This is a genomic window from Stenotrophomonas sp. YJH_SMC_133, assembly GCF_059370655.1.
The window spans coordinates 171019-225788 of record NZ_JCAFTW010000007.1 but is presented as its reverse complement, the minus strand read 5'-3'; the positions used below and the strand labels follow the sequence as shown (position 1 = coordinate 225788).

The following is a 54770-nucleotide window of genomic DNA, read 5'->3' as shown; positions in this document are numbered from 1 at the left end:
GGCGAAGCGTCCAGGCGTGCGCGGAGCGCACCTTCGGCCATCGGCGAACGGCAGATGTTGCCGAGGCAGACGACCAGCAGCCTCATCGCGCGGCCAGCGTCTGCAGCAGCGCTTCAGCGCGTTCCAGATCCTCGGGCGTATCGATGCCGGGCGGGAACGGCTCCGGCGAGATCGCCACGCTGATCGGATAGCCGGCCTCGAGCACGCGCAGCTGCTCCAGCGATTCGACCTGCTCCAGCCGGCCCGGGGGCATCGCCGCGAACTGCTGCAGGAAGCCCGCGCGGTAGCCGTAGATGCCGATGTGGCGCAGCCAGGCATGCCCTTCCGGCAGCACGTCGCGGCTGCGCGCGAAGCCATCGCGGTGCCAGGCAATCGGCGCGCGGCTGAAGTACATCGCCTCGTTGCGCACGTTGCGCACCAGCTTGACCACGTTCGGATCGAACAGGGTTTCTGCATCCTCCACGGCGGTCGCCAGGGTCGACATCGGTGCATTGCCTTCAACCAGCGCCTGGGCCACCGCACGGATTCCCGCAGCCGGCGCGAACGGTTCATCACCCTGCAGGTTGACCACCACGGTGTCGTCGGCCCAGCCGGCGATGCGCGCGCACTCGGCCAGGCGGTCGGTACCGGAGGCATGCGAGGTGGCGGTCATGGCCACCTTCACCTCGGCCAGCCCGGACAGCGCGTCGGCAATGCGTTGATCGTCGGTAGCGACCCAGACCTCGCCAGCGCCGGCCTGCAGCGCGCGGCGCGCCACGTGCAGCACCAGCGGCTCACCGCCCAGCAGGCGCAGCGGCTTGCCCGGCAGCCGCGAGGCGGCATAGCGGGCCGGAATGGCGACGACGAATTCGGTCATGGGGCAATACTCGGCAGGCTCGTTACAACGGGGATGCGGCCGGCGGCACGTGAATGCAAGCGCCGCCGCGCCGCTCAGTTCGGTCGCAGCTTGTCCAGGCGGTCGGTCAGCGCCACCCAGAACGCGGCAGGCAGCTCGGCACGCAACGGCACCGCGTAATGCCAATCGTTGCCGAACGCGCGGCATTTCACCGCATCCTTCTCGGTCATCAGCACCGGCAGCTGGCTGCCGAACGACAGGTCCTGCGGCTGGTAGGCCTGGTGGTCGGCAAAGGCGTGCGGCACCACGCCGATGCCACGCGCGCGCAGCATGTCGAAGAAGCGCTGCGGATGGGCGATGCCGGCCACCGCATGAACACGCTGGCCCTTGAAGTACGACAACGGGCGCGCGCGGCCACCGGCCAGCGGCTGCGCACTGTCGATGTGGAGGGCCATCGGCCACTGGCCGAAACCGCAGGCCTGTGCCGCGCTTTCCTCATCGGCCTGGCCCAGGTTGACCACGCGGAAATCGCATTCGCCGGCACGGCTGACCGGCTCGCGCAGCGGTCCGGCGGGAATCATGCGGCCGTTGCCGTAGCGCCGCTGGGCATCGACCACTTCGATCTCGATGTCGCGCGCCAGCCGGTAGTGCTGCAGGCCGTCATCGCAGACGATCACATCGCAGCCGGCCTGGACCAGTGCCCTGCCTGCGGCCACGCGGTCAGCGTCCACGCGCACCGGTACGCCGGTCTTCCAGGCGATCAGCACCGGTTCGTCACCGCCCTTGGCGGTCGGCGTGTCGGCCTGCACCCACAGCGGCTTGTCAGCGTCTTCACGGCCATAGCCACGGCTGGCGACGCCCGGCTTCCAGCCGGCCGCACGCAGGCGCTCGACCAGGGCGATGGTCAGCGGCGTCTTGCCGGTGCCGCCGGCGGTGATGTTGCCAACCACGATGACCGGCACCGGCAGCGCGTAGCGCTTGCGCCATCCACGCCGGTAGGCACGGCGGCGCAGCGCGGTGACGCCGGCATACAGCGGCGCCAGCAGGCGCATCGCCCACGGAACCGGGCTGCCGTCGTACCAGTACGGCGGGGTCTGGGTACCCTTGCCAGCCATCAGTCCTGCCTTTCGCGGAACTGCATGCTGTGCAGATGCTGGTACAGGCCACCCATGGCAAGCAGCTCCTTGTGGGTACCCCGTTCAACGATGCGGCCGTGGTCCATCACCAGCACCTGATCGGCATGCTCGATGGTCGACAGGCGGTGCGCGATGACCAGCGTGGTGCGTTCGGGCATCAGGCGCTGCAGCGCATCCTGCACCAGTCGCTCGGATTCGTTGTCCAGCGCGGCAGTGGCTTCGTCGAGGATCAGGATCGGCGCGTCACGCAGGATCGCGCGGGCGATCGCCAGGCGCTGGCGCTGGCCACCGGACAGCAGCGCGCCGTTCTCGCCGACCGGGGTCTGCAGCTGCTGCGGCATGCGCGCGATGAACTCCCAGGCATTGGCCGCTTCGGCCGCCGCACGGATCTGCTCCTCGCTCGCTTCCATGCCATAGGCGATGTTGGCCGCGATGGTGTCATCGAACAGCATGACCTTCTGCCCGACCATCGCCACCTGCCGACGCAGGTCGGCCAACGGATAGTCATCCAGCGCGACGCCATCGAGGGTGATCACACCACCGCTGGGCTCATAGAAGCGCGGCACCAGCCGGATCAGGCTGGTCTTGCCACTGCCGGAACGACCCACGATGGCGGTGACCGTGCCGGGCTTGGCAACGAAACTGATGTCGTCCAGGGCAATGCCGCTGTCCTCGCGGTAGCGCAGCATGACGTGGTCGAAGGCCAGCTCGCCGCGCACGCGCTGCACGTTGTTGCGGCCCTCGTCACGCTCGACCTGCATGTCGAGGATGCCGAACAGGCGCTCTGCGGCGGCCACGCCGCGCGAGATCGAGGTCTGCACGCTGGTCAGGCGGCGCAGCGAAGGAATGATGGCCATCATCGAGGTCATCAGGCCCATGAACTGGCCGGCGTTGAGGCGACCGGCCAGCGCTTCACGCGTCGACACCCAGACAATCACCGCCAGCGCCAGCGCGGCCAGGAACTGCACCACGCTGGAGGCGGCAGCACGGGTGACTTCCACCTTCATGTTCAGCGACAGCATGCGGTTGGCCAGGCGCGAGTAGCGCGAGATCTCATGCTGCTGGGTGCCGTGCACCTTCACTTCCTGCTGCGCCGCCAGCGACTGTTCGGCGGTCTGCGCCATCGAACCCATGCCATCCTGGATGCCACGGCTGATGCGGCGGTAGCGCTTGCCCACGTAGGACACGATCACGCCGATCAGCGGTACCACCACCAGCATCGCCACGGTGACCTTCACGCTCATCTGCAGCATTACCGCCAGCATGGCGATGATGGTCAGGGTGTCGGCCACCACGGTCTTGAGTGCGTCGGCACTGGCCTGGGTGACCTGTTCGGTATCGAAGTTCAGGCGGCTGACCATCACCGGCGTCGCTTCGGTATCAAAATGCGAGGACGGCAGGTGCAGGTACTTGGCCAGCACCTGTTCGCGCAGGTCGCGCACCACGCTGCGGCCGGTCTTGGCCAGCGCGTAGTCGCTCACCCAGGTGGCGACGCTGCGCATCAGGAACAGGCCCAGGATGGTCAGCGGCAGGATCACCGCCATGCGCGGTTCCGGGTTGACGAAACCGCGGTTGACCAGCGGCTCCATCAACTTGGTGAAGTGGTAGCCCGCCAGGGCTTCGACCACCATGGCGATGACCGCGGCCACCATGAACACCCAGTAGGCGCGGGTGTACCCCAGCAGACGTTTGTAGATCGGCCACACCGGCGCGTGATTGGAACTCATGGACGCACCTCGGGTGCTGTTGCAATGGCAATACGGCGGAAGCCGAGCTGACCCAGCGCGTCCTGCGCGGTCACCACGGCCTGGTAGGGAGTGCGTGCGTCGGCACGCAGCAGCACGGTCTGCTCGCGATCGCTGCCGGCCACGGCGGCGATGGTCTGCTTGACCGACTCTACGTCGCTGCGCAGCACTTCCTGGTCGTTGATGAAGTAACGGCCTTCGGCGTTGATCAGCACGCTGAGCGAGCGCGGCGGCTCGTTGGTCTGCTGCTGGCTGGCGGTCGGCAACTGCACCTGCAGCGTCGAACGCGCGTCGAAGGTGGTGGTGACCACGAAGAAGATGATCAGCACCAGGATGACGTCGATCAGCGGCACCAGGTCGATATGCGGCTCATCCTGGGATCGGTCGTTGCCGATACGCATCGATCAGGCCTTCGCCGTGGCGGCGCCGGACTGGCGCGCGGCCGGGGCCGGGTTCATCACCCCGGGGCGGCCGTCGAGCGTATCCAGCAGGGCGCTGGCTTCCTGCTCCATCTCCACCACGTAGCCGTGGATGCGGCCCTTGAAGTAGCGATGGAACATCAGCGCCGGAATCGCCACGATCATGCCGGTGGCGGTGCACACCAGCGCCTTGCCGATGCCGCCGGCCAGCTGGTTCACGTCGCCCACGCCGTGGTCGAGGATGCCCAGGAACATCTGGATCATGCCGATCACCGTGCCGAGCAGGCCCAGCAGCGGGCCCGCCGAGGCAATGGTGCCCAGTGCGTTCAGGAATCGCTCCATGCGGTGCACCAGGTGGCGGCCGGTGTCTTCGATGCGCTCGCGGATCTGGTCGCGCGGGCGGTTGCGGGCTTCCAGTGCGGCAGCCAGCAGCGCGCCCAGCGGCGAATTCGCCCGCAGGGTCTGCAGGTGGGCCGGGTCGAGCTTGCCGCGAGCGGCCCAGTTGCGCACTTCCTGGCCGAGGCCGGGCGGCAGCACTTCAGTCCGCCGAAGGGACCAGAAACGCTCCAGGATGATCGCCAAAGCCAGTACGCCCAACAGCAGCAGCGGCACCATCGGCCAGCCACCGGCCTTGACCAGTTCCCACACGTTTCAACCCTCCGGCCCAACGGCCGCTTGTTCGATCGGCGATAGGATAGCAGCCGACCGCGCCCGCCCAGCGGCATCCCACCACCGGGATGCATGGATGCGCTGTTCACGCAGCTGCAGGCCTTGTGCGCCAAGCCATACGCGGATCGCCCCGGAGTCGGCCGTGGCCAGCACCTCCGCGCCTTGCGCCTGCCAGCGCTGGACCACCTCCTGGCGCGGGTGGCCGAAGCGGTTCCGGTGCCCGGCCGAGACCACCGCCAACCGCGGCGCCACCGCCGCAACCCACGGCGCACTGGAGCTGCCGCCGCTGCCATGGTGCGGCACCAGTACCACGTCCGCCCTCAGCGCGTGCGGGTACGCCTGCAGCAGCGCCCCCTCGGCCGGTCGACCGATGTCACCCGGCAGCAGGACCACGCCGTGACGGCTGGCGATGCGCAGCACGCAGCTGTCCTCGTTTTCGGCTTGCCGGCTGCCCGGCGCCGGGTGCAGGACCTGGAAATCAACCCCGTCCCACTCCCAGCGCATCCCCTGCTGGCAGGGCGTGGCGCCGCCGATGGTGCTGCCCGGTGGCGCCAGCAGCTGCAGCCCGGGCAACTGCCGTCGCAGGCTGGGCAGGCTGCCGGTGTGATCCAGGTGGTCATGGCTGAGCATCACCTGCCGGGGCGGCCCCTGGCCGAGCGCGCGCAGGGCCGGGACCAGGATGCGTTCGTTGCCCTCGCCGCCAGTCGGCGGCCCCACGTCGTACCAGAGCGCGTGCCGTGCCGTGCGCACCAGCACCGCCGTGCCCTGGCCGACATCGTGCACCAGCAGCTCCAGTTCCCCCGCGGCCGGTGCATGCCGGGCCGGCCACAGCAGCGGCAGGCACAGCAGCAGGCCCGCCAGGCCACCGCCGGCGCCGCGCGGCAGCAGCCACCAGAACACGCCCAGCAAGGCCACGGGTAGCGCCCAGCGCGGCGCCTCGGCCAGCCACCACATCGCCTGCGGATGCAGCGCCAACGGCTGCAGCCCCCCCCAGCTGAGCTCGAACAGCCAGGCCGCGGCACGCCAGGCCCAACGCCCCGCGCCGTCATGCAGCACGTGCAGGCCGGTACCGAGCAGCGACAGCGGAACAACCAGCATTGTCCACCACGGGATGACCGGCAGGTTGACCAGCGGCCCCAGCCGCGCGGTCCCGCCGAACAAGGCGATGCACAGCGGCAGCAGCCCAAGGCTGGCAACACCCTGCGCGGCAAGGAACCCGCGCAGCCCGCCACCGATTCCCTCCGGCCCCGTCCTCGGCAAGCACCAGAGCAGCCACAGCACGCCACCGAAGCTCAGCCAGAATCCAGCCGAGAGCACCGACAGCGGCGCAGGCAACAGCATCACCATCGCGGCCAACGCCAGCCCCTGCCCTGCGCCCACCGGGCGACGCCCGGCCCTGGCCAGTGCAACCAGCCCGATCATCAGCGCCGCGCGCACCGTCGGCAGCGCACCACCCGCCGCCACGGCATAGGTGGCTGCGGCCAGCGCCGCTCCCCATGCGGCGGCCTGCGGCCGTGGCCAGTACCGTCCCAGCAGCGGGCACAGCCACCACCACAAGCGGCACAGCAGTACACCGAAGCCAGCCACCACGCCCACGTGGAAACCGGAGATGGCGACCAGATGGGTCAGGCCCAGCGCGCGCAGGTGTTCCCAGTCGGCATCGGACAGGCCACGGGTATCGCCCAGTGCCAGCGCCTGCACGAACCGCGCGGCAGGATGTGCCACCTGCACGGCGATCGCCGCACTGCTGCGTTCCCGCCAGGCCTGCAGGCCCTGCGCCGGCAGCCACTCCCGCGCACGGGCCGGATCACGCACCGAGGCATTGCCGGAGATGCCCCGCAGCACGGCGTGGCGCTCGCCATCGAAGCCGCCGGGATTGATCCGCGAGCGTGGCGCGCGCACGCGCAACGACAACTGCCAATGCGATCCTGCGCGAACCGCATGGCGCCCGCCCTCCGCCTCGTGCGCCGGCGATCCGCGCCACGGGTCGTTCCAGGTCACCTGCAGGCGCTTGCCACGCAGCGATGGCAGCGCGCCGGCATCTTCGACATGCAGCACGAAACGCGTGTAGCCGGGCCCCTGCCGGGGAAGGTCGGCAACCCGGCCCCGCACCTGCACATCCTGCGGTGGGGCGCCGGGTGGCAGCTGGCCATGCAGGACCCAGTGCCCGTGCACCGTTGCCCAGGCCAGGCCGAGCAGGGCCGCGGCCCAGGCACGGCCGCGCCAGGGCAACAGCCAGCCGCCGACGCCGGCGATCGCCATCGGCACACTCAGCCACAGCGGCAGCAACATCGGCATCTGCACGCAGGCCAGCGCCCCCAGCACCAGGCCTGCAGCGCAGCCAAAGCCAAACAGGGCCGGGGCGGATCGATCGGGAACCATTTCCCCAGCCTGCCGCTGGAGGCCGCAGGCTGCCTATCGGGCCTTTCCCCGTGCGCCTGTCAGCGCCGTACGGTACCGCGGTGGAAATTGACTCTGAAGCTGGCGCCGCCGCCAGCCGCTTCGCCAACGCTGACCGAGCCACCGTGGTGCTGCACGATTTCCTTCACCAGGTGCAGGCCCAGGCCACTGCCGCTGCCGGCTGCACGCAGGCGGTGGAAGGGCTCGAAGATCGCTTCGCGGTCGCCGACCGGAATGCCGGCGCCCTGGTCGCTGACCTCCAGCAGGCCGCGTGCATCGAGGCGCACGCAGATCGTGCCGCGCCCGCCGCCATGGACGATGGCGTTGTGCACCAGGTTGGCGATCACCCGCCCCAGCGCCAGGCTGTCGCCATGGATCCACACGGGCGACTCCGGCGCATCCACCTCGAAGCCATAACCGGCGCCGACCACCAGCGGCGCCAGATCGGCGGCCGCCTCGCGCACCAGCAACGCCAGGTCCAGCCGCTGCAGCGCGCCGACATTGCGATCGAGACGCTGCAGGTCGAGCAGGTGCTCAGCCACGTTGCCGAGGCGGGCGACGTCGGTCAGCAACTGCGATTTCAGTTCACCCTGCGGCAGCTGCGACAGGCGCGCCTGCACCACCGCGATCGGTACGCGCAGCTCATGCGCGGCATCGGCGAGGAACTTGTCGCGCGCTGCATAGCCCTGCTGCACCTTGTCGATCGCATCGTTGAACGCTTCCACCAGTGGTGCGACCTCGGTGGACACCAACTGCGCATCCAGGCGCGCGCCCGGCTGGCCGATGTCCAGTTCCTTGGCCTGCTGCGCGGAGCGGCGCACGCCGCGCATCGCGCGATGGATCACCGTCGGCATCACCAGCAGCGTGACCACGATCAACGGCAGGAAGAACCACAGGCCGATCAGGCGCAGCACCATCAGCGCGCCATCCAGCAACCCACCCTTTGGAGCACCACCGACCATCACCGTGATGCGGCGTCCATCCTCGTTGCGGATCATCACCCGCGCCACGTCCAGATAGGGTGGCACCAGTGAACCCAGTTCGGTGGCGCCCACTGTCGGCAAGCGTGCCAGCAATGGCGCGTGGACCGCAGGAATCGTGCCGCGCTCCAGCCACGTGCCCCTGTCATCAACCGCCGCGAACCAGAGGTTGCCGCCGGCCCCGGCATTGAGCTTGTCCCAGCGCGCCTGGTCCAGTTCCAGCCGGCCGCCTTCGCTGTGCACGGCTTTGGCCACCGCCTCGGCCGTGAACATGTCCATGCCCCAGGAGTCCTTGTCACCCCAGGTCAGGATCAGCGCGACCACCGCGAACAGTACGGTGAACGCCTGCGCAAGGAACAGGCGCCAGGCCAGGCCCAGGGTGATGGAACGGATCGGGCGTGCCATCTCAGGCCTCCGCCAGCAGGTAGCCGACGCCGCGGATCACATGGATCTCCACGCCGGCCCCGGCCTGTTGCAGCGCCTTGCGCAGCTTGGAGATATGCGCGTCCAGTGCATTGGACTGGATCTCGTCATCGAAGCCGTACACCGCCGCCTCCAGTGCACTGCGGGTGACGGTACGCCCCTGCCGCATCGCCAGCGCCTGCAGCACCAGCACCTGGCGCCGGGGCAGCGCCAGCAGCTGGCCATCGACCCGCGCCTGCAGCGATTCGAAATCGAACTCCAGCCGGCCCAGTCGCAAGCGTGGTGTCACCATTGCCGAGGGCCGTCGCGAGACCGCACGGATGCGCGCCATCAGTTCCTCGATCGCCACCGGCTTGACCAGATAGTCATCGGCGCCGACATCCAGGCCCTCGACCTTGTCCGACAGCGTGCCCTTGGCCGTCAGCATGATCACCGCCAGGTTCGGACGCAGGGCCCGCGCAACGGCAACGAAGCCAGCGCCATCGCCATCGCCATCAGGCAACTGGCGGTCGAGCAGCATCAGCTGGTGCACCGGTTCGCGCAGCGCGATGGCCGCTTCGGCCAGGCAACCAACCACATCGGCGACCACGCCCTGCCGCTCCAGCCCCGATTGCAGGGCACGGGACAGGTCAGGATCGTCTTCGACCAGGAGGATGCGCATCGGGGGCTCGGCTACCGGAAACGGTGCCGATCATAGTGCCTGGCGCCCACTTTTTCCGCTTCGGCCTGGCGGATGCGCCGACGCAATGTTCTGACAATGTTGCTCCCCCATCATGCGCAGCCATCCTCCGCAACGTCGTTGACCGATGCCGCCACTGCCCTCGACCCTGCTGCGCCCGCTGCTGTTCTCCGCTGCCTTTGGCCTGCCGGTGTTCGCGCAGGCCGCCGACAGCAACCCGGGCGTACAGGCCGGCATCAGTGCTGGCGCGACCTCGGGCGCGTATGCGCACTACGACGTCAAGCCACTGGTGGTCCCGTCCATTGCCTGGCAGGGCCAGCGCTTCTTCGCCAGCCCGGGCTCGCTGGGCATGTACCTCTACAAGCGCGAGGGCCTGCGCCTGTCGGCGGCGGTCACGCCCTACACGCTGCGCTTCAAGACCGACGACGTGAACGATCCGCAGCTGCGCCGGCTGCACAGCCGGCAGATGTCCGCCATGGCCGGCATCAATGGTGAATACAGCGCCGACTGGGGCATCGTCGAGGCCAGCGTGATGCGCGAGGTCACCGGGCACGGAGGTGGCATGGAGTCGCGCCTGCACTACAGCTATCCGATCCAGGCTGGTCGCTTCACCTGGGTCCCGAAGGTCGGCGTGGTCCACTCCAGCGCACGCTTGCTGGATTACTACTACGGCATCAGCGATGAGGAAGCGCTGCGCTCGGGACTTGCCGCCTACAACCCGGGCAGCGCGACATCACCGAGCCTGCAGATCGCGGTCAGCACGCCCCTGGGCACGAAGTGGCGCGCGACCGGCGTGGTCGCCAACCAGTGGTTCGGCGATGCAGTAAAGGACAGCCCGATGGCACGACGCGGTACTCAGTCATCGGCCTTCATTTCCCTGATGCGCTCGTTCTGAACGAGCACCCGCTACGGACAAGGACTCCCCATGGCCTCCGTCTCCCCCACCTCCGAAGCACACGCGATCCTGCGAGCCCCCGATCTGGACAGCGCCGAACGCGTCTACCTTGGCCTGATGCCCGACCTTGAGCACGTAAGCGCGCTTGCACGTCGCGCGCTCGGCCAGTCGCGCGTTGCCGACGCAGCCCGGGGATACGCGCTTTCGATGACCCTGGTCGGGCTGCGCCTGCAGGAACTGGAAATGGGCGAGGCCAGCGCGAAAGAGCACCGGCAGGCCACCCTGCGCAGCCTGCGCCAGGCCTTCAGCGCCTGAGCACCGGCCTGCCGCAACGCGGCGGCAGTGCCGCGCCCCCGCTCAGCGGAACGTGGTCCAGGCCAGCACAGCGGACAACAGGGCGACCCAGATCACTGCCTTGAACGTACCTTCCAGCATGTTGCCGCCGAACAGCAGTTCAAAGAACGGATTGGGCCTGGAAACCGGCACATGATCGCTCATCGTTGAAAGATCCTGGGGATGGGTGGAGGGCATGCACGCATGCCTGCGCGGGCACAACTCTAGTACATGCGCTCCGTCGGAGGATGTGCCGGGAACATCCGCTTAACAACCTGCGCGCCAGTTCGGGTATGTTCGACCCAACGCTGTGTTCAAGGATGATCGATGCTCAAGCGCGTCCTGTTCCCCGTTGTCGCCCTGCTGCTGTCCGTGCTGGTCATCGCGCTCGGATGGCAGAACCGCCAGCTGCGGCAGATCAATGAGCAGATGGCCACGCAGCTGCAGGACATGCGTCTTGCAGCACATGGCCTCGAACTGGGTAGTCGCCCGGATGCGCTGGCGCTGCGCACCACGCAGCAGACCTTCGTCGATATCGGCGGTGCCCGCGAGGTTCCGCAGATCCTCTATTTCTTCTCCACCGCATGCCGCTACTGCCTGGCCTCGGTACCGCAGCTGCAACAGATCGCTGCGGCCCGCGGCAACAGCGAACTGGTCGGTGTCGGCATGCCGCCATACGACCAGCTGGCGGACTACGCCGGCAAACATGCACTGCGCTTCCCGATCGCCATCGACAACGAAGCCGCCGCGTCCACGCGCTATCGCGCCACCGTCACGCCGATGCTGATGGTGCTGGCTGCCGATGGCCGCGTTGCCTACAAGCATGTCGGCCAGCTCGACGCCCAGGTCGTGCAGGCTGCCGTCGCGTCGCTCGCACCGAAGCCGGCGCTGCCCTGATCCCGCGTGCCGCGCATTGCGTCGCGGCCCCCTGTTACCGCATTCGCGCCACAACCGGCACTCCCGTGCCTTCGGCAACTGCAACTCCACAACGCCAACCAAGGAGATACACATGATCGGAAAGAAAGTGCTTTCGTCCGTCGCCGGTATCGTCGTTGTCGCGGCCATGGCCTTCGGCGCCAGCCAGGCCTTCGCCGTCTCGCCCAAGACCGGATATGCACCGGGCTGCGAACCACACCCGCAGTGCCCGTTCGGCAACGCGGGCAAGCACGGCCAGCTGCTGTGCTGCGATCCGTTGTAACCGGATCCGTGCATGGGGTCGGCATCGCTGACCTGCCACACCCGCCGCGGAGCTGAGCCAGCGCCGCGGCCATGACCGGGCCACCCCGCAGTGGCCCACCACGCCGGGCCGCCTTGAAGCGCGGCCCGGCACTTCCTGGCCCGGATTCATCCTTCCCGCAGCGACTTGGCGGGCGCTTTTCCGGCTTTCGTCGCATACCGGTTTCACAGTGCGGGGGGCAGTGCCACGCTGGACTCCCTTCTCCGGAGCACCGTGCCATGCCGATGCTTGCCCTGCTGCTGTTGTGCGCTGGCCTGTTCGGCCGCGATGCCGACGCCGGGGATGCCTCCCTGCGCAGCCAGATCCTGCAGGCCGACGTCGGGCAGGCGGGCGTGCCCCCGGCACATGACCAGACACCGGAGCCGACGGCCCTGCAGTTGTACCGGTTGCGCCAGGACCGCGTGCTGCGCGTGGGCAACCAGCGCCTGCCTGCAGGCGGCCAGCAGCATCAGGCCGGTTCAGCACGTTTCGCGCAGGTCTGGGAACGCGTGGACGGGCACTGGCGGCTGCAGCGCATGATCAGCATCGACGAATGGGTTGCCCAGCGCTGACCTGGGGCACCGGCGACCGTCGCAAACGAAAAAGCCGGCACAGGGCCGGCTTTCATCGTGATCCACCGCTGCACCGGCAATGCCGGGAGCCAGGTGGTGGGCGGTACAGGGTTCGAACCTGTGACCCCTACCATGTCAAGGTAGTGCTCTACCGCTGAGCTAACCGCCCATCTTGTTCCTGCCGCCCGAAAGCTGGCCCTGCTACGTAAAAACCCGGCGCCAGGGCCGGGCTCTTCAGTTCACGACAGCCTCCTTCCGGAGACTTCGTGGTGGGCGGTACAGGGTTCGAACCTGTGACCCCTACCATGTCAAGGTAGTGCTCTACCGCTGAGCTAACCGCCCGTTTTTGCTTCTGAACGTCCGCGATTGCGTCGGTGCAGGCCGCGTATATTACGGATGCCGGCCGTGAAGCGCAACACTTTTGTGAAGAAGATGCTGCACCGCCGCGTTCAGCCCAGACTCGCTTCCTTCAGCTGCCGGATCTGGTCACGCACCCGTGCGGCATCCTCGAATTCCAGGTCCTTGGCGTGCTGGTACATCTGCTGTTCGAGCGCCTTGAGACGCGCCGCCAGCTGGGCCGGACCGAGCGAACGGTAATCGGCTCCGTCCTCGGCAACACCCGCCCTGCCCTTGCCCTTGCCCTTCTTGGCTTCCTTCTCCGCCGCATCCGAACGCGCACCTTCGAGGACGTCGACGATCGGGCGCGCCACCGAGCGCGGCACGATGCCATGTTCTTCGTTGTACTCGACCTGCTTGGCGCGGCGGCGGTCGGTCTCGTCGATCGCTGCCTGCATCGAGCGGGTCACCTTGTCCGCATACAGGATCGCCTTGCCGCGCACATTGCGGGCGGCGCGGCCGATGGTCTGGATCAGCGAACCGGTGGAGCGCAGGAAGCCTTCCTTGTCGGCGTCGAGGATCGCCACCAGCGACACCTCGGGCATGTCCAGGCCTTCGCGCAGCAGGTTGATGCCCACCAGCACATCGAACTTGCCCAGGCGCAGGTCGCGGATGATCTCCACGCGCTCGACCGTATCCACGTCCGAGTGCAGGTAACGCACGCGGATACCGTGTTCGGTCAGGTATTCGGTGAGGTTCTCGGCCATGCGCTTGGTCAGCGTGGTGACCAGCACTCGGTCACCGGCCTTGATGCGCGCGTTGGCCTCGCTCATCAGGTCGTCGACCTGGGTGCCCACCGGGCGGATCTCCACCACCGGATCGATCAGGCCTGTCGGGCGCACCACCAGCTCGGTGATCTCGTCGCCGGCCTCGCGGTACTCATACGGGCCCGGCGTGGCGGACACGTAGATCGCGCGCGGGCAACGCGCCTCCCATTCCTCGAAACGCAGCGGTCGGTTGTCCAGTGCCGACGGCAGGCGGAATCCGAACTCGACCAGGGTCTCCTTGCGCGAGCGATCGCCCTTGAACATGGCGCCGATCTGCGGAATGGTCACGTGCGATTCGTCGATGACCAGCAGCGCGTCCGGCGGCAGGTAGTCGAACAGCGTCGGTGGCGGCTCGCCGGCGTTCTTGCCGGTCAGGTGCCGCGAGTAGTTCTCGATACCGTTGCAGAACCCGACCTCGGCCATCATCTCGATGTCGAACTGCGTGCGCTGTGCCAGGCGCTGCGCCTCCACCAGCTTGTTTTCCGCGTACAGCTGCTCAAGCCGCTCCTTCAACTCCACCTTGATCGTTTCCACCGCGGCCAGCACGCGCTCGCGGGTAGTGGCGTAGTGGGTCTTGGGGTAGACGGTGAAACGCTGCATGTTGCGCATCGTCTCACCGGTGAGCGGGTCGAACAGGGTGATCTTCTCGACCTCGCCGTCGAACAGCTCGATGCGCAGCGCTTCGCTGTCCGACTCGGCCGGGAACACGTCGATCACTTCGCCACGCACGCGGAACGTGCCGCGCTGCAGCTCGTACTCATTGCGCGTGTACTGCAGCTGGGTCAGGTGATTGATCAGGTCGCGCTGGTCGATGCGCTCACCCTTGGACAGGATCAGGCGCAGCGACAGGTAGTCCTCCGGCGCACCCAGGCCATAGATCGCCGACACCGTGGCCACCACGATCGCATCCGGGCGCGACAGCAGGGTCTTGGTCGCGGCCAGCCGCATCTGCTCGATGTGCTCGTTGATCGAACTGTCCTTCTCGATGAAGGTGTCCGACGAAGGCACGTAGGCCTCCGGCTGGTAGTAGTCGTAGTAGCTGACGAAATACTCGACTGCGTTGTGCGGGAAGAACGCCTTGAACTCACCATACAGCTGCGCCGCCAGCGTCTTGTTCGGTGCCATGATCAGCGTCGGCTTCTGCACGTTCTGGATGACGTTGGCGATGGTGTAGGTCTTGCCCGAGCCGGTGACGCCCAGCAGGGTCTGCTTGGCGATGCCCGCCTCGAAGTTGCTGGTCAGCTTCGCGATGGCATCAGGCTGGTCGCCCGCCGGCGAATACGGCGAGACGAGTTCGAAACGGTCGCTCATGGTGTTGCCAGTTCCCGGGAAGGACAAGTATACGGGGCAAGGGGTGACGGCCGGCTGAGGGCTTTCCGGGCAGGCGGGCGCGGCAGTGCCTGATGGCGGCCGTCCCGCTGCGGCGCGAGGCTTGATGCCATGCATCGCACTCCCGCCCACTGTCGTTCAGCATCACGCGGCATGCATCTGGTCGAGATGCTGGTGGTGATCGCCATCCTTTCCGTTCTGCTGGCCGTGGGCTGGCCGGCCCTGCGCCCGGTGCTGTTGCGGCAACGCGCCGACGCCCTGCAGCTGACCCTGCATGCCAGTCTTTCCAGCGCCAGAAGCGAGGCCCTGAAGCGCCGCGAACTGATCGGGCTGTGCGCCAGCGACGACGGTGAGCAGTGCTCCCGCGACTGGAGCGCAGGGTGGATCATCTATCGCAGCGGCAGGCACCGGGGGACACCAGCATCCGCCCAGGACATCCTGATCCACCATCAAGGCCGGACCGACATCGCCATCGTCGCCCAGGCCAGCGGTGGACGGCCGCTGCTGTTCTTCCAGCCTGACGGGCGCAGTCCCGGTGCCAATCTGACGCTGCGCATCTGCGCAGGAGACCGGCTGCATGGCAGGTTGGTCATCAACAACGGCGGCCGCATCCGCAGCGAGCGTGTCGACCGCACCCTTCCCTGCTGACGGGCCAAAACGACAAAAGCCGCGATTTCTCGCGGCTTTTGGAGTATCTGGCGCCCGAAGTTGGACTCGAACCAACGACCCCCTGATTAACAGTCAAGTGCTCTAACCGGCTGAGCTATTCGGGCGGGGAGGCGCATTGTACTGGGCGTTCAGAGGAAGATCAACACCTGATTTACCAGCAATCGGAAACCGTGCCGCTGGCCGTTTTGCGGTTGGCCTGGTCCACGCTCAGCGTCCCGCAGCTGTCCTTGGTCTGGTTGCCCTGGGGCGTCGCAGTCAGCGTGAACGAGGACGCCTTGCCATCGAACGTGATCGCGTACCGTGTGGTCCCGCCCTCGCGCGGCGACACCTTGCTGGGCAGCGCGAAGCCCGAGTAGGTGTTGTTCACCGAGTAGTAGCGCTCAGCACGCTGCGCGTATTCCACCAGGTCCGCCTTGGCCACGCCCCGGTGCGACTGGCGGATGTACTGCTGGTACGACGGAACGACAATCGCGGCCAGGATGCCGAGCACGATCACCACGATCATCAGTTCGATGAGGGAGAAACCGTGCTGTTTGCCGGGACGACGCAGGGTACGGGAAAGAGTGTTCAGGCTCATGGGCATGTCTTCGTTACTGGATCTGACGCCAGGATTGGCGACCGCAGGGATAAGGCACGTACATCGTCGGAGCACCCGCCACGTTGACCGCCATCCAGCAGGCACGTCCGCCTCGATCGGCACCCTTTGCCAGGCGTGGCATCACCGAGACATTGACGTCCTTCACCGGTGCGGTGCCGCCGGTGTCGAGACTCACGCCAGCCGTGCCCGCTCCGTAGGGCGTGCCGGTAATGGACCCGACCCGCGCCTGCTCCAGCGATGCAACACCCGAGATCGGATTGAGGCCAAACAGCCAGTTGCTTCCCTCGGTCGAACAGCCACGGCCACCCGCGGTAGGCATGTAGGTCGGCATGAACACCGTTCCCGACGCCACGGCAGGATTACCAACAAAGCGTTCACCTGCGCCGGGCAGTGCAATGCTCCATCCGCGCGCCGCCCCGGAGAAGGGCGTGGCCGTGACCGTGCGCAACTTGTTGGTGGTGGTCACCGTATAGGCCACCAGATTGGCGGGCACGATCGTGGCCTCCGGCTGGTCCTTGCTGGTGTCGTTGACACCGTACAGCGATTGCGCGGTGAGATCCTGGGGGTCATTGTCGAAGGAGAAGCTGCCGGTACCCAGCACCAGCATCACGCCACCACCGGGTCCGGTCACGGCGGTCATGCCACCGGTAATCGGCTGGCGATACACCTGGTTGTTGTTGTTGGTCTGGCGCGCCGTGGTGAACACCGGTGTGGTGACCGAGGTTGCCGTGCTTTCCAGGTCGAACTTCCACAGCGCGCCGCGCTGGTCGGCCGCATAGATCGTGTCCGCCAGGCCGTCACGGCCACGTACACGCCCCGTCCCACCGGCGCTGTCGGCGCGCCAACGGTCGACAGCCACGATGTTGCCCAGGCCATTGTCACCGGCGGGTGCGGTTGCTGCGGCCTCGGTAGCAGTGATCATCCGCACCGCGCCCGATCCCAGGTCGACCACGAACAGCACGGCCTTGCGGCTGAGGCTGTTGTAACCGTTGCCGAAGATCGCTTTCCACGCCACCCCGGTCCCTTCCTTCACCGGCACGATCACCGGCTTGCCAAGGACATGGCCGATGTTCGCCTTTACGGTGCTGTCGAGCCCCGGCGCCACGTCACTGATTTCCCACAGGCGATTGCCGGTGCCGAAGCTGGACGGCGTGGTTATATCCAGCGCGAACACCGAGCGCCCACCGGCGCCGGCCGTACCGACCAGCGCCGTGGCCCAGTTGCCACCGATCTGCGCGTCCGCCACCGCGATCGGTCCATCCACGTAGTAGCGATGACGGAAGCGCTGGTCGGACTTGTTGGCCGCCACGTAGGGATACAGCAGGTTGGCCATGTGGCCCAGCGCGGTTCCAGGGATGTAGGCGAAGGTCTCGCTGCCACCGGCACCGTCACTTACGCCATTGCCGTTCATGCCACCGTCGAAGGCATGCAGCATGCCGTCATTGGCACCAACATAGACCATGTAGCGGCCATTGTTGCGCTTGCGGGTCAGATACGTGGCATACGAGGTCGCCATCGCGGTGCTGATGCGCTGGTAGCCATAGTCGTCGCGGGGCGAACTGATCACCGGGCTGGAATTGACGATGTCGCCCAGCACGGTGGTACGGGTGCGATAGATGCCCCCCGAGTTGCGCACTTCGCGTGATGCGTCGCCGCGCAGATAAGCCATGGCCGTGGCGATGTCGCCGCCCAGCTTTTCAGCCTCGGTCGCAGAACAGCGCGCAATACCCGGATACTGCTTCTCATCCTTGTTGCAGAGATCGGTGAAGGCGATGTTGGTGCTGCTGAAGTCAACTGCAGCATTGCCCTTGGTGGCGACGATGGTGCGCGAACGCTGCGCGCCCAGTTTCTCGGCCGCTTCCCACACCTGCGTGTACTCGGTCTGCTGCGTCTTGTCGTTCACCGCAAGCTTGGATGCCTTCAGGCGGCTGAACCAATCGGTTTCCTCGTTGGCCACTTCGAACTGGGGCGTGACCGCCAGCGACCCGGTACCGATACGCGCGCCGGTCAGGCCCTGGCTGCCCGAAGGCGCTGGCCCGGAGGTGACCGACGAGAGCACCCGGCGCATGGCCGTGGTGATGTCTGCCGGAGTACGCGCGTTGATGTACTCACCGCGGGTATTGGTCGCGGCGTGCCAGATGTCATCCACGGTGCTGGGGTTGTCGTTCTGGCGACTTGGCCAGTTGCTGTAGACCGCCGAATCGGTATACGGGTTCTGTTGCTTGTTCGGATCGAACAGATTGCCACGCGCGCCCAGCGTGATCCCGTAGAAGTTGATATGCAGGTCCTTCTTGCAGTCCAGCGACTTGTCAGTGCTGGTCGCACATTGCTCCGGCACCGGCACTTGTCCCCGGGGCATCCGATCATCGGTTCGCAACGGGTTCACGTAGTAGTACGCGGCAATATCACCCATGGTGTTGGAATTGCCATCCGAGAAGGGAGTCCCCATGTCCCCGTCCACGTTGCCCGGGGCAGGTGCGAGGGATGACGAAAGGTTGTTGCCATTGTTGCTGTAGCCGTCGGTGAACAGCATCACCGCATTCTTCTGGCAGGACAGCTTGATGGGGGCATTGTCATCGGTCCGCATGAACTGCAGGCCCGCAGCGTTGACGGCATGTCGATTCGGCGTGCCACCACTGGCCGTCAGCGCGATCATGCTGCTGTAGAGCGCGGACTTCTGCCCGATCACGCTCATGTCCCGGATCGCAAGCCGTTTGTTGGAGTCTGTCGAACTGTTGTAATTCTGGAAATCATTGATCCGGAAATACCCGACATACATGTCATTGACATTCAATGCGCGCGTCATGCCGGCGATCATCGCCCGGTTGCGGTTACCGTAGTACGAGTACCAGTTGGCGAAGTTCTGCAATGCGGCAGCATCACCGGTCCCGATGACGTACTTCCACATGTCACATCCGGAACCGCAGGCGCCGGTGACCTTGGTTCGCTGGATACCTGCATACGCATTGGCAGTGCCTGGCAACTGCGGATAGGCGTCACCATCGCTGGTGTACGGCATGTAGAACGTTGCGGGCACATAGCGCAGCGACGCATAGCCCGCCGAGCTCCAGGTCGTGCCTCTCGTATTGGCGTTCTCGTTGCCAAAATTACCATTGGCCCTGCTTGCAGTCCTGTAGGACTGCCCGGCCGGTACCGTCATCCCTTCCTGCATCCTCTGGACGTCCCAGGACGAAGTGCCCAGATAGCTGCTGGCGATCGCGAGTGTATCTGTCTCACGAGGATCGATGAGGGTGGCCGACGTGCTCGCGTCCGGATACGACTGCACCTCTTCATTTACGATCCGCAACCAGGGCTCGTACTTGATTGCGGGGTCGTAGTAGGTTGGATTGTAGGCCGCTGATCGTGCGAACCCGAAGACATCCAGAGCGGGGATGCCGTTGTAGTTGTTGATCCGGGCGCCCGGCAACACGTAGAAATAGCTGCATTCGCCGGTCTGGATGGCATTGCCCCACCGATCATAGGTGGGGAGTACGTCATCGGGCGTGTTGAGAACACCGGCCGACCGGAAGAAACTCTTCCTCCCGTAGTGCCAGCACGCCGTTCCGTCCTGCCCCGGGAACTGGGTCTGGAAGGTCATCGAACCCGAATCGTCCACCGCCATGATGAATGACGGCGGCGCGGAGACCTTCAGGTTCATCGGGTGCTGCGACAATGTGCCCTGCGCCTGCGCGGCGAACAGGTTCATCGCAAGCCAGGTGCCGCCAGCCACCGCCAGCAACAGCCCGGAGCCGGCCAGGATCTTGATCTTTCGGGTCGCCATGACCGGGTTCCTCAAAGCTTGAAAACAGTGTCGACAGCCGCCGAGGAAGTACCCTCGTTGCTGGTGGCGGCATCGCGATCGGAGCCGAACGCGGTGATCTGGTAGACGCGGGTGGGCTCTTCGCTTTCCGGCGTGCCCATGCCCAGCGTCGATTCGCCCTGGATGCAGGCGTCGATGCGGCGCACGCTGACCACCGGCGCCGCCGACAGTTTCTGCTCTCCCACCCAGCGGGTGGGATCGAAGCCGTCATCGCAGATGCGCTTGATGGCGTCAGCCTTCAACGAGCCGCCGTCGCCGGTATTGTTGTCGATCTCCTCGATCGACCGCTCGGCGTCACGGACCGCCCGCTCGCTGGCCTGGAACGCCACGTTGGCGGCCCGGTAGTTGGAGGACATGCGCTCCTGCATGCTCGCCACCTGCATGCCGACCACGCCGATCAGCGACAGCAGGATCAACAGCATCAGAGCCACGTACAGCACCGCACCGCGCTGCTGCGTACGCCCCTGGAATCGACGGGAGACGGAGGGCTTCATGGGTCAGTTCCCGAACAGTCGGTTGCGCAGTGCCACGGACACCTCGTAGGAGGCGCGGTAGCGATCGTCGTAGGTCGTGGGCGGATTGAAGCCAACGCCGAGCACGCCCAGCTGGGCCACGGCCGTATTGGCCTGCTCGGCCGCGGCGCGCTGCGGGCTGCGCACCAGCAGTCCAAACTGCACCAGGCCAACCCGTCGCCACGCAGCGACAGCGGCGGCATCGGTACCGGTACTGACCCCGCTGGCAGTCTTCTGAAAGGCGATTACCCCGGACGGCGGCGCGGTGCTGCTGATCGCCGTCTCGGTATCCTGGCCGTAGAGGAACTGCAGGCTCTCAATGCCCTCCACCAGCTCCTCACCGGTGGCGAACGTGTTGTCGCCAGCGCCACGCGCGCGGTACAGCGCGGGTTCGCCGGCGGTATTCGTTGCCACGTAGTACGCCATCGATTCCACCCGATAGACCATGGTCACCGCGTTGTTGGCCGAATACGCCGAGAGATCGACCTTGCTGGCCGTGATCGTGCTGTCGGCGATTTTCCCGGCGAACACATCCACCTTGCTGCAATCGGCCACGGCAAACGCCGAGGGCGTGGTGACGGCACCGGCCGACAGTCGGGCCGCCGCGTCCTTGGCGATCGTGATGTCCGGTGAATTACCGGAACCGATGGACAGCACCGGCGAGCCTTCCGGCGCCAGGTAGCGCATCACGATGATGTCGCTGCCACCCAGCGGTTTGGGCTTCAGATTGGTGATCGCCGACGGCGTGCTGCCGGCAGCTCCCCAGCTTGCGCCGAGGGTCAGCTTGTTGCCAGGCGCGGTGCCCTGCGCCTCGTAACCCTGGATCGGCACCGAGAAGTCCATCGGGCTGCCATCACCCGACTTCACGCCGGCAATGTTGACCTTGACACTGTCCTGGGCGCGCACCAGGTGCGCCTGGTCGTTCACGCAGCCCATGTGCCCGGCCATCCGGATGTCGCGCTCGAGGAACTCCAGTGCGAATCGAGCGTTTTCCTGGGTGCGCGCGACACCCTCGGACAGCTGCGACGCCGCCCGCGAGGCCATGAAGATCTGGGTCACGCCCAGCATCAGCACCAGGCCGATGACCAGCGAGATCAGCAGTTCCACCAGCGAAAGGCCTGCCGCATGGCTGGCAACGGAAGGCGCGCGCTTCATAGACGGGTAACCAGGGTGAACGTGGTGATGCTGTCGGGATTGGCTGCGTTCCATCGCTCGTCTCCCCAGCCGATGCCCACCGTGACCAAGCCATCATTGACAGTCACGTTGGCGCTGGCCTTGCCTCCCAGCACCTTGACGACCTGGCATTGCCAGCGCGCCACGTTCGCCTTGGAGGCCGTCACGTCGGCACTGTTGGGCCAGGTGCAGGGGCCCGCCGGTGCGGTGACCGAGCCGGCGGTGAAGGAGGCCTTGGTGTATTCGCCACCGTTGAGGGTTTCGCTGCGCTGCACGCGCATCAGCTCGATCAGATCGTAGGCCAGGCTGGTGGCCTGGGTGCGCTGGCTGGCGCTCTGCACGAACCGCACGTTCATGGTCTGCAGCAGCGCAAAGCCAAGCAGGCCGAACGCCAGCACCAGCAGCGCGATCAGCACCTCGATCAGGCTGAAGCCACGACTGCGGGCGGGCCCGCCCAAGCCGGAACGACGACGTTTCATTTGCAGGTTCCTGCGGTGGAGCGGACCTGACCGGAGAACAGGACGATCAGGGTCCGCATGGGGTCACCCGCCTTGCAGCCTTGCGGCACCAGGCTCACGACCTGGTCGGCGGACGCGCGACGGCGCCCCTGGGAGTCGAAGGAGATGACGGCCGGGCTGGGAGCCTCGACCGCCAGGCTGCTGCTGCCCTTGGAGAAGCGCAGCACGCTCTCGCTGCCGCTGACGGAGCCATCGCCATCGACGTCGCCCCAGGCCAGCATGCCCTTGCTCCACTCGCCATCGCAGGACGTGCCGTTGCTGCTGCCGCACACCCCGCCACCGTGGCGGTTGCGGATGGCCTCGCTGCGGGCGAGCGACAACAGACCGATCACCTCGTTGTTGGTGGTGGTCAGGCGGTTTGAGCGCATCGCGGTGCGGAAGCTGGGATAGGAGATGCTGGCCAGAATGACCAGGATGACCAGCGTGATCATCAACTCGACCAGCGTGAAGCCGTTTTGCCGGCGCAAAGACATTGGACGCTCCCCAGCGTGTTGATGGCCACGATGGGCCATCGCCCTGCCACCGGCAAGCGGCGGCAGGATGAACGGTCAATCCAGGGCGACGGGCGTCAAAGCCTTGACGACCCGCCCCGCCCCACCCCGGCCGGCGCGATCCCCATCGCGCCGGCGCAGGCTCAGGCCAGCACCTGGTAGCAGGGCTGGTATTCGCCGGAGATCTTCATCCGGCGCTGCTCGACGAAAGCGCGCAGCAGCCCGTCCAGGGCCTGCATCATGTCCGGGTCGCCATGGATCTGGAACGGCCCGAACTCTTCGATGCGGCGCATGCCGTCTTCCTTCACGTTGCCGGCGACAATGCCCGAGAACGCCCGGCGAAGGTCCGCCGCCAGCGCATGCGGTGCACGCCCGTGGTGCAGGTCCAGCGCCGCCATCGCCTCATGGGTCGGCACGAACGGCTGCTGGTACTCCCACGGAATCTCGATCGACCAGTTGAAGAAGAACGAGTCCTTCTGCGCCAGGCGGTGCTCGCGCACGCGCTTGATGCCATTGGCCATCTTCTTCGCCACCGCGACCGGGTCGCCGATGATGATCTCGTAGCGCTCGGCTGCTTCGTCACCCAGGGTCAGGCGGATGAAGCGGTCGATCTGCTCGAAGTACGGCGCCGCCACGGTCGGTCCGGTCAGGATCAGCGGGAACGGCAGGTCCTTGTTTTCCTCGCGCAGCAGGATGCCGAGCAGGTACAGGATTTCCTCGGCGGTACCGACGCCACCGGCGAACACGATGATGCCGTGGCCGATGCGGACGAAGGCCTCCAGGCGCTTCTCGATGTCCGGCATGATCACCAGGTGGTTGACGATCGGGTTCGGCGACTCGGCGGCGATGATGCCCGGCTCGGTCAGGCCGATGTAGCGCGTCACGGTACGGCGCTGCTTGGCATGGGCGATCGTGGCCCCCTTCATCGGGCCCTTCATCGCGCCCGGGCCGCAGCCGGTGCAGATGTCCAGGCCGCGCAGGCCCAGTTCATAGCCCACCTGCTTGGTGTACAGATACTCGTCGCGCGAAATCGAGTGGCCGCCCCAGCACACCACCAGGTTCGGGTCACCCGGGTTGAGGATGCGCGCATTGCGCAGCAGGCCGAACACCGCGTTGGTGATGCCCTCGGACGACTCCAGCTCGGCCGCGTAGGCAGGGCCCATCTCGATGGCCATGTAGGCCAGGTCACGCACCACGGCGAACAGCAGTTCGGCAACACCGCGGATGATCTCGCCATCGACGAAGGCCATGGCAGGTGCGTTGACCAGGTCGATGCGCACGCCGCGATCCTGCTGCGCTACCTGGATGTCGAAATCGGGATACAGATCGCGCGCCGCGCGCGGATCGTCAGAGGCACTGCCGCTGGTCAGCACGGCCAGCGCGCAGCGGCGCAGCAGCTCGTGCATGCCGCCGGCAGAGGCATCGCGCAGGCGGGCCACTTCGGCCCGCGACAGCACATCCAGCCCACCACGCGGGTAGATCCGCGCGTCCTGCACCGGCAGTGCGCGGGCTGATTTTTCGTTCGTGGTCATGTCCAATTTTTTGCTTCCTTCAAGGTTTCCGACTGTACTGCCACCCCCTTAAAAAGCAAAACGGCCGGGAAGCCCGACCGTTGGATGTGTGCTCCCCGCGTTCGCCTTTCCGGGACCGCATCGGCGGCGTTGGCACCGCGCACATTTCCGGATGCTACGCCGATGCAGAGTGGCGTGCAAGGACTTTCGCCTGAACGGAAAACGGCCGGGTTTCCCCGGCCGTTTCCGTTTACATCATCAAGCCCTGACGGATCAGAACTTGTACTTCAGGGTCAGCTGCATCGACCAACGCGACACGGCGGTGTTGCCCTTGTCGTTGTTGTTTTCCTGGATCGAGGAATTGTCGGTACGGCCGGTGAAGTTGTACAGGTACTTGCCGGTAGCCGGGTCGATACCCGAGTAGTTGGCAACGCGACGGGTGGCGTAGAAGCCGTAGTCGTCGATCAGGCCCCACTTCTTGTTCAGCAGGTTGCCGACATTCATGATGTCCAGCGCGACTTCACCCTTGTGACCCTTCACGAAGCCCGGGAATTCCTGGCTGATACGGACGTCGAAGCTGTTGACCCACTTGGCACGGTGCGAGTTGGCCGGGACCACGCTGCCACGGTAGGCCTCGAGTTCCGGGTTCTGCGCCAGCCAATCGAAGAACTTCTTCTCCATGTCGGCGCCGCCGGTGAAGATCACGTCACCCGGGCCCTTCGGCACGTAGAACAGGTCGTTGGTACCGGCACCGTCGCCATTCACGTCGTTGTAGTAGACGTAGCTGTACGGACGGCCCGAACGGCCTTCATAGAACAGGCCAACGCGGGTGGCGTTGTCACCGAAGAAGTTGTGCTTCCACTCCAGGGTACCGGTGATGCGGTCCTTGATCGCGTAGCGCGAGTTGTACGCAACGTTGTCGTTGGCGTTCAGGCTCAGCGTGTTGTTCCAGTTCGAGGTGTTCTGCGAGCTGGACAGCGGGCTCACTTCCTTGGACTGGGTGTAGGTGTAACCCAGCGACCAGCCCCAGTTCTCGGTCAGCGGCTTGGCCAGCGAGAAGGTAGCCTGCGAACCGCGACCCTTGTCGGTATTGCGCAGCAGGATCACGTCGCCGATGTCACCCGGACGGTTGACACGGTCACCCGGGCAGGTCCGATCGGTCGCCGAGCAGGCGCGACCATTCTTCTGGCCAGCCTGCATGCCGTTCGGGCCGGCATTGGCACCATTCATGCCGTAGTCGTTCCAGTACAGCGCGCGACCGTCCTGACCGACCGAACGGTTGGCATTCGGGGTCATCACGTCCAGGCGGTCGAAGTACAGTCCATCCTTGACCTTGGTGAACAGCACTTCAGCCGACGCCACGATGCCGTACCACGGCAGCTCGTGGTCGAACGCCAGGTTGGCCTTCCACACCGACGGCAGACGGGTGCCCGGAGCGATCAGGTCAACGTTCTGGCGGGCCGAGGCCAGCGACGGGTTCGGGATGTACGGGTTGTCGGCGTCGAAGCTGAAGCCACCCGGGTTGCGGGTCAGGTTGTACTCGGAGTAGTTCAGGCCGGTGTTCTGGTAGGCACCTGCCAGCCACACGTTCGGAGCAGCGCCGCCGAACAGGCCAACGCCACCGCGCAGCTGGGTCGGACGATCGGTGTCGAAGGTGTAGTTGAAGCCGACGCGCGGCTGGAACAGCTTCTTGTCGACCAGCTGGGTGTTGTTGAAGCCGTACAGCTGTTCGATGCGCGGGTTGTACAGGCGCTGGGTGCTGAAGTCCGGCATGTCGATACGGATACCGAACATCAGGCTCAGGTTGTAGTTGATCGCCCAGGTGTCCTGGATGAACAGGCCGGTGTTCTTCAGGTGGAACTTGGCCGGGATGTCGTCAACGCTGCCGCCGGCGCGCGGGACGCGCACCTGGTAGGCCGACGGGGTACCGGCTTCAAACGCAGCCAGGTCGGCGAACTCGTACGCGCCGTACAGGTTGCGGCCATAGAAGTTCATCAGGTCGTTGTCGGTGTAATCGAAACCGAACTTGACGGTGTGGTCACCGATGTACCAGGTACCGGCACCGAAGGCGCTCAGTTCCTTCGACTCGACGATGTTGGTGTGGGTGTTCTGCTCGGTACCCAGGTACAGCGAGTTGTTGCCGAAGCGCACGCGGATCTGCGGCAGGTGCGAGGCAGCAACGCGGTTGGACGAGTAGTCCTTGTGCGAAACCTTGAACTCGGTCGAGAAGTTCTCGGACCAGTCACTGAACAGTTCACCCATCCAGGTTTCGTACTGGGTCGGCTGGGTGTACCAGAAGTCGCTCAGCGAGATGGCGCTGTTGTTGACCTGCGGGAAGCGGACGACGTCCTGCTTCATCTTGTTGTAGCGCAGGGCCGCGCGGTGGTTCTCGTTGATGTTCCAGTCGAGCTTGATCGCGTACTCTTCGATCGAGGTCTTGTTGTCCAGCGCGCCGATGCCGCCAACCGGGTAGCCCAGGTCGGACATGCGCTTCTGCACGCGGGCGATGTCGGCGTCGCTGATGCCGTTCGGCTTGTTGTACGGGGTTTCGCCGAGGCTCACGCCGCCGCCGCTACGCTCGTACTTTTCATAGTTGGTGAAGAAGAACAGCTTGTCCTTGACGATCGGGCCGCCCAGGGTCATGCCGTAGGTCTTCTCGTCCTTGAAGCCGTTGAAGTCCGTCGTGTCACCTTCCAGGCGCGTACGGATCATGTCCTTGTCGCGGTAAGAACCGTACACGGTGCCGTGGAATTCATTGGTACCCGACTTGGTCACGGCGTTGATCACCGCACCGGTACCACCGGCGATGGTGGTGTCGTAGTTGGCCAGGTCGATGTTGATTTCCTGGATGGCGTCCATCGACACCGGCTGACGCTCGGTCGGCAGGTTGTTGGAGCCCAGGCCGAACGGATCGGAGGCGCTGATGCCGTCGATGCGGATGGCGTTGTAGCGGGTGTTCTGGCCACCGGCCGAGATCGCGCCGTCAGCCTTGCTGACCTGCGAGATGCGCGGGTCCAGGCGGATGTAGTCCTGGATGTTGCGGTTGGCCGACGGCAGCGCGTCCATCGTTTCGCGGGTCACGTTGCTGCCGGTGCCCATCTTGTTGGCGCTGAACAGGTCCAGGCCGCCGGCGGTCGCAACAACGTTCACCGCGTCCAGGTTGGTCGCAGCCAGGTCACCGCCCAGGTTGGCGTTGACGGTGTTGACCTGGTTCAGGTTCAGGTAGACACCCTCTTCGGTCTTGGTGCCTTCACCGGACTTGGTGATGGTGATGGTGTACGGACCACCCACGCGCAGGCCGCGCGCGTTGTATCGACCCGACGCATCGGTGGTGGCACGCGAAACGGTGCCCGACTCGGTGTGGGTGATGGTGACTTCAGCGCCGGCGACAGGCTGGCCTGCGGCGGACATCACCTGGCCGCCGACACCGGCAGAGGTGCTCTGGGCGAAGGCGGGAGCGGCGGCGAGCGCAGCCACGAGACCAAGGGTGAGCTTGGACATCCGGAGTGGGTGGGTCATTTTTCGGTAGCCTCGATGCGAGTTGGCGATGGCGGAAAAAAAGCGCATCCAAACAGCCCTGCGGGTGGCTGGTCGGAGATTTATCTGGGGTTCCCTACCGCTTGGCTGAAGGCAGCCACAACGGTTAACACTAGATTAACACGCTACGCCATCAATGTGACGGTTGTGCGACAAACGGCACCGGATCGCAACGCAATCGTGACGGGTTCTTCACTCCGCCTTTCCCCCGGCCTCATTCCGGCAGGGGCGCCTCACTGGCGTCGAGAATCCGGCCCCGCCAGGCAAGCCCAGCGCTGGACAGCAGGGTCACGGCCGCCGCAGCGGCGGCCTCCGGGCCCCGGGCGGCCGGGTCCTGGTCGACGGAATAGGCCCTGGCGCGCAGCGCCGTGCGCAGGGGGCCCGGATACAGGCCGCTGACCCGCACCGGGCTGCGGCCGAGTTCGTCATGCAGGCTGGTGATCAGCCCGCGCAGGCCATGCTGGGCCACACCGTATCCACCCCAATAGGCCTGCCCCACCCGTTCGGAGGCATCGACCGCAAACACCAGGGCCGCGTCGTCGCGCTGCCGCAGCAGCGGCAGGCAGGCCTGGGTCAGCCACGCCGGGGCAGTGAGGGTGACATGCACCGCACGGGCGAAACTGGCCGGGTCGGCCAGTTCGAACGGGGTCAATCCGGGGAAATGGGCGGCACAGACCAGCACTCCATCCAGGCGTCCCAGCTCGCGCTGCAGGGCCTGGGCCAGTTCGGCATAGTCGTCGGGGCCTGCACCCTCCAGATCCAGCGGATACAGCAGCGGTTCCGGGCCGACGGCCTGGACCTGGGCATAGACACGGTCCAGGCGGCGCGGCTTGCGGCCCAGCAGGACCACGGTGGCCCCGGCGGCGGCGGCGGCAACGGCCGCCGCACTGCCCAGCCCACCGCCGGCGCCGGCAACCAGCACCACGCGATCCTGCAACGGGCGGCCATCGAGCGCCCCCTTGGTCGGTGACGTCGATGGCCAGGCACTCATCCCTGGGTCGCCTCTTCGACGATGCGCTTGAGCTCGCCGGCTTCAAACAGTTCCAGGACGATGTCGCAGCCGCCGATCAGCTCTCCATTGATGAACAGCTGCGGGAAGGTCGGCAGGTTGGAGAACCGCGGCAGGTTGGCGCGGATCTCGGGTTCTTCCAGCACGTTGACGGTGCGCAGGGTGACCGCGCCGGCTGCCATCAACGCCTGTACGGCGCGGCTGGAGAAACCGCACATCGGGTATTGCGGGGTACCCTTCATGAACAGCACGAGCGGGTAACGATCGACCTCGGCCTGGATTTGCTGCATTACCGCCACAACCTCACTCCTTGCTTCGCCGGACAAACCGACCGCGGTGGTCGGCTAGACTGCCCACGGTAGCCGCCATTGTAAGCGGATGGAACCGGCTGCCGCCGCCCCTCTGGCCACGAACCTGTCCATGCCTGTCGAATTGCCTGCCCTGCCCTACCTTTCCGGCTCCCTGCAGCCGCACCTGTCCGCACAGACCCTGGAGCTGCACCACGGCCGCCACCATCGCGCCTACGTGGATGCGGTCAATGCCGGCATCCTCGGCACCGAGTGGGAAGACGCGTCACTGGAAGAGATCGTCCGCCAGGCCCAGGGCAAGCTGTTCGATGCGGCCGCCCAGGCGTGGAACCACGGCTTCTACTGGCAGTGCCTGCGACCGCGTGGCGGTGGCGAACCGCAGGGTCGCCTGGGCGAGCTGGTGAAGCGCCAGTTCGGCGACGTGCAGCGCCTGCGCGAGGAATTCAACCGCACCGCGCTGGGCCTGTTCGGCTCCGGCTGGGTGTGGCTGGTGCAGCATCCGGGCGGACAGCTGGGCATCCAGGCGACCCGCAATGCCGGCACGCCGCTGACGGGTGAAAGCACGCCGCTGCTGTGCTGCGATGTCTGGGAGCACGCCTACTACACCGACTACCAGAATGATCGCGCGCGCTATCTGGACGCGTTCTGGCAGATGGTCAACTGGGAATTCGCTGAGAGCCAGCTACGCTGAGGCAACGGCTCCGCCCCGGGGTAGTGCCGGCCGCTGGCCGGCATCCCCATCGGTGTACAGAGATGGCGAATCTGCCGGCCAGCGGCCGGCACTACCGGAAAGCAGAGCGTGGCTTCACGCGTTCTCGTGCGCGGCCACCGCATCCATCACCCGCGCCGAGTACACCAGCGCCGCACCGGCATTGAGCGACACCGCCACACCCAGCGCCTCGGCGATTTCCTCGCGGTTGGCACCGTGCTTCAGCGCGGCATCCACGTGCACGGTGATGCAACCGTCGCAGCGGGTGGTCACCGCCACCGCCAACGCGATCAGCTCGCGGGTCTTCGCATCGAGGTGGTTGGTCTGCGCGCCAGCGTTAGCCAGGGTGGCGTAGCCCTTGACCGTATCCGGTGAGAGCTTGCCGATCTCACCGATACGGCCCTTCAGTTCCTTGCGGTAGGCATTCCAGTCGAGCATGGGGGTGACTCCTGTGAAAGGAGCTCCACGCTACCACCGGGAATGTTGCGCCGATGCCTGCACCGGCGCTTCACAGCGTTGCACTGCCGGCCAGCGGCCGGCACTACCGGGCTCAGCGATTGCGCAGCGCGTGCACCGCCGGCGCCACCTGGGCCTGGCGATCCAGCTCCAGGCCGACCTGCTCCAGCGCATCGGCCAACGCGGCAGCATCGTCATCGCGCAACGTGGCGTGGCCGACCTTGCGGCCTTCGCGCGGCTCCTTGCCATAGTCGTGCCAATGGCCGCTGGCCTGGCCCAGCACCGGTGCCGGGTCCGGCATCGCGCCCAGCCAGTTCAGCATGCAGGCGTGGCCGAGCATGCGGGTGCTGCCCAGCGGCAGGCCCAGCACGGCACGCAGATGGTTCTCGAACTGCGAGGTCTCGCTGCCTTCGATGGTCCAGTGGCCGGAGTTGTGTACGCGCGGCGCCATCTCGTTGGCCAACAGCTCGCCATCGCGACAGAACAGCTCCAGCGCGAACACGCCGACGTACTGCAGGTGCTCGGCGACACGGCGGACATAGCCGATCGCGGCCTGCTGCTCGGCATCGGACAGCACAGCCGGTGCCACGCTGGCCGACAGCACGCCGTCGACATGCCAGTTGCCGGTGACCGGCCAGGCTTCGAAGCTGCCATCGCGGCCACGCACGGCGACCACGCTGACCTCGCGCTGGAACGCCACGAAGCCTTCCAGGATCAGGCCGGTACGCTCGACCTGCGCGCCCAGTGCATCCCACGCGGCGTCGATGTCGGCCTCGCTGCGCAGGCGGAACTGGCCCTTTCCGTCATAACCAAGGCGGCGGGTCTTGAGGATGCACGGCAGGCCGAACTCAGCCGCCTTCGCAGCCAGCTCGTCACGGCTGCGGATATCAGCGAAGGCCGGCAGCGGGATGCCCAACTGCTGGAACAGGGTCTTCTCGCTCAACCGGTCCTGGGCCACCGCCAGCGCGGCCGGCGGCGGATAGACCGGCACGCGGTCGACCAGGAACTGCGCGCTGTCTGCGGGCACGTTCTCGAAATCGAAAGTGACCACATCGACCTTGGCGGCGAACTCCGCCAGCGCGTGGCGGTCATCGAAGGCACCGACGGTGAGCGGCGCCAGCGGGCCACTGCAGGCGTCGGCCGCCGGGTCGTACAGCTGGAAGCGCAGTCCCAGCGGCGCACCGGCCAGGACCATCATGCGGGCGAGCTGGCCGCCGCCCAGGATGCCGACGGTCAGGCTCATTGGCGCGGATCGTCGTGGGCCATCACGTCTTCGGTCTGGCGTGCACGGAAGGCGTCGAGCGCCTGGCCGATCGCCGGCTGGTCGCTGGCCAGCATCGCAGCAGCGAACAGCGCCGCGTTGGACGCGCCGGCATTGCCGATGGCGAAGGTGGCGACCGGGATGCCGGCCGGCATCTGCACGATCGACAGCAGCGAATCCATGCCGTTGAGGGCCTTGGACTGCACCGGCACGCCCAGCACCGGCACGGCGGTCTTGGCGGCGATCATGCCCGGAAGGTGCGCAGCCCCGCCGGCGCCGGCGATGATCGCGCGCAGGCCACGCGGGCCCGCCTGCTCGGCGTAACTGAACAACACATCCGGCGTCCGATGCGCGGACACCACCTTCACTTCGAACGGAACACCCAGGGCTTCAAGCTTCTGGGCGGCGTGCTGCATGGTTTCCCAGTCGGAACGGGAACCCATGACGATGCCGACAAGCGGCGCGATCGGGTTGGGGGTCATTGGCCGTCACCTGCCTTAAAGACGTATTCTAGCCATCTTCCACGCAAGACGAAGAACCATGGATCGCAAGCTGCTCGACCTGCTGGTGTCGCCGGACACCCGCCAGCCCCTGTCCCTGCTGGATGGCAAGGGCCTGGAAGCCCTCAACAAGGCCATTTCCGCCGGCGCGGTGAACAAGGCCGATGGCAACCCGCTGGCGCAGCCGCTGCGCGAAGCCCTGGTCACCCGCGACCGCAAGCAGGTGTTCCGCGTTGACGACGGCATCCCGGTGCTGCTGGCCGAGGAAGCCATCCCGACCGCCCAGATCGCCGACTTCCCGGCCGCATGAGCGCGCTGCCGACGCCGGATGCGGCCGTTGTCGCCGCCGATGTCGCGCGGGCGCTGGCCGAGGACCTGGGCAGCGGCGACGTCACCGCCGCCCTGCTGCCCGACCAGGCCGACAGCGCTTACCTGCTGTGCAAGCAGGACGGGGTGATTGCCGGCCGCCCGTGGTTCGACGCCACCCACCGCGCACTCGACCCGGACGTGCGCATCGAATGGCGTGTCTCCGAAGGTGACGCGGTCACCGCAGGCACCGTGCTGGCCCTGCTGCACGGGCGCAGCCGCAGCCTGGTCAGCGCCGAGCGCACCTCGCTGAACTTCCTGCAGACGCTGTCTGGCACCGCCACCACCACTGCCCGCTACGTGGCGGCGGTGGCCGGTACCGGCACGCGCATCCTCGACACCCGCAAGACTCTGCCTGGCCTGCGCCTGGCGCAGAAGTACGCAGTGCGCTGTGGCGGCGGCGACAACCACCGCTTCGGCCTCTATGACACGGTGATGCTGAAGGAAAATCACATCCGTGCCGCCGGTTCGCTGGCCGCGGCGGTGGCCGCCGCGCGCCAGCAATGGCCCGCGCTGCCGCTGGTGGTCGAGGTCGAGGACCTGGCCCAGCTGCGCCAGGCGCTGGAAGCCGGTTGCGAGCGCATCCTGCTGGATGACTTCAGCCCCGACCTGCGCCGCGAGGCAGTGCGCATCACGGCCGGCCGCATTCCGCTGGAAGTGTCAGGCAGCGTGGGCCTGGGCGGCCTGCGTTCGATCGCCGAGGACGGCGTTGACTGCATCTCCATCGGTGGACTGACCAAGCACGTGCAGGCCATCGATCTGTCGCTGAAGCTGGGCCCGCCGCCGGGTTGAGGCCTGGCGTGGGGGCCGATCCGTTGTCCATGGGAAAAGGGATCTGACCCCGTTCTCACACCCGGCGTTCACGACAGCGCTGCGACGCTGAGGTATCCCCCACAGGAGCCGCGCATGCGCCGGATGCTCTTGCCTGCCTGCCTGCTGCTGGCCGCGGCACCGTTGTCCGCAGCGGCCGCCGAGGCCTGCGATGTTCCGCCCCGCTTCGGCCTGAGTCCGTTGGCGGTGGCCATCCGCAACACCGCCTGCAATGAGCACCGGCTCTGGTACCGGCCCTTCATCGATCGTGAAGGCCGTGCCGCCAGCCTCAGCGTCACCGAAGCCGAAAGCGATCACCTGGCAGACAATGGCCTGATCGCCTGGCAGCGCGTGGCCGGCTACTGGCGCAACAGCGGCACACTCAATGCGATGGGCAGCATCGCGGGCGCCAGCAGCTGCCTGGCGCCGTTGGGCACGCGCTACACCGACAGCGACTGCCGCGCCTTCCTGATCGACAACCCATGGTCGGCCGCGTTCATTTCCTGGGTGATGGTGCAGTCCGGCGTTCCTGGCTTCAATACGTCGCCACGCCACATCGACTACATCCGTGCCGCCTACCAGGGCGGTCCCTCGGGCGTGCCGTACCGGCTGGTCGACCCGGCCACGGCCAAACCCGCACCGGGCGACCTGCTGTGCTTCCTGCGCGACCGCAGCACCACGCTCAGCTACAGCGGGCTGGTGCAGGCACTGGGCAATGGCTCGGTGGGCCACTGGAAATCGCATTGCGAAGTGGTGGTGGCGGCCAACCTCGGCGGCGACCAGACCCTGTACCTGGTCGGTGGCAACGTGATGAACACCGTAGCGATGCGGTTGCTGCAGCTGGATCGTACGGGGCTGATCAAGCTGCCTCCGGCACGCGAACGCAACAGCACCGGCATCGACCCCGGCTGCACACCAGGTCGCGAGGACGAATGCAGCTTCAACCGGCAGGACTGGGCAGCGCTGCTGCAGCTGACTGCAACCTCACCGCTGGTGATGCCCTCGCCCACTGCGACGCCGATGCAGCCCACTCCGGCACCGCAACCGGTCATCGTGCCCGCGCAGCCGATGTCCAGCGAACCGCAGCCGCGGCGGTGAGTGCAGCGCTTGATCCAGCGCGCGTTCGCCGCCATCTTTGCGGGATCGACCCCTGACGGCTGACGCCATGCCCACCCTGCTGCTGTTGCTGATTGCCGGCGGAATCATCTATTTCTTCTGGAACGCGGCGCGTTCGGCCGCCGAGCGCGCGGTCGAACTGGGGCGCAATGCCTGCCGTGCTGCCGACGTGCAATGGCTGGATCAGGCGGTGCACGCCACCGGCCTGCGCCTGTCGCGCGGCGAAGATGGCCGGCTCGGCTTCGAACGTACCTTCAAGTTCGAGTATTCCTACGACGGCATCGATCGCCACGTGGGCCGCATGGTGCTGCGCGGCGACCAGCTGATCTCATTCACTGGCCCGGGCGCGGCGCGGATCAGCCAGATCCGCGCGGATGTGGACGATGCCGAGGATGTGTAAGGGCTGAAGGCGTGCCGACCAACGGTCGGCACCCACCGTTACCTGGTTACTTGACCACGCGCAGGTTCGGGCGCCCCTTCGGCGGCGGGCTGGCTGGCGGCGTATCGTCCGGCGGCGTGCCTTCCTCGTGCAGCAGCTCATCGCTGGTCGGAGCGGTCTCGTTGCCCGGGATGTCATCCGGTAGCGCCATGCCCTGCCCGGTCTCGCGGGCGTAGACGGCCAGCACGGCGCTGATCGGCACCTGCACCGGGTAGCTGGTACCGGAGAAGCGCGCCGAGAAGCTCACCATCTCGTTGTCGATCATCAGCCGCACGACAGCACGTTCGGCGATGTTGAGCACGACCCGGCCATCCTTGACCGCCGAAGGCGGGACCTGCACGCCGGGAACGCCGGCGTCGACCAGGATGTGCGGGGTCAGCTGGTTGTCGTTGATCCATTCCACCAGCGCCCGCAGCAGGTACGGGCGGTGGCTGGTCATGTGGAAGAAGTCTTCGGTCATGCGTGAAGTGTACGCGCCCGGCGCCCCGCCGGGGCGGATCACCTGCACGCCGGTCGGCGTGCAGACGGGTAACGCAGGCCCGGATCAGACCGGCAGATCGCGCAGCTTCTTTTCCTGATCGGTCAGGCTGCGGACGAAGCCCGGATGGCGGAAGATGCGGTTGCCGTAGTCCTCGATTGCCTTGCCGTCCTTCGGCAGCGGTACGTCCAGCGACTGCAGGCGCCAGATGATCGGCGCCATCGCGCAGTCGGCCAGGCTCATTTCCGGGTTGAGGAAGAACTTGCTGGCCTTGAACAGCGGCAGCGAGGCGGTCAGCAGCTCCTTCAGGCGCTTGCGGCCAGCCTCGGCCTGGGTCTTGTTGCCGAGCTGGATGGCCTGCACCTGTGGCACCCAGTCGTGCTCGATGCGCAGCATCGCCAGGCGGATGCGCGCACGCGAGAGCGGATCGACCGGCATCAGCGGCGGATGCGGATAACGTTCGTCCAGGTACTCGCTGACCACTGATGCGGCGTACAGCACCAGCTCGCGTTCGACCAGGGTCGGCACCGAGTGATACGGATTGAGGTCGATCAGGTCTTCAGGCGGGTTCTGTGGATCGACCGGAACGAAGTCGAAGGTCACACCCTTGGCCGCCAGCACCAGGCGTACACGGTGGCACAGTACATCGTCGTTCGAGGAAAACAGCGTCAGTGTATTGCGCATGCGTACGCTCGCCGCCATCAAAGGCTCTCCCACGACAGGAGACCGCCTGCCGCATCGGCGCCGCCGGCACCGTGCCGGCGGTCGACTCCTCCCCGAGTGTGCAACCGACCATCACAAAAGCCAATAGGCCCGTGCGATGGCCGGCGGCAGATTCAGTGAACGTCCTTCCAGTATTCCTTCTTCAGCAGGTACAGCAGGAAGGTGAGCAGGGCCAGGAACAGGATCACCCACACGCCCAGCTGCTGGCGCTTGAGCGCGGCCGGTTCGCCGGCATACTCGAGGAAGTTGGTGATGTCCCGCACCGCCTGGTCGTACTGCCCGGCATCAACCGAACCCGGCGTTTCGATCTTCAGGCCGGTCACCGGCGGGTCCATGCCGGGCGCTTCCGCCTTGCCATGGACCGCATGCTGCAGGCCCTGCATCTCCCACAGCGGGTTGGGCATGGAGGCATTGGCGAACAGCGCGTTGTTCCAGCCCAGCGGCCGGCTGCTGTCCAGATAGAACGACTTGAGGTAGGTGTAGACCCAGTCACTGCCCCGCACGCGCGCGATCAGGCTGAGATCGGGCGGCATCTTGCCGAACCACTTCTCCGCGTTCTCCTTGGGCATCGCCACCGGGATCGGGTCGCCGATCGCCGAGCCGGTGAAGTTGAGGTTGTTCATCACCTCTTCCTCGGTCAGGCCCAGGTCCTGCGCCATCCGCGAATAGCGCAGGTACTTCAGCGCGTGGCAGCCGGAGCAGTAGTTCATGTACAGCTGCGCGCCGCGCTGCAGCGAAGCGCGGTCGCCCAGATCGTTGCCGGCCTGCAGCAGCTTGGTGCCACCTTCGGCGGCGGAGGCCAGGAAACTGCCCAGCATCAGGGTGGCCGTCAGGGCCAACCGGACCATCCAGCGATCAGTCATGGGTGGTCACCCTCTCCGGTACTGGCTTGGTCTTGTCCAACCGTGTCCATAGCGGCATGGTGATGAAGAACGCGAAGTACAGGAAGGTCAGCACCCGCCCGATGTAGGTCTCGTGCACGTCGGTGCCCGGGCCGGAACCAATCACGCCCAGCCACACGAAGCACACCGCCAGCACGCCCAGCATCACCTTCGAGATCCAGCCGCGGTAGCGCACCGACTTCACCCTGGCCTTGTCCAGCCACGGCACCAGGAACAGGATCGCAATGGCCGAGAACATCACCAGCACGCCACCGAGCTTGTTCGGCACCACGCGCAACATCGCGTAGTAAGGCGTGTAGTACCAGACCGGCTTGATGTGTTCCGGGGTCACCAGGCGGTTGGCCTCGGTGAAGTTGTCGTGCTCCAGGAACAGGCCGCCGAAACCGGGCGCGAAGAAGATGATGAAGGCGGCGATGATCAGCAGGAAACCGGCGCCGACGCCATCCTTGAGCGTGTAGTACGGGTGGAACGGAATGCCATCGGCCGGTGCGTTCGGCGACCAGCGGTTGCCCTTCGGCCCCTTCTTGATCTCCACGCCATCGGGGTTGTTCGAACCCACTTCGTGCAGCGCGCCCAGATGCAGTACCACCAGCAGCAACAGCACCAGCGGCAGGGCGATGACATGCAGCGCGAAGAAACGGTTGAGCGTGGCGTCACTGGGCAGGTAATCGCCCATGATCCATTCGGTCAGGCCGTTGCCGATCACCGGTATCGCGCCGAACAGCGAGATGATCACCTTGGCGCCCCAGAACGACATCTGGCCCCACGGCAGCACGTAGCCCATGAAGGCTTCGGCCATCAACACCAGGTAGATCAGCATGCCGAGGATCCACACCAGCTCGCGCGGCTTCTGGTAACTGCCGTACAGCAGGCCACGGAACATGTGCAGGTAGACCACGATGAAGAACAGCGAGGCACCGGTGGAGTGCATGTAGCGGATCAGCCAGCCCCACTCCACATCGCGCATGATGTATTCGATGGAGCCGAACGCCTCGGCGGCGCTGGTCTTGTAGTGCATCGTCAGGAAGATGCCGGTGACGATCTGGTTGACCAGCACCAGCAGCGCCAGCGAACCGAAGTAGTACCAGATGTTGAAGTTCTTCGGCGCGTAGTACTCGCTGACGTGCTTCCGGTAGACCGGCATCAGGCCGGGCGCGCGGGCATTGACCCAGTCGGCCACGCCGCTGGCGGTACGGCTGAGGATATTGGCCATCAGGCAGCCCCCTGCGGATCGACACCGATGATGATGGTGTTGTCGTCCTGGTAATGGTGCGCGGGCACCTTCAGGTTGATCGGCGCCGGCACGTCCTTGAAGACGCGGCCGGACATGTCGAAGCGCGACTTGTGGCAGGGGCAGAAGTAGCCACCCTTCCACTGCGGGTCGTAGGGCTCGGGCCGGATCTCGGCGACCATTTCCGGCGAGCAGCCCAGGTGCGTGCACAGGCCGACCAGCACGGAGATGTCCGGCTTGATCGAGCGCAGCTCGGGGTTCTGCTTCAGCACGTAGTCCGGCTGCTGGTCCTTCTCGCCGGACTCGGGGTCCTTGAGACGGCCGTCCAGCCCGTGCAGCGCATCGAGGATGGCCTTGGACCGCTTGACGATCCAGATCGGCTGGCCACGCCATTCCACGATCAGGCGTTGGCCTTCCTGCAGGGCGCTGATGTCGGCCACCACCGGTGCGCCGGCAAGCTTGGCGCGGGCACTGGGGTTCCAGGATTTGATGAAAGGAACTGCGGTGAATCCGACGCCGACGGCGCCCACCACGGCTGTGGTGGCAGAAAGAAAACGCCGACGTCCGGTGTTGACTGGATCGTGTACCCCATCGTTGGCCATCCGGCACTCCGATATTGATTAGGTAGCTTTAAGGCTGCCAGCGGATCCGGTGGGGGCCAGAGCCGCATTGAATCACGGTCGAGTGTAGCGGAACCGTCGCGCGCCACACAACGCATTGCAGCAACATTGATTGCGGGGTTGCCGGCCAGCGGCTGGCACTACCTTTCAAAGGAGTGCCGACCAACGGTCGGCACCTACCGTTCAAGGAGTGCCGACCAACGGTCGGCACCTACTGGTGACTCAGGGCGGTGCGGTAACGCTCGGCCAGCTGCCCGACCCGGCGCACGTAGTACTGGGTCTCGCTGTAGGGCGGCACGCCACCGTGGCGGTCGACCGCGCCTTCGCCAGCGTTGTAGCCGGCTGCGGCAAGGGTCAGGTCGCCATTGAAGCGTTTCAGCAACCACGCAAGGTACTGCACGCCGCCACGGATGTTCTGCCCGGCGTCATAGGAATCGCTTACGCCGAAGCGCGCGGCGGTCGGCGGCATCAGCTGCATCAGGCCCTGCGCGCCAGCACGGCTGAGCGCGGTCGGGTTGTAGGCCGACTCGGCATGGATGATGGCGCGCACCACCGCCTCCTCCACGCCGAACTCGCGCGCGGCCGAGGTGATCTCGGCCTGGAAGGCCGAGGTGTTCAGTCGCACGGTGCCGAAGTCCACGCGTGGATTGACCCCGCAGGCATAGCAGCGCTCCATGAAGCTGTAGCGGATGGTCCGGACCGGGCCGAGGTTGGCCACCTGTGTCGGGCGCGCACTGGTGTAGTGGCGCACGCCATCCTTCATGAAGGAATACACCTGGCCACTGACCATGCGCCCGCTGCGCGAGGCGACCGGCTGTGCGGGACCGGATGCCGGCACGGACGCAGGCGCGACCGTTGCCGGCGCTGCGGCACTCGCAGCAACGGCCACCGGGTTGCGTTCGATGCTGGCCACCGTGGTGGGTGCCGGCCTGGGCGCGGCCACCACCGGTCGAGGTGCCGGGCGGGTGTCACGGATGTAGCTGATGGTGCTGCAGCGCGCGCCGGCCACCCGCTTGCTCACATAACTGGTGACGCCGTCAGCGCCCTGGCACTTGTACAGGGTTCCAGCGCTGGCCGGCGCAGCGGTCAGCGCAGCGATGATGATCGCCGTTGTCCCCAGTATCCCCTTCATGGCGGCGAGTGTCCCAGCTTCGCCGGGGCTTGCCAAGCGACGTGGCTCAGCCTGTGACCGGCGGCACAGCCAGCAGCTGGCCGAGGCCCGCCAGGCGCTGCGCCAGTTCGTCGCGCAGGCCCGGCGGGGTGGTCCAAAGCGCCACGGGTAGGCGGTCCAGGCTGAGAATCTGCGCCAGCATCATGCCGCGGCTCTCGGCGCCCATGCGCAGCAGGCAGTGGTCGGGGCCATCCGCTTCCAGCACTCCACACCACGGCGGGATGCGGCCTTCCAGCTCGGAATGGCTGCCGGCCAGGCGGAGGATGGCCTGCAGCGCGAACGGCGCCTGGCTGACGGCCTGCCGCACCATCACATCGGGCGGCGCCGGCGTGCGCCGGTGCAGGCCCGGCCCGGCGCACTCACGTACGGCGCCCATGCGGTCCACGCGCAGGGTGCGCCAGTCCTGCCGCCCCAGGTCCCAGGCAAGCAGATACCAGCGTCGCCCGTAATTGACCAGGTGCTGGGCCTCGACCTCGCGCTGGGTGACGGCTTCCTGCGCGCTGCGGTATTCGAAGGCCAGCCGTGACGCCTGTCGGCAGTGCTGGGCCAGCCGCCCGAGCAGGCGTGCGTCGGTGGACGGAAGGTCGGACAGGGTGGCCGTCGCTGCATGCACCTCGCCGGCCTGCTGGCGACGACGGGTGGGCACCAGCGGATCGAGCTTGGACAACAGGCCACGCGCGGTGTCGTCGATCCCGGCAACGGTGGCCGAGGCTGCGCGCAGGGCGATGGCCAGCGTGGTTGCCTCCTCCTCGTCCAGCAGCATCGGCAGCACCGGGGCCCCAGCCCCCAACTGGTAGCCGCCGCCGATCCCGGACGAGGCCTGCACCGGATAGCCCAGCTCGCGCAGGCGCTCGATATCACGGCGGATGCTGCGCCGGTCCACGCCCATGCGCTCGGCGAGCTCGGCCCCGGACCACTGGCGGCGGGCCTGCAGCAGGGCGATCAGGCGCAGCAGACGATGGGCGGTATGGCGCATGAAGGATCGAGGACAGAAGTCGTCCGCAATAGTGCCCCAGGATGGCCTCCAGTTCACCACCCACCGCAAGGAGCAATGCCATGAATTCACGCCAGATCACCCTTTACCACGCCGCCCGTTCCCGCTCGAGCGGCGCCGTGGCCCTGCTCGAAGCGCTGGGTGCCGACTACCGCATGCAGGTGCTGGACCTGAAAGCCGGCGCCAACCTGGCCCCGGCCTACCTGGCCATCAACCCGATGGGCAAGGTGCCGGCCATCGTCCACAACGGCGCACTGGTGACCGAGCAGGTGGCGATCTATCTGTACCTGGCCGACCTTTACCCGGAAGCCGGGCTGGCACCGCCGATCGGCGACGCCCTGCGCGGCCCCTACCTGCGCTGGATGGCCTTCTATGGCGCCTGTTTCGAGCCGGCGATGATCGACAAGGCGATGCACCGCGAGCCGCCGCCGCGCCTGATGTCGCCGTACAACGATGCCGAGACCGTGCTGCAGGTGGTCGAAGCCCAGCTGGCGCAGGGCCCGTACCTGCTGGGCGAGGTCATGAGCGCCGCCGACGTGCTGTGGGGCAATGCACTGGCGTGGACCACGGCCTTTGGCCTGGTACAGCCGGCGCCGGCCACGGCTGACTACATCGCACGGATGAGCGCGATGACCGCGTTCGACCGTTCGCGGCAGATCGATGCGGAGCTGGTGGCGGCCTGAGGCGTGCCGCCGGGCGCGGCCGGGGGGCGGACCCGCAGTTCCAGTAGATCCACGCCATGGGTGGATGAATACAGCCAGGCATGGCCTGGCTCTACTGGGCCGGCGTACGCGCCGGGATGCAGGTAGAATTGCCGGCTTTCCCGCCACCCGAATGGATTAAGCGCCATGACCGGGACGCCAGACGTCTTTCCGCCCGCCACGCCGGGCGGTGCCCCGCTCGTTGCCCTGCCCGCCGGTCCGCGCAAGCCTGACCAGGTGAAAGGCAAGCTGTACATCAAGACCCACGGTTGCCAGATGAACGAGTACGACTCGGCCAAGATGGCCGACGTGCTCGCCGCCAGCGATGGCCTGGAACTGACCGATACGCCGGAAGACGCCGACGTCATCCTGGTCAACACCTGTTCCATCCGCGAGAAGGCGCAGGAGAAGGTGTTCAGCCAGCTGGGCGTCTGGAAGGGCCTGAAGAACAAGGGCCGCGAGGTCATCATCGGCGTGGGCGGCTGCGTTGCCTCGCAGGAAGGCGAGGCGATCATCAAGCGTGCGCCGTTCGTGGACCTTGTGTTCGGCCCGCAGACCCTGCACCGGCTGCCGGAGCTGATCCGCGCCCGCCGCGAGCAGAAGCGCCCGCAGGTGGACATCAGCTTCCCCGAGATCGAGAAGTTCGACCGCCTGCCGGAACCGCGTGCCGAAGGCGCTTCGGCGTTCGTGTCGATCATGGAAGGCTGCTCGAAGTACTGCTCGTTCTGCGTGGTGCCCTACACCCGCGGCACCGAAGTCAGCCGCCCGTTCGAGGACGTGGTGGTGGAAGTGGCGCAGCTGGCCGCGCAGGGCGTGCGCGAAATCAACCTGCTCGGGCAGAACGTCAATGCCTATCGCGGCCCCTATGGAGATGGCGAGTTCGCCGATCTCGGCCTGCTGATCCGGACCATCGCCGAGATCGACGGCGTCGGCCGCATCCGCTTCACCACCTCGCACCCGCTGGAGTTCAGCGACTCGCTGATCGATGCGTTCCGCGACGTGCCGCAGCTGGCCAACTTCCTGCACCTGCCGGTGCAGGCCGGCAGCGACCGCGTACTGTCGGCGATGAAGCGCGGCTATACCGCGCTGGAATTCAAGTCGAAGATCCGCAAGCTGCGCGCGGTGCGCCCGGACATCTCGATCAGCTCGGACTTCATCGTCGGCTTCCCCGGCGAAACCGATGCCGATTTCGAGAAGACCATGAAGCTGATCGAGGACATCGGCTTCGACCACAGCTTCTCCTTCATCTATTCGCGCCGCCCGGGCACCCCGGCGGCCGACCTGGAGGACACGATCAGCGATGCCGAGAAGCACGCGCGCCTGTCGCGCCTGCAGGAGCGCATCAATGCGCACGCCGCCGGCATCTCCGAGAAGATGGTCGGCACCGTGCAGACCGTGCTGGTGGAAGGCCCTTCGCGCAAGAACCCGAACGAACTGACCGGCAAGACCGAGAACATGCGTTCGGTGAACTTCCCGGCGCCGGCGCGGCTGATCGGCCAGTTCGTGGATGTGGTGATCACCGAGGCGCTGACCAATTCGCTGCGCGGGCGCGTGGTGGCGGAATAAGGTGCGCCGACCAACGGTCGGCACCCACCGAATTGATGCCGGCCAACGGTCGGCACCCACCGAATTGATGCCGACCAACGGTCGGCACCCACCGGAGTTGATGCCGACCAACGGTCGGCACCCACCGGAGTTGATGCCGACCAACGGTCGGCACCCACCGAATTGATGCCGACCAACGGTCGGCACCCACCGAATTGATGCCGGCCAGTGGCCGGCACCTGCCGGAGTTGATGCCGGCAGGCGGCCGGCACCTACCAGGGTGGATGCCGACCGTTGGTCGGCATGCCTCAATCCAAACGCTTGCGGAAACGCAGGATCGCCAGGGTCATCATCACCGCGATGAAGCCCAGCAGCGCCAGCGCGTCGTGCCACAGCTCCCACAGCGAGGCGCCGCGCAGCATGATGCCGCGCACCAGGCGCAGGAAGTGGGTCAGCGGCAGTACTTCGGCCAGCCATTGCACCGGCCGCGGCATGCCCGCGAACGGGAACATGAAGCCCGACAGCAGGATCGACGGCAGGAACAGGAACAACGTCATCTGCATCGCCTGGAACTGCGAGCGAGCGCGCGTGGAAATCAGCAGGCCCAGCGCCAGGTTGGCCAGCACCAGCAGCACCGCGGCCAGGTAGATATCGAGCAGGCTGCCGCGGATCGGCACCTGGAACAGCCAGGTGCCCAGCACCAGCACCAGCGTGGTCTGCAGCAGGCCGATGGCTGCATAGGGCAGCACCTTGCCGACCATCAGTTCGCTGCGCGACACCGGCGTGGCGATCAGCAGCTCCATGTTGCCGCGCTCGCGTTCACGCACCACCGCCACCGCCGTGAACATCACCAGGGTCATGGTCAGGATCACCCCGATCAGGCCTGGCACGATGTTCACCGCCGAACGCCGCTGCGGGTTGTAGAAGCTGGTCACGCTGATTGGCCCCCCGGCGATGCTGCCTTCGCGCAGCGGCCGCGTGTTGCTGGTCGGTCGCGTCTCCAGCGGCACCTGCGCCAGCTGGATCGCCGCGCTCTGCACCACGGTGTCGCTGCCATCAACCAGCACCTGCACCGCCTCGCGTCCATCGAAGCGACGGCGCTCGAAGTCGGCCGGCACCACGATGCCGACACTGATCTCGCCACGCCGCAGCGCCTGCATCAACTGGTCGGGCGTATAGGCTTCGCTGCGCGGCGTGATCACGCCGGTGGCGACCATGTCCTGCACCAGCGCGCGTGACGCCGCACTGTTGGCCTGGTCGGCGACACCGGCGTCGAGGTGGCGCAGGTTGAGATTGATCGCGTAGCCGAACAGCAGCAGCTGCATCACCGGAATGCCGACGATCATCGCCAGCGTGATGCGGTCGCGGCGCAGCTGGCGCAATTCCTTGAGCATGATCGCCCACAGCCGGCGCAGGTTCATGCCGCTGGCTCCCGGCCACGGCCGCGGGTGGCGGCGACGAAGACGTCTTCCAGGTTCGGCGCCACCGCCTCGATGCGGGCCTGCGGATCGGCGCTGGCCAGCGCGCGCCGCAACGCTGGCGTATCGGCGGCCGCCTCGCTGCACAGCACGCGCAGCTGCGTGCCGATCTGTGCCACGCTCAGCACGCCGGGCAGCTCAGACAATGCGCGGCTGGCCTGCCGCGGCTGCGCCGACGTGACCTGCAGCGTGCGGCCGTCCAGCCGTGCACACAGTTCGGCCGGCGTGCCATCGGCGACCAGCGCGCCTCGATCGAGGATCGCCAGCCGGTGGCAGCGCTCGGCTTCGTCCATGTAGTGGGTCGATACCAGCACGGTGGTACCGGCGTCGGCAAGTTCAAACAGGGCCTCCCAGAAATCGCGGCGTGACTCCGGGTCGACCGCACTGGTCGGCTCGTCCAGGAACAACAGCTCGGGCGCGTGCACGACGGCGCCGGCCAGCGCCAGGCGCTGCTTCTGGCCACCACTTAGGGTGCCGGCCAGCTGCGGCTGCCGGTCCAGGAGACGGTACTGCTGCAGCAGTTCGTCGACCCGCTGCCGGGCCTGCGTACGCGGCAGGTCCTGGATGGCGGCGAGGAATTCCAGGTTCTCGCGCACTGAAAGGTCTTCATACAACGAGAAGCGCTGGGTCATGTAGCCGATGCGCCGGCGCAGTGCCTCGGCCTGCTCCGGCACGGCCAGGCCGAGCACCTCGATCTGGCCGGCGCTCGGCTCCAGCAGGCCGCACAGCATGCGGATGGTGGTCGACTTGCCCGACCCGTTCGGGCCCAGGAAGCCATAGACCTGGCCACGCGGCACGGTCAGGTCGACATTGTCCACGGCCAGCAGATCGCCGAAGCGGCGGGTCAGGCCCTGGGCATGCACCGCGATGTCGTTGCCGGTGTTCAGAAGCTCACCTGCACCGGCATTCCCGCCGGCAGCTTCTGCATGTCGGAGGGAGCGTCCACTTCGATCTCGGCGAGGTAGCTCAGGCGCGCGACGTCGTCACCGGTCAGTGCGTAGTACGGAGTAAATGAAGGCTCGCTGCGGATCGAGCGCACATGCCCCTTCAACGCAGCGCCTTGCCCTTCCAGATGCACCTGCGCGACCTGCCCGACCTTGACCTGCAACCGCAATGGCTGCGGCAGGTAGACGCGTGCATAGGGGCGCTCGCCGACCAGCATCACCGCCAGCGGCGCGCCGACCGGCGCCTGGTCGCCCTGCCGGTAAGGCAGGGCATCGACCACGCCGTCGCGCGGCGCACGCAACTGCAGCTTCTGCAGGTTCACCCCCTGCACCACCTGCTGCGCCTGCGCGGCATCGGCGGCGGCCTGGCCCTGGGCGATATCCTGCACACGGCTGCCGTGCACCCGCTCCAGCCAGGCCTGCTCTGCAGCACGCACGCTGGCCTCGGCATTGCCGGCGGCAGCGCGTGCACGATCCAGCTCAGCGGCGGCAATCAAGCGCTGCTGTGCCAACGGCTGGACTCGTCGGTAATAGGCAGTGGCTTCAGCAGACTGCGCGCGCAACGCGGCCAGTTGTGCCTGGGCCTGTGCGATCTGTTCCTGCCGCGGGCCGAGCTTCAGCTCTTCCAGCTGGGCCTGCGCGCGCGCCGTGTCGGCCTGCGCCGCCGCGAACTGCGCGTCGCCGCGGGCCGGGTCGAGCTGCATCAGCACGGCGCCGGCCTTGACCTGCTGTCCCTCGCGCACCTCCACCGTGGCGATCACTTCGGCCGCCGGCGCCGGCACCGTGATCCGGTCCCACTCCAGCGTGCCCAGTGCAGTCGGTGTTGACTGCCCACACCCGGCCAGCAGGCCGATGCCCGCCAGTCCGATTCCTCGCATCCCGTTGCCGATGCCCATGCCATCCCCTCCTGCGACGGCGACACGGTGCCATGTGCCCCGTGCACCCTCAATGATTCCAATCAGCCCTGACGGTTTTTTCGCCACGCGCCGGCACGCCTTTTGCTGCAAGGCTCCGCACCACCTATCCACAGGTTGATTCGGCATCATTCCACAACCGTTGTGGAAATCCGCCAGCGCGCGGCTTTGTTGCTCGCCCGGCAACGAAACCTGCACTGTCGTCACGATGAATGCCCCCGTGCAGGCCCCCGTGGCAGTGCTGCCGAAGCGACGAGCGACCATGACGTTTTTTTCACCAGGACCTCATGGGCCTTGTGGCACAAGCATTGCGAAGGTCTATCCACAGGTTTTCGCGCCCCCCGTCCACACCGGGTGTGGAAAACGCTGTATCGACCGTCTGCTGGCCGTGTGCCCCGCACGCGCGCTACCCTTGTCTCCCCTGAATACACTGCGGTGGAAGGCGTCCGCCCCACCCGAAGCAATGAAAAGCATCGAGCATCGAGACTTCACCCTGTCGCCGGAAGACAACGAACGGCTGGCCAACCTGTGTGGCCCGTTCGACGGGCACCTGCGGCAGATCGAACTGAAACTCGGCGTGGAAATCGCCAACCGTGGCTTCGTGTTCCGCATCAGCGGGCCGAAGGAAGCCATCGTCGAGGCGCAGAAGCTGGTTGAAGCGCTGTACGCCGAAGCCGGCGAAACGACCTTCGACAACCACGCCATCCACCTGCGCCTGGCGCAGGCCAATGTCGAGCAGATCGCCGAACGCTCCTACGAAGCGCAGGAGGTGGCGATCAAGGTCAAGCGCGGCACGGTACGCGGGCGCGGTGCCAACCAGGCCCGCTACCTGCACCAGATCGCAACCCACGACATCAACTTCGGCATCGGGCCGGCCGGCACCGGCAAGACCTTCCTGGCCGTGGCCAGCGCAGTCGAAGCGCTGAACGAATCGCGGGTGCAGCGGCTGATCCTGGTCCGTCCCGCGGTGGAAGCCGGCGAGAAGCTGGGCTTCCTGCCCGGCGACCTGAGCCAGAAGGTCGATCCCTATCTGCGACCGCTGTACGACGCCCTGTACGAGATGATGGGCGTGGAGAAGGTGGTCAAGCTGCTGGAAAGGAACGTCATCGAGATCGCGCCGCTGGCCTATATGCGCGGCCGCACGCTCAACGATGCGTTCGTGATCCTGGACGAAGCACAGAACACCACCATCGAGCAGATGAAGATGTTCCTGACCCGCCTCGGCTACGGCTCCACCGCGGTGGTCACCGGTGACCTGACCCAGACCGACCTGCCCAAGCACGTGAAGTCGGGCCTGCGCGATGCCATCGATGTGCTGCGCGACGTGGAGGGCGTGAGCTTCACCTTCTTCGAATCCCGCGACGTGGTCCGCCACCCGCTGGTGGCGCGCATCGTCAGCGCCTACGACCGCCGCGACCTGCATCAGATCCAACCTGGAGCAACTCCATGACCCGTGGTCCCGTGCGACTGGACGTCGCCATCAGTTATGCCCTGCCGCGTGCCGGTCTGCCGGCGGCAGTGAGCTTCCGCAGGTGGGTGGCTGCCGCGCTGAAGGGCCGCATCCGCGAGGCCGACCTGGCCATCCGCGTGGTCGACGCCAAGGAAGGCCAGTCGTTGAACCGCCACTACCGTGGCAAGGACTACGCCACCAACGTGCTCAGCTTCCCGGCCGAAGTGCCCGAAGGCCTGCCCAAGGGCGTCAAGTTCCCGCTGCTCGGCGATCTGGTGATCTGTGCACCTGTCGTAGCGCGGGAGGCCGACGAACAGGGCAAGGCGCTCAACGCCCACTACGCGCACCTGACCGTGCACGGCGTGCTGCACCTGCTCGGCTGGGACCACGAGGACGACAAGGAAGCCGAAGCGATGGAACAGCTGGAACGGGAGATCCTGGCCGAGCTGGGCATCGACGACCCCTACGCGGGCGAGCGCTGACACCGGGCCCTGTTCCGAGCCCACGCACTCACGGAAGAGGAGCGCAGCATGACCCTGCCCGCACTTGTGCTTGCCGCGCTACTGCAGTCCGGGGCAGGCCTGATGCCCGATCCTGACCGTCCCTCACCGTTCCCCGCCAGCGACAGCGAGGCCGACATCGCCGCAAAGATCGCCGAACTACGGGCGTTCTTCGGCAGCAGCGAGCGCGACACCCGCAACATCGTCGCCACTGCCCAGCAACGGGCACTGATCGAGCGCCTGGAAGCGCGGCACGCGGCACGTCTGGCCGGCATCTGGGTGGACAATGCGAGGGGCTGGAACGTTGTCGTGCGACTGACAGGCGCCGCACCCGAGGCCGATGAGACACATCCAGGGGCGGATGGCCCGCAACGTGTGCGCTACATCACCGGCGCCGCGATGACCGAAGCGGAGATGACGCGCCGCCTGCACGCACAGCAGGACTGGCTGCGGGCCCAGCTGCCCGACCTGTTCGGCCATGGCCTGGATGTCAAGACCGGGGAGCTGGAGGTGGAGCTGCGGGATACCCCAGCCAACCGCGCGACGGCGGCGGCCGTGCGTGACCACCTGCAGGCGCGACTGGGCTACCCGGTCAGGCTGCGCTGGTACCCAGCGGCCACGCGCTGGAGTCCGCCCTGACTGCGCCACGGCTGGAGTGCCAGCCATGCGCTGAGCTACTGTTCAACACCGGCCAGGACGCGGAAGGAAAAAGGATGAACCCAGGGAACAGCTTCACGACGTTTGCGATGGCCGCCGGCCTGCTCGCGGGCCTGCTGGTGCTGGGCGCTCACACCGTGCGCCGCATCAGCGCCCGCGACCCCGGCGGCAGGCACTGGCTGCTGCGCAGCCTGGCCCTGCTGTCGCCCGTGTGCCTGCTGGCCGGGCTGGCGATCGGCATGTTCGGCCCGCACTTCACAGGTAGAGCGGAACCCGCCCACCTGCCGGGGCTGTGGGAAACGTCGATGGTGCTGATACTGGTCGGTGCCTTGACCCTGCCAGTGCTGTGGCGAACGCTGCTGCAGCAGCGGCTTGGCAGGCCGGTCAATGCACTCCCGTTCTTCCACGCCAGCCGCACCTCGCTGCTGGTGCTGTTCGTGCTGGCCGTGATCTACATGAAAGTGGCCAGGACAGCCGCGGCGGAACTGATGCCCTGGCTGACCAGCCCGGGCCTGTGGCCGGCGGTGGCGCGCATCGCGGGGCAATCGATGCAGGTCGCCATGCTTGCGGTCGTGCTGACTCTCTCACTGATGGTCGTACGGCGGGCGATGACCGGTTTCCTGCGCCTTCTAAGCGGGCTGTTCCGACGCTCGCCGGGGCTATGATGGCGGCCCCTCGCCTGCGGAAACCGACCGTGTCACTGCGCTGCTGTCTGCCCCTGCTCTGTGCCCTCGCCGCTCCCTCCGCCTTCGCCACCCGCCTGGACCTGCCGGCCCTGATCGAATGCCGCCAGGGCGTGGCCGAGCAGGCCGCGCTGGCGCCGCTGCTGGCCGATCCGCTGAAGGCCGTGGCCCAGGGCCTGCAGCCGCTGCCGCAGGGCAACCAGTTCATGAGCGAGTTCCGGCTGGCCAGCCCGATCACCGTCTTCGGCCAACAGACCGATCGGGTGGCGGTGGCCGGCCCCAGCGTCATGGCCGTCCTCGACCAGGCCGACCCACGCCCGCTGGCCAAACGGCTGGAATTGGAGACCGGCTACGACCAGGACGGCAAGTTCATGGCCGGCCGCGAGCTGGTCAGCCGCGACGTGACCGACCCGAAGACCGGCGAGGCCCAGATCGAGTCGATCATCCTCAGCGTCTCCACCGTGGCCTCCCACCCGGGCAAGACCCTGGCCGGCTGCACCTACAGCCTGGACCTGCCCGAAGAGAAGCCGGCCGCGGCCGCCCCAGCCCCGGTCACCGGCAGTCACTGACAGGCCGTCACATCCTGCTAGACTTGGGTCAACGCCCGGCCTGCCGGGTGCCTTTTTTCCAGAGATGTCAGAAGACGACAGTAGTAGCTCCCCTGCGGAGCACAGTGAAAAGAAGCGCGGCTGGCTTGAACGCCTGACCTCCGCCTTCTCCGGCGAACCCCATACCCGCGACGAGCTGGTCGCTGTCCTGCACACCGCGCAGGAAGAGGGTCTGATCGCCGCCGATACCCTGAAGATGATGGAAGGCGCCATTTCGGTGGCCGAGCTGACCGTGGGCGACGTGATGATCTCGCGCTCGCAGATGGTCTCGCTGCCGGTTGAAGCGCCCTTCCTGGAACTGATGAAGCAGGTGGTCGAATCCGGCCATTCACGCTTCCCGGTGCACGGCGAGAACAAGGACGACATCCTTGGCATCCTGCTGGCCAAGGACCTGCTGCGCGGCGTGGTCGCCGACAACGGTCCGGCCAACGTGCGCGAGCTGCTGCGCCCGGCGGTACTGATCCCGGAAGCGAAGAAGCTCAACGTGCTGCTGAAGGAGTTCCGCCTGTCGCGCAACCACATGGCCATCGTGGTGGACGAGTACGGCGGTGTCGCCGGCCTGGTCACCATCGAGGACGTGCTGGAACAGATCGTCGGCGAGATCGACGATGAGCATGACGAGGCCGAGGATCCCTCGGCGCAGATCGCGATCCAGTCCGACGGCCAGTACGTGGTCGACGCGCTGACCCCGATCGGCGACTTCAACGAGCGTTTCGGCGCGACGTTCTCCGACGAGGACTACGACACCATCGGCGGCCTGGTCACCGAGGCCGTGGGCCATCTGCCGGAAGTCGGTGACGAGCTGGCGCTGGACCGCTTCATGTTCCGCGTGGCCCGCGCCGATGCGCGCCGGGTACAGGCCTTCCACGTGACCGTGCTGCCGCCGGACGCGCAGGACGACGCTTGAAGCGCCGCGGCCTGATCCTCATGGTGTGGCTGGCACTCTACGTGCTGGCCTTGGCCCTGCCGCTGGCCGCCTTCGCGCAGCCAGCGCCGGCCATACCTGCCGTGCCCGCGGCCAGCGCTGAAGCCCCTGCTCCGCGCATCGGCGTGGTGACCATGCAGCCGGGCACGGTGTTCTTCGAACGCTTCGGCCATGACGCCATCGTGGTGGTCGATCCGCTCAGCGGTGAAGCGACCTCGTACAACTTCGGCTACTTCGATCCGTCCGAGGACGATTTCATCAGCCGCTTCGCGCGCGGCGACATGATGTACTACCTGGTGGCGCTGCCGCTGCAGCAGGACCTGTCGTACTACGACGAGACCGGCCGTGGCGCCAGCGTGCAATGGCTGGACCTGCGCCCGGACCAGGCGCGCTCGCTGGCCGCCGGCCTGGCCGAGCGGGCCAAGCCGGAAAACGCGCGCTACCACTACGATTACTACACCGCCAACTGCGCCACGATGGTGCGCGACACGCTGGACAAGGCGCTCGGCGGCGGCCTGCAGTCGCAGCTGTCGGGGCGCTCGCGTGGCAACACCTATCGCAGTGAATCGGTCCGTCTGGCCTCGCCGGCACCATGGATGTGGCTGGGCTTCGATGTGGGCCTCGGACCGTTCGCCGACCAGCCGCTGTCGCGCTGGCAGGAAGCGTTCGTCCCGATGCGCCTGGCCGATGCCCTGCGCCAGGCACGCAACAGCGATGGCCGGCCGCTGGTGCAGTCCGAACAGGAACTGTTGCCGCACCGCATCGATCCGGAGCCGAAGGAGTTCGCACGCCGCTGGTGGCCGTGGCTGCTGTGCGGCCTGGTGATCGCCGCTGGCGTGCTGGCGCTGCGCAACCGCCCGCGCCTGCTGGCCGGGCTGGCCCTGCCGTTCTGGCTGCTGTGCGCCCTGTTCGGTGGCGTGCTGGTGTTCCTGTGGGGCTTCAGCATCCACTACGCTGCATGGGCCAACCGCAACCTGCTGCTGCTTTCGCCACTGGCCGTGCTGCTGCTGCCGGGCGCGATCGCACTGCTGCGCCGGCGCGTGCCGGGACGCATGTTCAGGATCGTGCTGTGGCTGCTGGCGGTACAGGCGGTGGCCGCGCTGGTGCTGCACTGGCTGAGCCTGCAGGCGCAGTACAACGTGCAGTGGATCGTGCTGCTGCTGCCGGTGCACGTGGCACTGGCGTGGGTGCTGGCGCGTCGTCCTCACTTGTCCGAAACACGGCCCTGACGCACGATGGCGGGCATGTCATTGCCCGCCTCCGCTTCCGCCCCCGCTTCGGCCAACCCTACCTGCGTCATCAACTGCGTCCACTACGATGACGAGGGCAAGCGCCACGACATCAGCCTGGATGCCATCAGCGATGTCATTGCCAGCGGCAACGGCTTCGTCTGGGTCGGCCTGTACGACCCCAACGAAGACGTGCTGCTGAAACTGCAGGAAGAATTCTGCCTGCACGACCTGGCCATCGAGGATGCGCGCAATGCGCACCAACGGCCCAAGGTCGAGACCTATGGCAACTCGTTGTTCGTGGTGGTGACCACCGCGCAGATGGTCGACGAACGCATCCAGTATGGCGAAACCCATGCCTTCCTCGGCCCGCGCTTCCTGGTGACGGTCCGCCACGGCGCCTCGCTGTCCTACGCGCCGGTGCGCGCACGCGTCGAGCGCGAGCCGCAGCTGCTGAAGATGGGCCCGTCGTACTGCCTGTACGCGGTGACCGACTTCGTGGTCGACAACTACCTGCCGATCGTGCACCGCTTCCGCGACACCCTGGACCTGCTGGAAAAGGACATCTTCGCCGACACCTACAAGCGCAGCACGGTGGTGCGGCTGTACGAGCTCAAGCGCGAACTGAACAAGATGCGGATGGCGGTGGCGCCGTTGCAGGACGTTCTGGCGCAGCTGCGCCGCTACCAGGGCGAACTGATTCCCGATGAAGTGAAGCTCTACGTGCGTGACGTGCATGACCATGCGGTGCGCATCAGCGATGTGATCGACACCCTGCGCGAGATGCTGGGCACCGCGCTGAGCGTGAACCTTTCGCTGGTGACACTGGCGCAGGGCGAGACGGTCAAGCGGCTGGGCGCCTGGGCTGCCCTGCTCGCCGCGCCGACGCTGATCACCAGCTGGTACGGCATGAACTTCAGTCACATGCCGGAGCTGAGCGAACCCTGGTCGTACCCGCTGATGATCGTTGGCGTGGGCGGTGTGTGCGTCGGGCTGTACCGGTTGTTCAAGCGCGCGAAGTGGTTGTAGCGCGTATCGACCAACGGTCGATACCCACCATGCACGTGGGCGTCGATACCCACCATGCACGGGGGGGCGTCGATACCCTGCAATCCGGTAGGCCACGACCGTTGGTCGTGGCGCATGGCCCGCTTCTGGTAGTGCCGGCCGCTGGCCGGCAACCCGGCAATGCCGGCCGGCGGCCGGCGGCCGGCACTACCGTTCGGGATCAAGCCACGTAGACGGTCTTGATGTTCATGAACTCATGGATGCCATGGTCAGCCAGCTCCCGACCAAAGCCTGACTGCTTGCTGCCGCCGAACGGCAGCCGCGCGTCGCTCTTGACGATGGCGTTGACGAACGCCGCACCGCATTCCATGCGCTGCGCGAAGCGCTCGCCGCGTACCGGATCGCCAGTCCACACGCTGCCGCCCAGGCCGAAGCGGGTGTCGTTGGCCACGCGCAGTGCCTCGGCCTCATCCTTGACCCGGATCACTGCGGCCACCGGCCCGAACAGCTCCTCGTCATACGCCGGCATGCCCGGGCCGACCTGGTCGAGCACCGTGGCCGGATAGCCGGCATGGGTGCCGGCAATCGGCTCACCACCGATCAGCACCCGCGCGCCCTTGGCCACACTGGCCTGCACCTGCTTGTGCAGTTCGTCACGCAGGTCGGCGCGAGCCATCGGCGCCAGCGTGGTACCGCGCTCATCGGGATCGCCGTACTGGCGCTCGCCTGCCGCCTGCACAAAGCGACGGGTGAATTCATCGGCCACCGCCTCGACCACGATGAAGCGCTTGGCCGCGATGCAGGTCTGCCCGCTGTTGTCGAAGCGCGACTTCACTGCCGCGGCCACGGTCTTGTCGAGGTCGGCATCGTCGAGCACCACGAAGGCATCGCTGCCACCCAGCTCCATCACCGACTTCTTCAGCTGGCTGCCGGCATTGGAGGCGATCGAGCGCCCTGCCCGCTCGCTGCCGGTCAGCGTCACCGCCTTCACCCGTGCGTCGCGAAGCACGTCGGCGGCCTGGTCGTTGTCGATGTGCAGCACGTCGAACACGCCATCAGGCAGGCCGCCGTCACGGCACACCGCCAGGATCAGGTCGGCGCACTGCGGCACGTTGCTGGCGTGCTTGAGCAGGGCGACGTTGCCAGCCATGAACGCCGGGGCCAGGAAACGGAATACCTGCCAGATCGGGAAATTCCACGGCATCACCGCGAACACGCAGCCGATCGGCTCGTAGCGCACGTAGCTGCGCTGGGCTTCGGTATCGATCAGCTGCGGCTTGAGATAGTCGGCCGCGTGATCGGCATAGTACTCGCAGGCGGCAGCGCACTTGTCGACCTCGGCCAGCGCCTCGGCCTTGAGCTTGCCCATCTCGTGGGTCATCGCCTGCTGCAGGTCGTCGCGCCGCGTGCGC

56 protein-coding genes and 3 tRNA genes (2 of these 59 only partly in view) are annotated in these 54770 nt (G+C 66.7%); 21 read left to right on the top strand and 38 right to left on the bottom strand.

The window, feature by feature from the left end:
• The 9 genes from AC5P78_RS12190 to AC5P78_RS12150 all read right to left on the bottom strand — a co-directional run.
• Positions 1-86 carry the 5' portion of a low molecular weight protein-tyrosine-phosphatase gene (locus AC5P78_RS12190; RefSeq protein WP_043034362.1) on the bottom strand. 403 nt of this gene lie to the left of the window's left edge, so the window shows 86 of its 489 coding nt (coding positions 1-86); its start codon is at positions 84-86; its stop codon lies off the left edge, out of view.
• On the bottom strand, positions 83-856 hold the full coding sequence (gene kdsB, locus AC5P78_RS12185; protein WP_043034363.1) for a 3-deoxy-manno-octulosonate cytidylyltransferase: 774 nt from the start codon (positions 854-856) through the stop codon (positions 83-85). The genes AC5P78_RS12190 and kdsB overlap by 4 nt, the downstream gene beginning before the upstream one ends.
• A gap of 74 nt (positions 857-930) precedes the next feature.
• Positions 931-1950 (bottom strand): tetraacyldisaccharide 4'-kinase, encoded by a 1020-nt coding sequence (lpxK, locus tag AC5P78_RS12180; protein ID WP_005412821.1) that lies wholly within the window; start codon positions 1948-1950, stop codon positions 931-933.
• Positions 1950-3698, bottom strand: coding sequence for a lipid A export permease/ATP-binding protein MsbA (gene msbA / locus AC5P78_RS12175; RefSeq protein WP_024956591.1), 1749 nt, complete (start codon positions 3696-3698; stop codon positions 1950-1952). The genes lpxK and msbA overlap by 1 nt, the downstream gene beginning before the upstream one ends.
• Positions 3695-4117: an ExbD/TolR family protein gene (locus AC5P78_RS12170; protein WP_004152323.1), complete on the bottom strand. Its 423-nt coding sequence runs from the start codon at positions 4115-4117 to the stop codon at positions 3695-3697. The genes msbA and AC5P78_RS12170 overlap by 4 nt, the downstream gene beginning before the upstream one ends.
• Before the next feature lie 3 nt (positions 4118-4120).
• Positions 4121-4783 (bottom strand): MotA/TolQ/ExbB proton channel family protein, encoded by a 663-nt coding sequence (locus tag AC5P78_RS12165; RefSeq protein WP_005412819.1) that lies wholly within the window; start codon positions 4781-4783, stop codon positions 4121-4123.
• 3 nt (positions 4784-4786) lie between these two features.
• Positions 4787-7186: a DNA internalization-related competence protein ComEC/Rec2 gene (locus AC5P78_RS12160; RefSeq protein WP_138969716.1), complete on the bottom strand. Its 2400-nt coding sequence runs from the start codon at positions 7184-7186 to the stop codon at positions 4787-4789.
• A gap of 59 nt (positions 7187-7245) precedes the next feature.
• Positions 7246-8589: a sensor histidine kinase gene (locus tag AC5P78_RS12155; RefSeq protein ID WP_005408871.1), complete on the bottom strand. Its 1344-nt coding sequence runs from the start codon at positions 8587-8589 to the stop codon at positions 7246-7248.
• Between the two features lies 1 nt (position 8590).
• Positions 8591-9268, bottom strand: coding sequence for a response regulator transcription factor (locus AC5P78_RS12150; RefSeq protein WP_138969717.1), 678 nt, complete (start codon positions 9266-9268; stop codon positions 8591-8593).
• A 145-nt stretch (positions 9269-9413) separates the two neighbouring features.
• Between AC5P78_RS12150 and AC5P78_RS12145 the strand changes: the two genes are divergently transcribed.
• Together AC5P78_RS12145 and AC5P78_RS12140 are read left to right on the top strand one after the other, a co-directional pair.
• Positions 9414-10181, top strand: a complete 768-nt coding sequence (locus AC5P78_RS12145) for a MipA/OmpV family protein (protein ID WP_049397610.1) — start codon at positions 9414-9416, stop codon at positions 10179-10181.
• Positions 10182-10211: 30 nt separating this feature from the next.
• Entirely contained in the window at positions 10212-10496 is a 285-nt protein-coding gene (locus AC5P78_RS12140) for a hypothetical protein (protein WP_005408868.1), read from the top strand.
• Positions 10497-10538: 42 nt separating this feature from the next.
• On the opposite strand, the gene AC5P78_RS12135 is transcribed toward AC5P78_RS12140, so the two are convergent.
• Positions 10539-10679, bottom strand: coding sequence for a hypothetical protein (locus AC5P78_RS12135; protein WP_005408867.1), 141 nt, complete (start codon positions 10677-10679; stop codon positions 10539-10541).
• Positions 10680-10841: 162 nt separating this feature from the next.
• Between AC5P78_RS12135 and AC5P78_RS12130 the strand changes: the two genes are divergently transcribed.
• The 3 genes from AC5P78_RS12130 to AC5P78_RS12120 all read left to right on the top strand — a co-directional run bounded on the left by AC5P78_RS12130 (position 10842) and on the right by AC5P78_RS12120 (position 12302).
• Positions 10842-11411: a TlpA family protein disulfide reductase gene (locus AC5P78_RS12130; protein ID WP_005408866.1), complete on the top strand. Its 570-nt coding sequence runs from the start codon at positions 10842-10844 to the stop codon at positions 11409-11411.
• A gap of 112 nt (positions 11412-11523) precedes the next feature.
• On the top strand, positions 11524-11712 hold the full coding sequence (locus tag AC5P78_RS12125) for a hypothetical protein (RefSeq protein WP_005408865.1): 189 nt from the start codon (positions 11524-11526) through the stop codon (positions 11710-11712).
• A gap of 257 nt (positions 11713-11969) precedes the next feature.
• Positions 11970-12302, top strand: coding sequence for a hypothetical protein (locus AC5P78_RS12120; RefSeq protein WP_005408864.1), 333 nt, complete (start codon positions 11970-11972; stop codon positions 12300-12302).
• 94 nt (positions 12303-12396) lie between these two features.
• Here AC5P78_RS12120 and AC5P78_RS12115 read toward each other — a convergent pair.
• From AC5P78_RS12115 to uvrB, 3 genes are all read right to left on the bottom strand, one after another.
• Positions 12397-12471, bottom strand: a tRNA-Val gene (locus AC5P78_RS12115).
• A gap of 98 nt (positions 12472-12569) precedes the next feature.
• Positions 12570-12644: transfer RNA gene (locus AC5P78_RS12110), tRNA-Val, on the bottom strand.
• A gap of 107 nt (positions 12645-12751) precedes the next feature.
• A complete protein-coding gene (uvrB, locus tag AC5P78_RS12105; RefSeq protein WP_005408863.1) occupies positions 12752-14776 on the bottom strand; it encodes an excinuclease ABC subunit UvrB in 2025 nt (674 codons plus the stop codon).
• A 129-nt stretch (positions 14777-14905) separates the two neighbouring features.
• Between uvrB and AC5P78_RS12100 the strand changes: the two genes are divergently transcribed.
• On the top strand, positions 14906-15442 hold the full coding sequence (locus tag AC5P78_RS12100; protein ID WP_099470581.1) for a GspH/FimT family pseudopilin: 537 nt from the start codon (positions 14906-14908) through the stop codon (positions 15440-15442).
• A gap of 48 nt (positions 15443-15490) precedes the next feature.
• On the opposite strand, the gene AC5P78_RS12095 is transcribed toward AC5P78_RS12100, so the two are convergent.
• The 11 genes from AC5P78_RS12095 to grxD form a co-directional block, all read right to left on the bottom strand.
• Positions 15491-15567, bottom strand: a tRNA-Asn gene (locus AC5P78_RS12095).
• 47 nt (positions 15568-15614) lie between these two features.
• Positions 15615-16040: a type IV pilin protein gene (locus AC5P78_RS12090; protein WP_005408861.1), complete on the bottom strand. Its 426-nt coding sequence runs from the start codon at positions 16038-16040 to the stop codon at positions 15615-15617.
• A 13-nt stretch (positions 16041-16053) separates the two neighbouring features.
• Complete coding sequence (locus AC5P78_RS12085; RefSeq protein ID WP_012479678.1) at positions 16054-19842, bottom strand: pilus assembly protein; 3789 nt, start codon at positions 19840-19842, stop codon at positions 16054-16056.
• Between the two features lie 11 nt (positions 19843-19853).
• Positions 19854-20375: a pilus assembly PilX family protein gene (locus tag AC5P78_RS12080; RefSeq protein ID WP_005408859.1), complete on the bottom strand. Its 522-nt coding sequence runs from the start codon at positions 20373-20375 to the stop codon at positions 19854-19856.
• A 3-nt stretch (positions 20376-20378) separates the two neighbouring features.
• A complete protein-coding gene (locus AC5P78_RS12075) occupies positions 20379-21548 on the bottom strand; it encodes a PilW family protein (RefSeq protein ID WP_138969719.1) in 1170 nt (389 codons plus the stop codon).
• Positions 21545-22045 (bottom strand): type IV pilus modification protein PilV, encoded by a 501-nt coding sequence (pilV, locus tag AC5P78_RS12070; protein WP_106549010.1) that lies wholly within the window; start codon positions 22043-22045, stop codon positions 21545-21547. Before pilV ends, AC5P78_RS12075 begins: the two co-directional genes overlap by 4 nt.
• Positions 22042-22557: a GspH/FimT family pseudopilin gene (locus AC5P78_RS12065; RefSeq protein WP_043034372.1), complete on the bottom strand. Its 516-nt coding sequence runs from the start codon at positions 22555-22557 to the stop codon at positions 22042-22044. The genes pilV and AC5P78_RS12065 overlap by 4 nt, the downstream gene beginning before the upstream one ends.
• Before the next feature lie 161 nt (positions 22558-22718).
• Positions 22719-24107 carry a nucleotide 5'-monophosphate nucleosidase PpnN gene (ppnN, locus tag AC5P78_RS12060; RefSeq protein WP_049432572.1) on the bottom strand — a complete coding sequence of 463 codons (1389 nt, stop codon included), beginning with the start codon at positions 24105-24107 and terminating at the stop codon, positions 22719-22721.
• Between the two features lie 252 nt (positions 24108-24359).
• Entirely contained in the window at positions 24360-27605 is a 3246-nt protein-coding gene (locus AC5P78_RS12055; RefSeq protein ID WP_081113781.1) for a TonB-dependent receptor, read from the bottom strand.
• Positions 27606-27837: 232 nt separating this feature from the next.
• Positions 27838-28614, bottom strand: coding sequence for an SDR family NAD(P)-dependent oxidoreductase (locus AC5P78_RS12050; protein WP_076739105.1), 777 nt, complete (start codon positions 28612-28614; stop codon positions 27838-27840).
• Positions 28611-28931 carry a Grx4 family monothiol glutaredoxin gene (gene grxD, locus AC5P78_RS12045; RefSeq protein WP_005408852.1) on the bottom strand — a complete coding sequence of 107 codons (321 nt, stop codon included), beginning with the start codon at positions 28929-28931 and terminating at the stop codon, positions 28611-28613. The genes AC5P78_RS12050 and grxD overlap by 4 nt, the downstream gene beginning before the upstream one ends.
• 121 nt (positions 28932-29052) lie before the next feature.
• Between grxD and AC5P78_RS12040 the strand changes: the two genes are divergently transcribed.
• Positions 29053-29631 carry a superoxide dismutase gene (locus AC5P78_RS12040; RefSeq protein ID WP_032966020.1) on the top strand — a complete coding sequence of 193 codons (579 nt, stop codon included), beginning with the start codon at positions 29053-29055 and terminating at the stop codon, positions 29629-29631.
• A 114-nt stretch (positions 29632-29745) separates the two neighbouring features.
• Here AC5P78_RS12040 and AC5P78_RS12035 read toward each other — a convergent pair whose 3' ends face one another.
• The 3 genes from AC5P78_RS12035 to purE all read right to left on the bottom strand — a co-directional run bounded on the left by AC5P78_RS12035 (position 29746) and on the right by purE (position 31848).
• On the bottom strand, positions 29746-30087 hold the full coding sequence (locus AC5P78_RS12035; protein ID WP_005408850.1) for a carboxymuconolactone decarboxylase family protein: 342 nt from the start codon (positions 30085-30087) through the stop codon (positions 29746-29748).
• A gap of 112 nt (positions 30088-30199) precedes the next feature.
• Positions 30200-31348 carry a 5-(carboxyamino)imidazole ribonucleotide synthase gene (locus AC5P78_RS12030; RefSeq protein WP_138969720.1) on the bottom strand — a complete coding sequence of 383 codons (1149 nt, stop codon included), beginning with the start codon at positions 31346-31348 and terminating at the stop codon, positions 30200-30202.
• The gene (purE, locus tag AC5P78_RS12025) at positions 31345-31848 is read right to left on the bottom strand and encodes a 5-(carboxyamino)imidazole ribonucleotide mutase (protein WP_005412808.1); all 504 of its coding nucleotides are present in this window, start codon (positions 31846-31848) and stop codon (positions 31345-31347) included. The genes AC5P78_RS12030 and purE overlap by 4 nt, the downstream gene beginning before the upstream one ends.
• Before the next feature lie 58 nt (positions 31849-31906).
• On the opposite strand from purE, the gene AC5P78_RS12020 reads away from it, so the two are divergent.
• From AC5P78_RS12020 to AC5P78_RS12005, 4 genes are all read left to right on the top strand, one after another.
• Positions 31907-32176 (top strand): Trm112 family protein, encoded by a 270-nt coding sequence (locus AC5P78_RS12020; protein WP_005408847.1) that lies wholly within the window; start codon positions 31907-31909, stop codon positions 32174-32176.
• The gene (gene nadC / locus AC5P78_RS12015; protein WP_241875701.1) at positions 32173-33024 is read left to right on the top strand and encodes a carboxylating nicotinate-nucleotide diphosphorylase; all 852 of its coding nucleotides are present in this window, start codon (positions 32173-32175) and stop codon (positions 33022-33024) included. Before AC5P78_RS12020 ends, nadC begins: the two co-directional genes overlap by 4 nt.
• Before the next feature lie 114 nt (positions 33025-33138).
• Positions 33139-34140, top strand: a complete 1002-nt coding sequence (locus AC5P78_RS12010) for a DUF2272 domain-containing protein (protein WP_005412807.1) — start codon at positions 33139-33141, stop codon at positions 34138-34140.
• Between the two features lie 67 nt (positions 34141-34207).
• Positions 34208-34558: a DUF3301 domain-containing protein gene (locus tag AC5P78_RS12005; RefSeq protein ID WP_005408844.1), complete on the top strand. Its 351-nt coding sequence runs from the start codon at positions 34208-34210 to the stop codon at positions 34556-34558.
• Positions 34559-34604: 46 nt separating this feature from the next.
• Here AC5P78_RS12005 and AC5P78_RS12000 read toward each other — a convergent pair whose 3' ends face one another.
• The 7 genes from AC5P78_RS12000 to AC5P78_RS11970 all read right to left on the bottom strand — a co-directional run bounded on the left by AC5P78_RS12000 (position 34605) and on the right by AC5P78_RS11970 (position 40698).
• Positions 34605-35057, bottom strand: coding sequence for a ClpXP protease specificity-enhancing factor (locus AC5P78_RS12000; RefSeq protein ID WP_005412806.1), 453 nt, complete (start codon positions 35055-35057; stop codon positions 34605-34607).
• An 84-nt stretch (positions 35058-35141) separates the two neighbouring features.
• Positions 35142-35777 (bottom strand): glutathione S-transferase N-terminal domain-containing protein, encoded by a 636-nt coding sequence (locus tag AC5P78_RS11995; protein ID WP_005408842.1) that lies wholly within the window; start codon positions 35775-35777, stop codon positions 35142-35144.
• A gap of 134 nt (positions 35778-35911) precedes the next feature.
• Positions 35912-36661: a cytochrome c1 gene (locus tag AC5P78_RS11990; RefSeq protein WP_005408841.1), complete on the bottom strand. Its 750-nt coding sequence runs from the start codon at positions 36659-36661 to the stop codon at positions 35912-35914.
• Positions 36654-37913 (bottom strand): cytochrome b, encoded by a 1260-nt coding sequence (locus tag AC5P78_RS11985; RefSeq protein ID WP_005408840.1) that lies wholly within the window; start codon positions 37911-37913, stop codon positions 36654-36656. Before AC5P78_RS11985 ends, AC5P78_RS11990 begins: the two co-directional genes overlap by 8 nt.
• Positions 37913-38533, bottom strand: a complete 621-nt coding sequence (gene petA / locus AC5P78_RS11980) for a ubiquinol-cytochrome c reductase iron-sulfur subunit (protein ID WP_004151998.1) — start codon at positions 38531-38533, stop codon at positions 37913-37915. Before petA ends, AC5P78_RS11985 begins: the two co-directional genes overlap by 1 nt.
• Before the next feature lie 229 nt (positions 38534-38762).
• Positions 38763-39683, bottom strand: a complete 921-nt coding sequence (locus tag AC5P78_RS11975; protein WP_088430143.1) for a lytic transglycosylase domain-containing protein — start codon at positions 39681-39683, stop codon at positions 38763-38765.
• A 46-nt stretch (positions 39684-39729) separates the two neighbouring features.
• Positions 39730-40698, bottom strand: a complete 969-nt coding sequence (locus tag AC5P78_RS11970) for a helix-turn-helix transcriptional regulator (protein WP_138969721.1) — start codon at positions 40696-40698, stop codon at positions 39730-39732.
• An 80-nt stretch (positions 40699-40778) separates the two neighbouring features.
• Here AC5P78_RS11970 and AC5P78_RS11965 point away from each other — a divergent pair, with 80 nt between their 5' ends.
• Both AC5P78_RS11965 and miaB read left to right on the top strand, forming a co-directional pair.
• Complete coding sequence (locus tag AC5P78_RS11965; RefSeq protein WP_012479667.1) at positions 40779-41399, top strand: glutathione S-transferase family protein; 621 nt, start codon at positions 40779-40781, stop codon at positions 41397-41399.
• A 165-nt stretch (positions 41400-41564) separates the two neighbouring features.
• Positions 41565-42983 carry a tRNA (N6-isopentenyl adenosine(37)-C2)-methylthiotransferase MiaB gene (gene miaB / locus AC5P78_RS11960; RefSeq protein WP_111197298.1) on the top strand — a complete coding sequence of 473 codons (1419 nt, stop codon included), beginning with the start codon at positions 41565-41567 and terminating at the stop codon, positions 42981-42983.
• A gap of 287 nt (positions 42984-43270) precedes the next feature.
• On the opposite strand, the gene AC5P78_RS11955 is transcribed toward miaB, so the two are convergent.
• From AC5P78_RS11955 to AC5P78_RS11945, 3 genes are read right to left on the bottom strand one after another with little or no spacing between them, the layout of a single operon-like run.
• Positions 43271-44383, bottom strand: a complete 1113-nt coding sequence (locus tag AC5P78_RS11955; RefSeq protein ID WP_111118096.1) for an ABC transporter permease — start codon at positions 44381-44383, stop codon at positions 43271-43273.
• Entirely contained in the window at positions 44380-45303 is a 924-nt protein-coding gene (locus AC5P78_RS11950) for an ABC transporter ATP-binding protein (RefSeq protein ID WP_012479664.1), read from the bottom strand. Before AC5P78_RS11950 ends, AC5P78_RS11955 begins: the two co-directional genes overlap by 4 nt.
• Before the next feature lie 20 nt (positions 45304-45323).
• Complete coding sequence (locus AC5P78_RS11945) at positions 45324-46280, bottom strand: HlyD family secretion protein (protein ID WP_111197302.1); 957 nt, start codon at positions 46278-46280, stop codon at positions 45324-45326.
• 481 nt (positions 46281-46761) lie between these two features.
• Here AC5P78_RS11945 and AC5P78_RS11940 point away from each other — a divergent pair, with 481 nt between their 5' ends.
• The 8 genes from AC5P78_RS11940 to AC5P78_RS11905 all read left to right on the top strand — a co-directional run bounded on the left by AC5P78_RS11940 (position 46762) and on the right by AC5P78_RS11905 (position 53379).
• On the top strand, positions 46762-47748 hold the full coding sequence (locus AC5P78_RS11940) for a PhoH family protein (RefSeq protein ID WP_005408832.1): 987 nt from the start codon (positions 46762-46764) through the stop codon (positions 47746-47748).
• Positions 47745-48230 (top strand): rRNA maturation RNase YbeY, encoded by a 486-nt coding sequence (ybeY, locus tag AC5P78_RS11935; protein ID WP_012479661.1) that lies wholly within the window; start codon positions 47745-47747, stop codon positions 48228-48230. Before AC5P78_RS11940 ends, ybeY begins: the two co-directional genes overlap by 4 nt.
• Positions 48231-48278: 48 nt before the next feature.
• Entirely contained in the window at positions 48279-48887 is a 609-nt protein-coding gene (locus AC5P78_RS11930; protein WP_005412797.1) for a hypothetical protein, read from the top strand.
• A gap of 74 nt (positions 48888-48961) precedes the next feature.
• Complete coding sequence (locus AC5P78_RS11925) at positions 48962-49570, top strand: hypothetical protein (RefSeq protein WP_065183365.1); 609 nt, start codon at positions 48962-48964, stop codon at positions 49568-49570.
• Entirely contained in the window at positions 49570-50157 is a 588-nt protein-coding gene (locus tag AC5P78_RS11920) for a hypothetical protein (protein ID WP_175422410.1), read from the top strand. Before AC5P78_RS11925 ends, AC5P78_RS11920 begins: the two co-directional genes overlap by 1 nt.
• A 64-nt stretch (positions 50158-50221) precedes the next feature.
• Entirely contained in the window at positions 50222-51103 is an 882-nt protein-coding gene (locus AC5P78_RS11915; protein WP_005408827.1) for a CorC family transporter, read from the top strand.
• Positions 51100-52350: a lipoprotein N-acyltransferase Lnb domain-containing protein gene (locus AC5P78_RS11910; protein ID WP_111150859.1), complete on the top strand. Its 1251-nt coding sequence runs from the start codon at positions 51100-51102 to the stop codon at positions 52348-52350. Before AC5P78_RS11915 ends, AC5P78_RS11910 begins: the two co-directional genes overlap by 4 nt.
• A gap of 6 nt (positions 52351-52356) precedes the next feature.
• Positions 52357-53379, top strand: a complete 1023-nt coding sequence (locus tag AC5P78_RS11905; protein ID WP_005408825.1) for a magnesium and cobalt transport protein CorA — start codon at positions 52357-52359, stop codon at positions 53377-53379.
• Between the two features lie 199 nt (positions 53380-53578).
• On the opposite strand, the gene AC5P78_RS11900 is transcribed toward AC5P78_RS11905, so the two are convergent.
• On the bottom strand, positions 53579-54770 hold the 3' portion of the coding sequence (locus AC5P78_RS11900) for an NAD-dependent succinate-semialdehyde dehydrogenase (RefSeq protein WP_099474829.1). 173 nt of this gene lie beyond the right edge of the window; only the last 1192 of its 1365 coding nucleotides appear in the window; its start codon lies beyond the right edge, outside the window; it ends in the stop codon at positions 53579-53581.

Excerpts from the sequence above, each read along its gene's own strand:
- AC5P78_RS12075 (WP_138969719.1), bottom strand. The coding sequence starts at position 21,548 with ATGAAGCGCGCGCCTTCCGTTGCCAGCCATGCGGCAGGCCTTTCGCTG.
- AC5P78_RS11920 (WP_175422410.1), top strand. The coding sequence starts at position 49,570 with ATGGCGGCCCCTCGCCTGCGGAAACCGACCGTGTCACTGCGCTGCTGT.
- AC5P78_RS11930 (WP_005412797.1), top strand. The coding sequence starts at position 48,279 with ATGACCCTGCCCGCACTTGTGCTTGCCGCGCTACTGCAGTCCGGGGCA.
- AC5P78_RS11915 (WP_005408827.1), top strand. The coding sequence starts at position 50,222 with ATGTCAGAAGACGACAGTAGTAGCTCCCCTGCGGAGCACAGTGAAAAG.
- AC5P78_RS12125 (WP_005408865.1), top strand. The coding sequence starts at position 11,524 with ATGATCGGAAAGAAAGTGCTTTCGTCCGTCGCCGGTATCGTCGTTGTC.
- AC5P78_RS12130 (WP_005408866.1), top strand. The coding sequence starts at position 10,842 with ATGCTCAAGCGCGTCCTGTTCCCCGTTGTCGCCCTGCTGCTGTCCGTG.
- AC5P78_RS12090 (WP_005408861.1), bottom strand. The coding sequence starts at position 16,040 with ATGAGCCTGAACACTCTTTCCCGTACCCTGCGTCGTCCCGGCAAACAG.
- ppnN (WP_049432572.1), bottom strand. The coding sequence starts at position 24,107 with ATGACCACGAACGAAAAATCAGCCCGCGCACTGCCGGTGCAGGACGCG.
- AC5P78_RS11990 (WP_005408841.1), bottom strand. The coding sequence starts at position 36,661 with ATGACTGATCGCTGGATGGTCCGGTTGGCCCTGACGGCCACCCTGATG.
- AC5P78_RS12065 (WP_043034372.1), bottom strand. The coding sequence starts at position 22,557 with ATGTCTTTGCGCCGGCAAAACGGCTTCACGCTGGTCGAGTTGATGATC.
- AC5P78_RS12085 (WP_012479678.1), bottom strand. The coding sequence starts at position 19,842 with ATGGCGACCCGAAAGATCAAGATCCTGGCCGGCTCCGGGCTGTTGCTG.
- AC5P78_RS12020 (WP_005408847.1), top strand. The coding sequence starts at position 31,907 with ATGGATCGCAAGCTGCTCGACCTGCTGGTGTCGCCGGACACCCGCCAG.
- uvrB (WP_005408863.1), bottom strand. The coding sequence starts at position 14,776 with ATGAGCGACCGTTTCGAACTCGTCTCGCCGTATTCGCCGGCGGGCGAC.
- AC5P78_RS12005 (WP_005408844.1), top strand. The coding sequence starts at position 34,208 with ATGCCCACCCTGCTGCTGTTGCTGATTGCCGGCGGAATCATCTATTTC.
- AC5P78_RS12135 (WP_005408867.1), bottom strand. The coding sequence starts at position 10,679 with ATGAGCGATCATGTGCCGGTTTCCAGGCCCAATCCGTTCTTTGAACTG.
- AC5P78_RS11955 (WP_111118096.1), bottom strand. The coding sequence starts at position 44,383 with ATGAACCTGCGCCGGCTGTGGGCGATCATGCTCAAGGAATTGCGCCAG.
- lpxK (WP_005412821.1), bottom strand. The coding sequence starts at position 1,950 with ATGGCTGGCAAGGGTACCCAGACCCCGCCGTACTGGTACGACGGCAGC.
- AC5P78_RS12120 (WP_005408864.1), top strand. The coding sequence starts at position 11,970 with ATGCCGATGCTTGCCCTGCTGCTGTTGTGCGCTGGCCTGTTCGGCCGC.
- AC5P78_RS12050 (WP_076739105.1), bottom strand. The coding sequence starts at position 28,614 with ATGAGTGCCTGGCCATCGACGTCACCGACCAAGGGGGCGCTCGATGGC.
- AC5P78_RS12000 (WP_005412806.1), bottom strand. The coding sequence starts at position 35,057 with ATGACCGAAGACTTCTTCCACATGACCAGCCACCGCCCGTACCTGCTG.
- ybeY (WP_012479661.1), top strand. The coding sequence starts at position 47,745 with ATGACCCGTGGTCCCGTGCGACTGGACGTCGCCATCAGTTATGCCCTG.
- AC5P78_RS12055 (WP_081113781.1), bottom strand. The coding sequence starts at position 27,605 with ATGACCCACCCACTCCGGATGTCCAAGCTCACCCTTGGTCTCGTGGCT.
- AC5P78_RS12160 (WP_138969716.1), bottom strand. The coding sequence starts at position 7,186 with ATGGTTCCCGATCGATCCGCCCCGGCCCTGTTTGGCTTTGGCTGCGCT.
- miaB (WP_111197298.1), top strand. The coding sequence starts at position 41,565 with ATGACCGGGACGCCAGACGTCTTTCCGCCCGCCACGCCGGGCGGTGCC.
- AC5P78_RS11945 (WP_111197302.1), bottom strand. The coding sequence starts at position 46,280 with ATGGGCATCGGCAACGGGATGCGAGGAATCGGACTGGCGGGCATCGGC.
- AC5P78_RS12080 (WP_005408859.1), bottom strand. The coding sequence starts at position 20,375 with ATGAAGCCCTCCGTCTCCCGTCGATTCCAGGGGCGTACGCAGCAGCGC.
- AC5P78_RS12140 (WP_005408868.1), top strand. The coding sequence starts at position 10,212 with ATGGCCTCCGTCTCCCCCACCTCCGAAGCACACGCGATCCTGCGAGCC.
- AC5P78_RS11975 (WP_088430143.1), bottom strand. The coding sequence starts at position 39,683 with ATGAAGGGGATACTGGGGACAACGGCGATCATCATCGCTGCGCTGACC.
- pilV (WP_106549010.1), bottom strand. The coding sequence starts at position 22,045 with ATGAAACGTCGTCGTTCCGGCTTGGGCGGGCCCGCCCGCAGTCGTGGC.
- petA (WP_004151998.1), bottom strand. The coding sequence starts at position 38,533 with ATGGCCAACGATGGGGTACACGATCCAGTCAACACCGGACGTCGGCGT.
- AC5P78_RS12010 (WP_005412807.1), top strand. The coding sequence starts at position 33,139 with ATGCGCCGGATGCTCTTGCCTGCCTGCCTGCTGCTGGCCGCGGCACCG.
- kdsB (WP_043034363.1), bottom strand. The coding sequence starts at position 856 with ATGACCGAATTCGTCGTCGCCATTCCGGCCCGCTATGCCGCCTCGCGG.
- AC5P78_RS11940 (WP_005408832.1), top strand. The coding sequence starts at position 46,762 with ATGAAAAGCATCGAGCATCGAGACTTCACCCTGTCGCCGGAAGACAAC.
- AC5P78_RS12150 (WP_138969717.1), bottom strand. The coding sequence starts at position 9,268 with ATGCGCATCCTCCTGGTCGAAGACGATCCTGACCTGTCCCGTGCCCTG.
- AC5P78_RS11995 (WP_005408842.1), bottom strand. The coding sequence starts at position 35,777 with ATGGCGGCGAGCGTACGCATGCGCAATACACTGACGCTGTTTTCCTCG.
- msbA (WP_024956591.1), bottom strand. The coding sequence starts at position 3,698 with ATGAGTTCCAATCACGCGCCGGTGTGGCCGATCTACAAACGTCTGCTG.
- AC5P78_RS11970 (WP_138969721.1), bottom strand. The coding sequence starts at position 40,698 with ATGCGCCATACCGCCCATCGTCTGCTGCGCCTGATCGCCCTGCTGCAG.
- AC5P78_RS12155 (WP_005408871.1), bottom strand. The coding sequence starts at position 8,589 with ATGGCACGCCCGATCCGTTCCATCACCCTGGGCCTGGCCTGGCGCCTG.
- AC5P78_RS11925 (WP_065183365.1), top strand. The coding sequence starts at position 48,962 with ATGAACCCAGGGAACAGCTTCACGACGTTTGCGATGGCCGCCGGCCTG.
- AC5P78_RS12170 (WP_004152323.1), bottom strand. The coding sequence starts at position 4,117 with ATGCGTATCGGCAACGACCGATCCCAGGATGAGCCGCATATCGACCTG.
- AC5P78_RS11965 (WP_012479667.1), top strand. The coding sequence starts at position 40,779 with ATGAATTCACGCCAGATCACCCTTTACCACGCCGCCCGTTCCCGCTCG.
- AC5P78_RS11985 (WP_005408840.1), bottom strand. The coding sequence starts at position 37,913 with ATGGCCAATATCCTCAGCCGTACCGCCAGCGGCGTGGCCGACTGGGTC.
- purE (WP_005412808.1), bottom strand. The coding sequence starts at position 31,848 with ATGACCCCCAACCCGATCGCGCCGCTTGTCGGCATCGTCATGGGTTCC.
- AC5P78_RS12100 (WP_099470581.1), top strand. The coding sequence starts at position 14,906 with ATGCATCGCACTCCCGCCCACTGTCGTTCAGCATCACGCGGCATGCAT.
- nadC (WP_241875701.1), top strand. The coding sequence starts at position 32,173 with ATGAGCGCGCTGCCGACGCCGGATGCGGCCGTTGTCGCCGCCGATGTC.
- AC5P78_RS12040 (WP_032966020.1), top strand. The coding sequence starts at position 29,053 with ATGCCTGTCGAATTGCCTGCCCTGCCCTACCTTTCCGGCTCCCTGCAG.
- AC5P78_RS12030 (WP_138969720.1), bottom strand. The coding sequence starts at position 31,348 with ATGAGCCTGACCGTCGGCATCCTGGGCGGCGGCCAGCTCGCCCGCATG.
- AC5P78_RS12145 (WP_049397610.1), top strand. The coding sequence starts at position 9,414 with ATGCCGCCACTGCCCTCGACCCTGCTGCGCCCGCTGCTGTTCTCCGCT.
- AC5P78_RS11905 (WP_005408825.1), top strand. The coding sequence starts at position 52,357 with ATGGCGGGCATGTCATTGCCCGCCTCCGCTTCCGCCCCCGCTTCGGCC.
- AC5P78_RS12035 (WP_005408850.1), bottom strand. The coding sequence starts at position 30,087 with ATGCTCGACTGGAATGCCTACCGCAAGGAACTGAAGGGCCGTATCGGT.